Raw genomic sequence first — 57,671 nt, 5'->3', positions numbered from 1 at the left:
AGTCCAATCAACTGCTTGTCTGTTTAGCAAAACAGCATTGGCCATTTTTAAATAATAAATTTGTTTTTTTGCGGCATTCCATTTGCTTCGAAATAAATGATCGATTGAAATGCCGGCCCATTCAGAAGGGATAATAATTTCAAACCAATCGCCTTTTCGGCTTGTTTTCGACATATAGACTCCTTTGTAAAAAAATTTTAGTTCTGTACTCATAAAGTTAAACAACAGACACGGATAGATTCATCAGAGGATCTTTGCTTGTCGGAAGCTAAAAAATCAAGGCGCTTCTCTTCTCTTTATCCTGCCAATATCCTATTGAATTAAATCTCCCAATATGTTAACAATCACCTTTTACATGGGTATATTTACCACCTTTTGGCTGTAATATTTTGTGCTATTCTTATTATATATGTTACAAAGTGATTACATGTCTTACAAAAGGTGGGTTATTCGTGAAGGTTGTGTACGCGTCAACTCCTGATCAGGAACAAAAGATCAAGGAACTTGTGGATTATTTTTATTCCAATGTTTTTCCACTTTATTTTTCCGACGAAGACATAAAGGAATTTAAGTTGCAAAAAGTGTTACATACATCAACACGGCATTTTGAATATTTTGGCACGCTGAAAGAAGCTTATCAGGTCATTGCAAGTCTGCAAACACTAATTTCAATTCTGGAAACTTCTCAAAATAAAGAAAAATACTATTCATTGTTCATGAAAAATGCCAGTATGTTAGAAGAATTTGATATTTATTTTCCCTTTACATTTTCCCAATTTTCCGAAGTAAGAAGTATGAGAGGCAGTTTATTTAGTGTTTATGTAAAAGCAGCAAATGATCATATTCATTAAATTTTCGAATAAAACAAGGGTCTGACTCCTTCCAACAATGACAATATATAGGATGATTTTTTGGTGTTTGTCTATATGCTGTATTGGAGGGGTCAGACCCTTCCCTTGTTATTTTGAATATTTATTAAACCATTCCTCAAATACAGATTTTTCATTATATCCGGTTATCCTGGCTGTTTCTTTTCCGTCTTTATATTGTACAATCGTTGGCGTTTCCGTAATGCCATAGTCATCCCAGCCATCTTCAAATTCAAGCAGGTTAAACAGAAAAAGATCTATTCCCATTTTTTTAGACAAAGGTGTTACAATCGGTGTTGCTTTCTGGCAATGTGGGCAGGTTGGACTGAAAAAGTATACTGTTACATCTTCTTTAGCTTCTAACTTTTTTTCAAGTTCTTCAGGAAGAATAATATTTTGATAATTCGGGTCGTCCAATTGTTTAACCGTTTCCGGATGAAGACTGTCTTTACGGTAAGGATTGTCTGCAGAAACTTTTTCTTTTTGCTGCATATTATTTAAAATTGCGACGCCGGCAAAAAGTGCGATAATAATGGCCAAAAAAATGATCACTTTCTTCATGCTAGGCTGCCTCCTTATTTCTTTTCAAAATGAAATAGTTAAAGATAAAAATAATCGTGAACGCTGTAAGGGCTAAAAATGGAATTGTAATAAATCCTAACCAATTTATGTATTGACCTGTGCAGGGCACCCTTCCACATGATATTGCGTGGTCAGCCATAAAAGGAATCTTTTGGAGCGAGTAATGGTAAAGGGAAGTAAAAAAGCCGATACCTGACAAAATCATGGCGTAGAACGCGATAGAGTAGTCCTTTTTAATAACGGCAATTCCTAAAATAACAACGAGCGGATACATCAAAATCCGCTGATACCAGCATAATTCACAAGGTTCAAATTGGCGAATTTCCGAGAAATACAAACTTCCGAACATGGCAATTACCGATGTTGCCCAAGCGACGAATAATAATGTTTCACGAACATCTTTTTTTGGGTGCATAAACGAACTCCTTTAGTATTAATTACAACCCCATTATATTTTTTAGAAATTTACTTGTAAATCAACATTTATTGACTCTCGTGATAAAATTGGGAGGAAGAACGATTTTTGTCATAATTTTGCGTTCTATTTTTAGAGGAGTCTTTTTTTCGATATTGAAATGTTTAAAGAATCAGAAATCAACTGGAGGGCTAATGATGAATTGGAAAATAAAAGCTGAAAAATGGCTGCTGTATAACAAAATGGAGCCTGAATTGAAAGAAGAATTACATAATCTTGCCGGAAACGAAAAAGCACTCGAAGAAGCATTTTATAAAGATTTAGAATTCGGTACAGGCGGAATGCGGGGAGAGATTGGTCCCGGCACAAACAGAATGAATATTTATACTGTCAGAAAAGCTTCTGCCGGCCTTGCGGCTTACATCGAATCACATGGACAAAAAGCAAAAACGCGCGGAGTGGCAATTGCTTATGATTCCCGCCATAAATCAAAAGAATTTGCCATGGAAGCTGCGAAAACACTGGCAACAAAAGGCATTCAAACATATGTTTTTCATGATTTAAGGCCAACTCCGGAGCTTTCTTTTGCAGTAAGGCACCTTAATGCCTTTTCAGGTATCGTTATTACTGCCAGCCATAATCCTCCTGAATATAACGGGTATAAGGTATATGGCCCAGATGGGGGCCAAATCACATCAGAAAGTGCTGATAAAGTAATTGCCAAGGTTAACGAAATCAAAGATGAGCTCTTAATTGATGTGATGGATGAACAAGCCTTAATTGACAAAGGTTTAATCAAAATAATCGGCGACGAAGTTGATCATGCATATTTGGAAGAGCTGCTGACGGTTTCAGAAAACCCGGGGCTTGCTGAAGAATCCGATATTAAAATTGTCTTTACTCCTCTTCATGGAACAGCAAGGCAACCTGTCGAAAAAGCTTTAAAAGCATTTCGTTTTCAAAACCTGCATATTGTCAAAGAGCAGGAGCTTCCTGATCCAAATTTTTCAACAGTGAAAAGCCCGAATCCGGAAGAACATGCTGCATTTGAACTTGCCATCAGGGACGGCAAGAAAGAGAACGCTGATATTCTAATCGCCACAGATCCTGATGCTGACCGTTTAGGAATTGCTGTAAAAAACGAGCATGGAGAATACGTTGTTTTAACCGGAAATCAAACAGGTGCATTACTGCTGGATTATTTGCTGTCGCAAAAGAAACAAAAAGGGACTCTTCCAGAAAACGGGGTTGTTTTAAAAACAATCGTAACCTCTGAACTAGGCAGAAAAATTGCTTCCTCTTACGGGCTGAAAACGATTGATGTTTTGACAGGATTTAAATTTATAGCGGAAAAAATTAAAGAATTTGAGCAGTCAGGTGAACACACATTTCTTTTTGGTTATGAAGAAAGCTATGGCTATTTGATCGGGGAATTTACCCGTGACAAAGATGCTGTACAGGCAGCCCTTCTTGCTGCAGAAGTCTGCGCTTTTTACAAAAAGAAAGGAATGTCTCTTTATGAAGCATTGCTTTCAGTCTTTCAAAAATATGGTTTTTATCTGGAAGGGCTCCGCTCTTTAACTTTGAAAGGAAAGGACGGGGCTGAGATAATCCGGAAAACGCTTGAGTCCTTCCGCTCAAATCCTTTAAGAAATCTCGGGAAGTTAAAAGTTGCTGTGACAGAAGATTATTTATATGGAGTTCGAACAGATAGAGATGGAAGGGAAGAGAAGATTGATCTTCCGAAATCGAATGTCCTCAAATATCATTTCCACGACGGGTCCTGGATTTGTTTGCGTCCTTCCGGCACGGAGCCAAAAATCAAATTTTATTTTGGTGTAAATGGCGAGACAATGAGTGAGAGCAAACAAAAGCTTGAAGCAATTGAAAAAGACTTCATGCATATGGTGGAACAAATTATAAAAGAAAATAAATCTAAAAGGGGCTGACTCATAAGGGGCTGACTCCCCCCAACAATGGCAAATATGTAGAAGATTTTTTAGTGTTTGTCTATATGTTGTATTGGAGGGGGCTGACCCTTTGGTTATGAGTCAGCCCCTTTTTGGTGGAATTTCCTTCCTTTTATATTGGAATTTCTTGATATTCATTCTCTGCAGCTTCATTTGCATGGTCGATGTAGCGCAGCAAGGAATATAAATGTTTTTCTACAACCGAATAATCTTTTTCAAAGTGGTAGGCGTGCAAAAAATATTCGATTTTTTTGGATAAAAAATGGTCCTTTGTTCTGACCATCAGGATCAGTAGGTTGTCCCACTCAGACTGGTGTGTATAAAACAGCGCCCGATCATAATCCAATTTATTCATATTTATCTCCTCCATGATCAGGAGTTGAAATTAGTTTATGAAAGATCGTCTGTTTTTTTCTCAGCAAATGTTGGTCTTATTGATATTAAACGATTAACATGTTCTGCATGTATAAAAAAACGAATAGAGATAAATGTTTTTTGTACATAAAAACATTAATTTAGAAAATGCTAACAATAATAAAACAAGATTATTGGAGGTATAATGATGAAAAAGAGATTACTTGGTATCTGCATGACAATCCTATTCGTCTCTTTACTTCCGTTCAAAGCGATTGCACAGCAACCTGATTATGAAAAATATGGAAGAATTGCAATTGTCGTTGTGAAGGAAGATTTTCCTGAAGATGAGGTTAAGGAGTATACATATTTGGGAAGAAAGAAAATTTCAGAAACGGATGTAATGGATTCTTTTAAGTTTAAAGTAACAGAAAAAGGAAAACCGATTACTGTTGTCGTTTATATTACCCACAGCCTTGCCAACAAAAAACTTTTGTCTTTGACAGTTGAAATGAAACCACAGGTTCAATACCAAGGCCGTTAAGAAACAAAATATGCAGAAAAACATGGTGCATGGTTTTCTTCGTTTTTTATAAAGAAAAACAGAAACAAACTTCATCATTCCCTGTTTTTCCTCATACATTGTGGTAAGAAGGAAAAGGGGGAGAGAATGATGAAGGAAGAAGATCGTAAAGCCCTCGAATATGCGATAGAGGAAATAACGGAAATTGCTAAAGGATTTGGGCTCGATTTTTATCCGATGCGTTATGAAATTTGTCCAGCTGACATCATTTATACCTTTGGAGCTTACGGCATGCCGACAAGATTTTCCCACTGGAGTTTCGGAAAACAGTTTTACAAAATGAAAATTCATTACGATTTAGGGCTTTCAAAAATATATGAATTGGTTATTAATTCAAATCCATGCTACGCTTTCTTGCTTGATTCGAATTCTTTAATCCAAAATAAATTGATTGTAGCCCATGTTTTGGCCCATTGTGATTTCTTTAAAAATAATACCCGCTTTCAAAATACTAAGCGTGACATGGTTGAAAGCATGGCAGCCACGGCAGAGAGGATCCGCAGGTACGAAATTAAGCATGGAAAACATGAGGTAGAAATGTTCCTTGATGCTGTTCTTGCTATTCAAGAACATATCGATCCTTCGCTAATGCGTCCAAAGCTGTCATGGTCAATTGAAGATGATTTTGAGGAAGAGGAAACAACTTCCTCAAGCCCCTACGATGATTTATGGAGTTTGGACGAAAAAGATAAAAAAAATAAGGAACCAAAAAAGGAGAAAAAGAAATTCCCGCCTCAGCCGGAAAAAGACTTGCTGTTATTTATAGAGTCATACAGCCGCGAGCTTTCTGAATGGCAGAGGGATGTTCTCACCATGATGCGGGAAGAAATGCTCTATTTTTGGCCTCAACTTGAAACAAAAATCATGAACGAAGGCTGGGCGTCTTATTGGCACCAAAGAATTCTTCGGGAAATGGACCTGACTTCGGGTGAAGCGATTGAGTTTGCAAAGTTGAATGCAGGGGTATTGCAGCCGTCCCGGACAGGAATAAACCCATATTACCTTGGCTTGAAAATTTTTGAAGATATTGAAGATCGTTATAATAACCCAACCGAGGAGATGAAAGAGCGGGGAGTTCGTCCTGGTTCAGGCCGTGAAAAAATATTTGAAGTCAGAGAAATAGAAGGGGATATTTCTTTCCTTCGGAACTATTTAACAAAGGAACTTGTTATGCGTGAAGACATGTATTTGTTTCAGAAACAGGGAAAGGATTACAAAATTGTTGATAAGCAATGGGAGAATGTGCGCGACCAGCTCGTGAATATGCGCATAAACGGCGGCTTTCCTTATTTGACAGTAATGGACGGCGACTATCAGAAGAACGGAGAGCTTTATATAAAGCACTGGTATGAAGGCATTGAACTTGATATTAAATATCTGGAAAAAGTACTGCCGTATATCCATCAGCTTTGGGGCAGAAGCGTCCATATCGAAACAATTGTGGAAGGGCGTCACATGCTTTTTTCCACTGATGGTAAAGCTGTGCATCGGAAATATTTGTGACATGTTTTAGATAAAAGAGGAAAGAACTAAATGAGGCTGACTCATGAGGGTCTGAATCCTTCCATTAATGACAATATATAGATTGGTTTTTTTGTAATCTTTGTCTATATGTTGTCTTAGAGGCATCTGACCCTTTACTTTTGAGCCAGCCCTTTTCTTAGAAGCACGGGAAAGTCATAAAAATCAATTACCTTTAACTTCTTTCAGCTTTTCTTTCAGCTTTTCTCCTATAAATTCGAGATCCTTTATTGTTTCATCTAATGTTTGTTTCCATTTTGGAGCTTCCTCTTTTAGTACTTCTTCAATTTTTTTCGCTTGTTTTTTCATTTGTTCGGCTCTTTCTTTAATCATTTCTTCGGTTTCTTTTTGATCTTTTCCTGCAATTGTTTCATTAACGGATTGTACGTTAAATTCCGCTGGTTCAATATATGGAAGGATTTCCTCCATAATCGCCCTGAATATCGGCACGACATTTTCAGAGCTAGAGTTGGATAAATAATGTTCCCTGTCTGTTTTGTCATATCCAAGCCAGACAGCTCCGACAAGATTCGGTGTATAACCGACAAACCATTGATCTTTCGTTCCGTCGACATCATTGTATGGGAGCTGGGTCGTTCCTGTTTTGCCAGCAAGCTGGACATCGGGAATGTTTGTTCCTTTTCCTGTTCCACTTTCAACGACATTCAGAAGCATAGAAGTCATTTCGTTTGCGACTGATTTTGATGTAACCTTTGTTATTTTTTGTTTATGTTCGGCAATTATATTTCCAGTTGGACCGACAATTTTTGTAATCAAGTGGCTGTCGTTCCGTTTTCCTTCGTTTGGAAAAACCGAGAAGGCCTCAGCTAATTGAAGGGGGGAGATGCCTTTATGCATTCCACCAAGGGCGATTCCGAGATGTTCATCTTCTTTTTCAATTGGGATGCCAAATCGTTTCAATGCATCAAGACCCTTATCCAGTCCAATTTCATTTAGCAGCCAAACCGTCGGAACGTTTAATGATTTTTCAACTGCTTCATACATTGGAACCTCGCCTTTGTATGTTTTGGAAAAGTTCTCCGGCTTATAGCCGTCAAATGACATTGGCTCATCTTTAAGCTTGGACGTAACTTTGTAACCTTCTTCTAGTGCCGGGGTGTACACAGCAAGCGGCTTCATTGTTGATCCCGGCTGGGTCTTTAATTGTGTTGCCCGGTTAAACCCGCGAAATACATGCTCTCCCCGGCCTCCTACAAGAGCCCGGACTCCGCCTGATGCGGGATCTAGCAAGACTGCACCACTCTGAACTAGAGTACCGCCTCTTCCATATGGAAAAAGAGAATCTCGTTCATATACGTGTTCAAGTGTAGATTGCAAATTTTGGTCCATTTCTGTGTAAATGCGATATCCTCTTGTTAAAATTTCATCTTGTGTTAATCCGTATTTTGAGATTGCTTCATCAAGAACAGCATCGACATAATATGGATATTTTCGATCAACGAAGCTCCCGCCTTCATCTTCCAATTGGATTTCTTCCGTTTTTGCTGCTTTAAATTCATCAGCTGAAATCATTCCAAGTCCTTTCATTTTGCCTAAAACGACGTTCCTTCGTTCCATTGCCCTGTCATAATGGTTATATGGATCATAAGCGGACGGAGCCTGCAATAAACCGGCGAGCAGCGCAGCTTCACTAATTGAGACTTTTTGAATGTCTTTGTTAAAGTATTTCTTTGAGGCCTGGCCGATCCCCCATGCACCGCTGCCAAAATAAACCTGGTTTAAATACATCTCTAAAATTTCATCTTTTGAATAATGATTTTCAATTTCTACAGCTAAAAATAACTCTTCAACTTTTCGTTTATATGTTTGTTCCGGGGAAAGCAGAGCGTTCTTCGTGAGCTGCTGGGTGATCGTGCTTCCGCCTCCTGTAATTCTGCCGGCAAACAGATTTTGAAAAAAAGCCCTGGCAATTCCTTTTATATCAAATCCATTGTGTTCATAAAACCGTTCATCTTCGATTGCGATGACAGCATTCTTTACATGATCGGGAAGTTCCTTTACTTTTACGCCTTCGGTCCGGTTTGTTGCTACCTTTGTTGCAATATCGCCGTCTTTATCATAAATCACAGTTGCTTGTCTTAGCCCGTCTTTTAACGACTGTACGTTTGCCCGGCTTGCCATAAAAGCAAAAAAGAGAATCATCAGCAATATAAATATTAACAAAATTAATAATAATATTTGTGTAATATGCTTCTTTTTCCAAAATCGTACGATTGCTTCCCAGTATGGCTGTAACCGTTCCATGTTTTCTCACGTCTTTCTTCATGACTATTTGTCTTCCATTCGATGTGACTAATATAAACTTTAGTCCCATATATGATTTTACACATAGAAATAAAAAAAATCATTAATTGCACAAATACCCGAGACCACCCGCTTCGTTTTTGATCAAATACAAAAAGTCCTTTTTGAATGTCGTCGTAAATGTCAAACTGTCTAAGAAATTTTTATAGTTTTTTTGCTATAGTATTTAGTAATTACCTCATTCAAATGAGAAAGCGAACCTAAATAAAAATTATTTTCATTACCCGGAAAGTGATCTGTTTATTTTTGGTTAGTTTACAATTTTTCCACGTTAATAATGCTTTATTATGTGAAATTATGAACATGATATAATCTCAGGCCAAATTCTGATGAAATTCTTTAAGGAGGAAATACCGTTGTTCAAAATGCCTATTTTTGTGAAATTATGAACATATATTTATGTGAAATTGTGAACATGATATAACCTCAGGTCAAATTCTGGCGAAATCTTAAAGGAGGAACTACTATGGATCCAGTAATGTTGGCAAGAATACAATTTGCTTTGACTACAATTTACCACTTCTTCTTTGTGCCGCTTACTATTGGCCTGGCATTTATGATCGCAATCATGCAAACATTATACGCAGTGAAGAAAAATGAGATTTACAAAAAAATGGCGAAATTCTGGGGACATTTGTTCCTGATTAACTTTGCTGTAGGGGTTGTAACAGGAATTATTCAAGAATTCCAATTTGGGATGAACTGGTCGGATTATTCCCGATTTGTCGGTGACGTCTTCGGAGCACCACTGGCCATTGAAGCATTGCTTGCCTTTTTTATGGAATCCACTTTTATCGGTCTATGGATTTTTGGCTGGGATCGTTTACCTAAAAAAGTGCACTTGGCAAGCATTTGGCTTGTGTCGATTGGGTCCATGCTATCCGGCTTTTGGATTTTAACGGCAAACTCTTTTATGCAAGTGCCTGTTGGTTATGAAATTAAAAATGGCAGGGCGGAAATGGTTGACTTTTTGGCGCTTATCACCAATGGACAATTATTGGTAGAGTTTCCTCATGTTATCACAGGTGCATTGTGTACCGGAGCGTTTTTCGTTGCCGGTGTAAGTGCCTATAACCTATTAAAAAAGAAACATGTTGATTTTTACAAGAAATCGATGAATCTCGCTTTAATCATTGGTTTAATCGGAAGTCTTGGCGCTGCCTTCAGCGGACATGCTCAAGCACAATATCTTGTTAATACACAGCCGATGAAGATGGCAGCTGCTGAAGGTATTTGGGAAGATACACCAGACCCGGCGCCATGGTCAGTATTTGCCTGGATTGATACAGAAAAACAAGAAAATAAGTTTGAACTAAATATTCCTTATGCATTAAGCTATTTATCTTATTCAAAATTTGAAGGCAGTTTAAAAGGAATGAAGACTCTTCAAGCTGAATATGAGGAAAAATATGATTCGATCGCGGGCGAAGAGACGAATTATATCCCGCCGGTAAAGACGACGTATTGGAGCTTCCGTTTAATGGTCGGCTTTGGTTCAGCAATGATCTTACTATCCATGATTGGTCTTTATCTGTGGAGAAAGGGACGACTTGAACAAAGCGGTTTATTCTTGAAAATCCTTCTTCCCGCTATCTCATTTCCTTTTTTAGGAAACACTTTTGGATGGGTTATGACCGAAGTGGGCCGTCAACCATGGACGGTCTTTGGATTAATGACGACTGCTGATTCTATATCACCAAATGTTTCTTCAAAGAGCATCTTATTTTCAATTATTATGTACACGGTTATTTTCACGATACTTGCAAGTGTGATGATTTATTTGATGGTTCGCGAAATTAAACATGGACCGGAAGAACATAAAGATGAACATTCAACCGTATCAATAGATCCGTTCAATAAGGCAGGTGTATAAGATGGAATTGAGTGAACTTTGGTTTGTCTTAGTCTCTATTCTCTTTATTGGGTTCTTCTTTCTTGAAGGGTTTGATTTTGGCGTAGGAATGTCGACTCGTCTTCTCGCTCGTGATCAAAAAGAGAGGACCGTCATGGTGAATACAATCGGTCCTTTTTGGGACGCGAATGAAGTATGGCTAATTGCCGGCGCGGGATCCATTTTTGCAGCCTTTCCGAACTGGTATGCAACGATGTTCAGCGGCTATTACTTACTGATGCTGACAATCTTGCTGAGCCTGATTGTACGCGGCGTTTCTTTTGAATTCCGCCGCAAGGTTGATGATGAACGCTGGACGAATGTGTGGGACTGGATGGTCTTTATTGGAAGCTTGCTGCCGCCGTTCCTTTTTGGTGTTCTGTTTACAAGCATGCTTAAGGGTATGCCGATCAATGAAGATATGAATATGGTCGCACGGTTCTTGGATGTTATGAATATTTATTCCATTTGGAGCGGCTTAACGATTACATTACTGTGCTTATTGCATGGTTTGACATTCCTATCTTTGAAAACAGAAGGAGAGATCAGAGGACGTTCAGCGGCAATGGCGAAAAAAGTGCTGTTGGCCGTATATGGAGCACTTGTCGTCTTTGTAGGTCTGTCTTGGTTTATGACAGATATTTTTGAGGTACGCCCTTTCCTTGAGCTTATGATTGTCGTATTAATTGTGCTAGCTTATGGTTTATCCTACTATTTCATTTCGAAAAGACGAGAAGGAATGGCATTCACCATGACGGGGTTAGGAATCGTGTTAACCGTATCGGCGATTTTCGTTGGACTGTTCCCAAGAGTGATGGTCAGTTCCTTGAACAAATCCTTTGATTTAACGGTTTACAATGCATCCAGCGGGGCATACTCTTTAAAAGTAATGACTATTGTGGCCGTAACGATTTTGCCGTTTGTATTAGGGTATTCTATTTGGAGCTACTACGTTTTTCGTAAACGGGTATCTGACAAGGAGCATTTAACATACTAATGGATAAAGCGTTGTTCTCTTACAAAGGGATAAAGCCGGTCCTTGCCGGGCTGGCAATATTAACAGCTATTCAAGGTGTTATCATTATTATTCAGGCTTATTATTTGGCTATGGCAATCTCCTCCCTTTTCGGGGGAGATTTGTTTGCTAATGTCTTGAAAAAATTGGCCATTTTCTTTTTTGCGTTAGTTGTTCGCCAACTGCTTACCGTTTGGAAAAGAAATAACGCCTACCATTTTGCTGCCAAAACGAGTGAAGCGTTCCGGGAATCATTGTTGCAAAAGTTGTTTCAACTCGGCCCTCGTTTTGTAAAAGAAGAAGGTTCCGGACAGACAGTCACCTTGGTAATGGAAGGTATGATGAAATTCCGCCGCTATTTGGAGCTTATTCTTCCGAAAATGATGAATTCGGCGATTATACCCGCCATGATCTGCATCTTTATCTTTTTTGTCAATATCCGTTCCGCCGTCATTTTAGCCTTAGCTGTTCCAATCCTTATTGCTTTTATGATTTTGCTTGGTTTGGCGGCAAAAAGAAAAGCAGATCGCCAATATGAATCCTACCAAATGCTGTCCAATCATTTTGTCGACTCTTTAAGAGGATTAGAGACACTCAAATATTTGGGATTAAGCCGCAAGCACGTCAACAAAATTATTTTAGTAAGCGAAAGATATCGACGGGCTGCAATGGAAACTTTGCGTATCGCCTTTTTATCTTCGTTTGCATTGGATTTTTTTACCATGCTTTCCATAGCGACAGTTGCTGTTTTTCTTGGAATGGATTTAATAAACGGGAAGATGGAGCTGCTCCCGGCGTTGATTATCCTTATTCTTGCACCGGAATACTTCCTGCCAATCAGGGAGGTTGGGGCCGATTACCATGCGACGCTTGACGGGAAAGAAGCGGGCAAAAAGGTTCAGGAAATCCTGGATAAGGAATCGTTGCAGCAAAAACAGGAGACCATCCCCCCTTGGAAATCAACAAGTACACTTTTTGTAGAAGGAATGAGTGTACGTTTTGCAGAAAGTGATCGCCCGGCATTGCAAGATATCCAATTTTCCATTTCAGGTTCAAAAAAAATCGGAATTATCGGAGCAAGCGGTGCAGGAAAATCTACATTGATCGATCTATTAAGTGGATTTTTAACACCTTCGTCAGGTGAATTTCAGGTAAACGGCAAGAAATTAACAACTTTGTCTCAAGATGATTGGCAAAGGCAACTAACGTATATTCCTCAACACCCTTATATCTTTCACGATACGATTTTAAACAATATTCGCTTTTATGATCCGGAGGCAACGGAGAAAGAAGTAGAGGAAGCCGCAGAAAGAGCGGGCCTCACTGAAGTGATTCAATCGCTGCCGCATGGATTCGAGACAATCATAGGGGAAGGCGGACGGAGCTTAAGCGGCGGACAGGAACAGCGTATAGCCCTCGCACGAGCATTTTTGAGCAACCGTCCTATTATCATGCTTGATGAGCCTACTGCCCATCTTGATATTGAAACGGAATACGAATTGAAAGAAACGATGCTAAAACTATTTAATGGAAAGCTCGTATTTTTTGCAACTCATCGCTTGCATTGGATGCTTGATATGGATGAAATTATTGTTCTTGATCAAGGAAAAATAGTGGAGATCGGAACACACGACCAGTTAATGGAGCGGCGTTCTGCTTATTATCAGCTCGTTAAAATTCAAATGGAGGGCGTTTAATGGAGAAGGAGAAATGGATTATTCCTTATTTGCGTCAATATCGCGGCTTGTTTGCCTTGGCTATTCTTCTTGGTTCGCTTACCATTCTTTTTGGCGGGGCATTGATGTTTGTTTCAGGGTATTTAATTTCGAAAGCGTCTACACAACCGGAATCCATATTAATGGTTTATGTGCCGATTGTCGGTGTCCGAGCATTTGGAATCGGCCGGGCCGTGCTTAGCTATGTGGAGAGGCTGACAGGACACCAATTCATTCTGAAAATACTTTCCGAAATGCGCGTCCGCTTATATAAAATCATCGAGCCGCAAGCCTTGTTTCTTCGTTCCCGCTTTCGTACGGGTGATATTCTTGGTGCACTCGCCGATGATATTGAGCATTTGCAGGATTTTTACTTAAAGACACTGTTTCCCTCGATTGTTTCTTTAATCATTTACACAGTGATCATCATTTGTGCCGGGCTTTTCTCGATTCCATTCGCGATTCTCCTGGCTGTATTAATCGGGTTGTTGATTTTTGTCGGTCCAATTGTTTCATATATTTATACGAAAACAAAAAATGAACAATTGAAAAGGGGAAGACACCAACTTTATCAACAGTTTACCGATACGATTTTTGGCATAAGCGACTGGATATTCAGCGGGAAATACACGACTTTTATTCAGAGATACGAAGAACAAGAAAAAAAACTGCTCGCACTCGAAACGAAGAAACATTCCTTTGTGAACTGGCGGGATATTACGAATCAGATGGTGCTTGGTGCCGTTGTTATCTTGGCGATCTATTGGGCCAATGAGCAAACGCTAAGTGGAGAATTCTCTCCAACGTTCATTGCAGCTATTGGTCTCGCAGCGCTGTCCTTGGTGGAATCCTTTTTGCCGATTGCAGGGGCAGTCAGCGAAACAACAACCCATCAAGATTCAATCAAGCGCCTTGAAGCCATCCAAGCAGAAGCCCCGCCATGGATCGAATCAGAGAATTTGAACGATTCACCGGACACATCTGAAGCAACAATTGAAATAAACCATGTATCATTTGGGTATCAATCTGAAACACCATTGCTGGACGATTTTAGTTTAAAAATTGGACAGGGTGAGAAAATCGCCATTATCGGGCGCAGCGGAGCCGGAAAATCAACGCTGTTGAAATTGATCCAGGGAGCCCTTGTACCGACCAGCGGCGGAGTGAAAATAAATGGGCTGAATGCACATGAGTTGGGTTTGGCTGTTCCAAAATTTATGGCTGTTCTCAACCAAAAGCCTTATTTATTCAACACATCCGTCATGAACAATATCCGCCTCGGCAACCCGGAAGCAACGGATGAAGAAGTATACGAAGCAGCCAAGATGGTTCAATTGCATGAGATGATTATGCAATTGCCAAAAGGGTATGAGACCAACATGTATGAAACAGGACAGCGCTTTTCCGGAGGAGAGCGACAAAGAATCGCATTGGCACGGATATTAATGCAAAATACTCCGATCGTCATCATGGATGAACCGACAGTCGGACTCGATCCCATCACAGAAGCAAACCTATTGGCTGACATTTTCGATACACTGAAGGGAAAAACGATCATCTGGGTAACGCACCATTTGATAGGTGTGGAGAAAATGGATCGCATCCTTTTCCTAGAACAAGGAAAAATCACCATGGAAGGCAGTCATCAACAACTGCTGGATAAAGAGGAAAGATATCGCCGTTTATATGCACTGGATCGTCCGTTTTACATGAATGGGTAGTACAAATAGGATTTGCTGCTTTAGGTAGAATGTGTTCCTGAAAGTTTACCGTTTTTTCTGCATTGTTGGATATAATAAAATTAGAAAATAGCATACATGAAAAAAGACCGCCGGAGCTAGTAACACCAAACGGTCATGCAATAGACGGTTCCCTCGAAAGAGGATCAGCAGTCTAAAGGAATAATCCACCTTAGTTGCTAACTCAAGGGTGGATTATTTTTTTGGGTTTTTACTCCCGTTCGTGATATGGTTACCCACGTTCGGTAGGAGTTTACTCCCGTTCGAAGGGCATTTACTCCCGTTCGGGAGGGATTTACTCCCGTTCAGGAGGCGATTACTCCCGTTCAAGGTACGTTTACTCTCGTTCAAGGCACGTTCACTCATTGAAGTCCATTGTACATGAGAATTCCATTCTGCACCTCTTGTCTGTTTCCAATCCTATTTGCCATTTTCCTTTTTGAGAAACTTTCGTAATTCCTAGTATCCGCATATATCTGTAATTGCTTCCAGACAAGTATATACCGATATATGGTTCCTTCGGAATATTTCAAATCAATTAAGTGTTTAGTTGCCTGCTGAATTAATTCTGTAAGATTAGTAGTATCGGACATGTTTTAACCTCCTTAAAAATGTTCGATACTACTTTATCATTAAAGTATTATGCAAAGTTAAATGCTAACAATCTTTTGTAAAATCAGGCCTTTAGAATTTAACTTTACATAATAATTGTCTTTCCATAAGATGAACTGGGATATATTCCTCTGCTAAAGCAAGGTGCAGAATTGTTGTTTCAGATTATTTCTATGTGTTATGAAACCAGAAGTTTGATTGTGACTACCAACCTACAATTCGGGCAGTGGAATCACGTGTTTGGCGATCCAATCTTGACAGAAGCTGTTATAGATCGGTTAATCCACCATTCACATTTATTGTTCTTTAACGGTGATAGCCGTCGGTTAAGAGATTCAATCTTACAAAATAAATAAAACGGGAGTGGCAAGTAGTACATTTTTCATTGCCATTTGATACATTTTTTACTTGCCAAAAACAGGTTCTAGTTAAATATTTCCTGATAGATAAGAAAATGGTTTAAAACTGTTGACCTTCTAATAAAGATAGGTGATGATTTTATATAAATATCATTGTCAATATTAGATGGAAGTTACCATAAAAATGGAGGTATTTTATGTTTCTTGGCGGTATTGAAGCGGGTGGCACTAAATTTGTTTGCGCTGTTGGAAATGAAGACGGAAGCATTTTAAAAAGAATCGAAATCCCGACAACTGTTCCTGAAGAAACTATTGGGAAGGTGATCGGTTTCTTTAAAGAATTTGAATTGAATGCAATTGGCATTGGCTCTTTTGGACCGATAGATGTTAACCCGGAAAGTCCGGCATACGGTTATATTACAACTACTCCAAAAAAAGCTTGGAATAACTATCCTTTTGTTCAGGCAATTAAAGAAAAATTTAATATTCCCATCGGATTTCATACCGACGTTAACGCTGCCGCTTTAGCGGAGTCTGCATTAGGAGCCGCTAAAGGACTTAACAGTTGTTTATATATTACTGTTGGAACCGGTATTGGTGCAGGCGCCATTGTCCAGGGGAAACTTCTTGAGGGACTTTCACACCCTGAAATGGGACACATTCTTGTAAGGCGCCATCCAAATGACAATTACAAAGGAAATTGCCCGTATCATCAAGATTGCCTGGAGGGACTCGCAGCTGGTCCTGCGATCGAAGGACGCTGGAACAAAAAAGCTGAAGAGCTGCAAGATAGGCAAGAAGTTTGGGATCTGGAAAGCTTTTATCTTGCGCAGGCAATTATGCAGTATGTTCTTATTCTTTCGCCAAAGAAAATCATTCTTGGTGGAGGGGTTATGAGGCAAAAACAAATTTTTACTTATATTCACAAATATATACAACAATTGTTAAACAATTATATTGGGTTGCCTGAACTTTCAACAAGTATTGAGGATTATATCGTACCTCCGGGATTGAAAGAGGATTCCGGTATAGTCGGTGCACTTCTTTTGGGAAAACAGGCATATCAGAAAAAAGAAACAAGGCTATCAGAATCTGGTATGAAGTAACTTTGATAAATAAGTCATGGGGACTGCTCCCATGGCTCGTTAATTTTTTATCAATACTTGACTTGCAAAGTCTTAGAAATGCGCATTATCAGTATTTTTGTTATAATGGCATGGGTCAGGATTCTTCCAAAGTCAGACCAACAGCAACGAAAGAAATCGAATGAGAAGAAATATATCCTATATTTATTCAGATAGAATCAATTTTCAGCCAAAGTGAGGGGATATTATGAGCCAGACAATGATTTTTTTTGATATTGACGGAACTTTGCTTGATCATGATAAACAGCTGCCTGATTCAACGAAACAAGCGATCCATGCTTTAAAAGAAAAAGGGTATGAAGTCGGCATTGCGACAGGACGGGCGCCGTTTATGTTTAGAGATTTGGCGAAAGAGCTCGATATTGACACTTATGTTTCTTTTAATGGTCAGTATGTAGTTGTTAAAAATAAAGTTGTATATAAAAATCCGCTTCATTTAGAGTCTTTACGGAAACTGGCGGAGTATTCTTCGAAGAAACAGCATCCGCTCGTATATTTATCCCATGAAGAAATGAAATCAAACATAGAGTATCATCCACACATACAAGAGAGTATTGAAACATTAAAATTCAGCCACCCGTCCTATGATCCGGAATACTTTGAAGACCGTGAAATCTTTCAATCACTGCTATTTTGTGCTGAGGGAGAAGAAAAGGACTATATGGAAGAGTTTGAACAGTTTGACTTTATCCGCTGGCACCCGGTTTCAACAGATGTTTTACCGGCAGGCGGCTCAAAAGCTAGAGGTATAAAAGCTGTCATCAGCCATTTAGGAATTTCGGAAGACCGGGTTTATGCTTTTGGGGACGGTTTAAATGATATAGAAATGCTCCGGTTTGTAAAAAACAGTGTCGCGATGGGGAATGCCCACGAATCTGTAAAAAAAGTCGCCAGATATATAACTAAAGATGTTACGGAAGACGGGATTGCCCACGGTCTTGAATTATTAGGCTTATTATAAGATATAGAAGGGGGCCAACTCTAAAGCAAAGGTTCAGACCTTTATGAGTCAGCCCTTAATTTTTTCTATGTCAGTTTATTTTCGATAAACATAAGGATCTTTTGGTTGTTCAATTTGATTCCATTCTTTAACTTTCAGAACGGGAATGGTTGATTTAAAAGGCTGATAGTATATAGATGACAACGTACCTTTTACATGAAGCCACTGATCATTTTTAATTTGTACTTCCTCCGGAAATTCAACCAGCATCCCGAAAACGCCTGAATCTGCAATACAATGAATGACCCCAAATCTTAGAACAAACATTTGCCGTTCGTTTATCGCTTCACCTTTAAATGCAAATCCGTCAAAACTAATCGTATCACCAAGAAATTCACCCGGGAAATTATAAAGGGTTTCCATACCTTTTAAATAATCATCGTCTGTTAATTCTACTTCTTCTTTTGAAGAATATTTTTCCAATTCTTTTTGCATTAATTCATCATATCCATCTTTTCCGTAGTAAACACTCGAATCCGGACGGAGATATTGAGTTTGTGCATATGGATCCGCCGTTTCCATACTTTTAAAAGAAAAACCTTTTGATTTAACAATATTTGAATCAAGAGTTGCAACAGGAAAAAATAATCCAGAGATTAATGGAAATGAAAAAATGGCATAGACAAAGATTCTTTTGAAAAAAGGTTTGTCATTTTCATGATCATGATCGTGATCGTGATCACAACAAGTATGTGATTCAGTTTCTTTTTCACCAAGTTCCTTCAAGTACACATATGCCTGAACAATGGTCAGAATTGCAAAGATAAAAATGGCAATATAAGATAAATACGAATATTTCATATTAATATATTTTGTAATATTTCCCGTAGCATGAAGATGGAAAAAGAAAAATGTGAATAACATCAAAATGAGTGTTCTAAACATGTGTTACCCCTCCTTTTTAGAAAAATAGGGATCCAATAAGAACGAAAATTGCAATATAAGTAATTAATACAACCACAAAACGTTTTTTAAAGATTCCGAGCATCATGAACATGTTTTTTATATCAACCATCGGTCCAAATACAAGGAAAGCTATTAAAGATCCGGTCGAAAATAAACTGCTAAATGAAGATGCAATAAAAGCATCTGCTTCGGAACAAAGGGATAGAACAAATGCCAATCCCATCATGACAAGTGAAGAGGAAATGTCATTTTGGCCGATTGCTAATAGTGTTGACGTTTTAATATATGTCTGCATAGCAGCAGCAATAAAGGCCCCTATAATTAAATATTTGCCAACCGAAAAAAATTCATCTACAGCATGGCGCAATGTTCCTGTCAGTTTTCTTAAGAACGATTGTTGTTGATGGTAATGGCTATGGGGATGACCGTTTGTTGTTACCTTCTCTAAAAGCTGATTATTTTTATATTGATAAGACAAAATAACACCAATAAGGAAGGCAACAAGTAAAGCTAACCCACCACGGTAAATCACCATTTCCCAATTATTACCAAATGCAATATAAGTGGAAAATAACACAATCGGATTAATTACAGGCCCAGTTAACATAAAGGCAATTGCTGCATGCAGAGGAACTCCTTTTAATAAAAGCCTGCGGGTTATTGGAACGATTCCGCATTCACATGCAGGAAAAAATACACCGACTGTTGAAGCAAACAGCACAGCAAGGTAACGGTTTTTCGGAATAATTTTTGCAACCATTTCTTCTGTAATAAACATCTGAATTAGACCGGAAATAAATACGCCAATAAGTATAAATGGAATCGCTTCTATTAATATACTGATAAAGATAGAATTAAGCTGTAAAAATGATTGTGAAGTCACATTATGCCTCCAATCCACTTTAAATAAAAAACATACAAAATCATTATAAATAGAAACTTAGCGATTTCGAATCAGTTGGAAATAACTTTCTAAAGAAAGCGAAAGGTGATTGTAGATATAGACTCCTAAAAAGGGGTCTATTAAATCAGTAGAAAAAGCTGCAACATAGCAGCTTATTTCATGTATTTCATAATAAGTATATAATTTTCTTGATACTTGACAGCTGTGGTATTATATTATTGTCGCCAAAAAACAAATGAAGTCAAACTAAATATACTACACTAGATAAGAAACAGGAAGGTGACAAATATGAAACATTTAATGATAAAAGGTCAAACTATTTTCAATAAAAATGCCGGCTTTTTCTTATTGGCTGCCATCCTGTTATGGATAAAAACGTATTTAGTGCAGCAATTTGAGTTTAACTTAGGTATCGATAATTCCATGCAACAATTTTTGCTTTTTATAAACCCGATCGGATCGATCCTTTTCTTTCTCGGATTTGCACTTTTTGCAAAAGGTAAATCACGCTATTATTGGATTGTTGCAATTGATTTTATTTTAACTTTACTATTATATGCGAATGTAGTCTATTATCGTTTTTTCAACGATTTTATTACTCTTCCGACCTTCACTCAGTCTAAAAACTTTGGAGATGTCAGCGGGAATGTTCTTGCATTATTGAAACCATATGATCCATTATTTTTTATTGACATCTTCCTTTTAGTGTTATTAGTGGCTGTTTGGAAGCTGAAACATGTCCAATCTAACGTTTCACGTCGAAAAGTAAGCCTCGTATTTCTTTCGGCGATTGCCATTTCATGTGCAAATGTTGCTCTTGCCGAGATCGACCGTCCTCAATTATTAACTAGGACGTTTGACAGAAATTATATTGTTAAATATTTAGGAATGTACAACTTTACTATTTATGATGCGATCCAAAGCACGAAATCATCCACCCAGAGAGCATTAGCTGACAGTAATGATATTACAGAGGTTGTTAACTATACGAAATCAAATTATGCTGAACCAAACCCGCAATACTTTGGAAAAGCAAAAGGTATGAATGTTATTTATGTCCATTTGGAATCTCTGCAAAATTTTATTATTAATTATAAGTTAAACGGCAAAGAAGTTACTCCATTCTTAAATTCGTTAACAAGGGATGCAAATACGTTATATTTTGACAACTTTTTCCATCAAACAGCGCAAGGAAAAACTGCTGATGCGGAATTTTTATTGGAAAATTCATTGTTCGGTTTATCTCAAGGATCAGCTTTTTCCACAAAAGGTTTAAATACGTATCAGGCAGCTCCTGCGATTTTAGGCCAACATGGTTATACATCCGCGGTATTTCACGGCAACAAAAAATCATTTTGGAACCGCGATGAAATTTATAAATCATTTGGTTATGATAAGTTCTTTGATTCAAGCTATTATAATATGAATCCAGAGGACGTACTTAATTATGGATTAAAGGATAAGCCGTTTTTTGCGGAATCAATGCCATTGTTAAAATCGTTGCCGCAGCCGTTTTATACAAAATTTATTACATTGTCCAACCATTTTCCTTATCCGATTGATGAAGAAGATGCAACGATTGATGGACATACGACCGGAGATAATTCGGTTGACAATTATTTCCGAACAGCCCGTTATTTAGATGAAGCTGTGAAAGAATTCTTTCAATATCTGAAGGAATCGGGATTGTATGACAATTCTGTTATTATTATGTATGGTGACCATTACGGCATTTCAGAAAATCACAATGAAGCAATGGAACAAGTTCTTGGTAAAGAAATGAATGAGTTTGAGAATGCTCAATTACAGCGGGTGCCATTATTTATTCGTGTTCCGAGGATAGAAGGCGGCATTATGCACCAATACGGTGGACAAGTCGACCTGCTCCCAACACTTCTTCATTTGCTTGGGATCGATACAAAAGATTACGTGCAATTTGGAACAGACTTATTATCTGAACAGCATGACCAGCTTGTTCCTTTTCGAAATGGCAATTTCGTGAGCCCGAATGTAAGTGTTGTAAATGGCAATTATTATGATAGAGCCGGAAATCAAATCGAAAAAAATAAGGAGATTGCAAAATTAGAGGAAAAAGCGAAGCTGAAATTAGATCTTTCAGACCGGGTAGTAATTGGAGACTTATTACGGTTCTATACACCTGAAGGCTTTAATCCGGTGGACCGATCTAAATATGATTACAATCATAAAGAAAATATAAATGAAGATGCTGCAGATCAAGCAGATAACTAAGTGAGGCTGACTCGAAAGCAAAGGGTCAGACCCCTCCAATACAATAGACAACCGAAAAAAACATTCTATATATTGCTGTTGTTGGAAGGTGTCAGACCCTTATGAGCCAGCCTCTTTTTAACTGGAATTTTCGAAAAACGAAAGGGTCAGTCTATTAAGATACTACTTCTGATTCTGCTAACGGAATAGACTGAAGCTTCTGTTCTTCGTTATAATTTTTTGTCACTTCAATATATTTTATATGGTGGTCTTCCATTTCGAGAATTTTGAAATCATAAGACTCCAAGCTAATGATGTCTCCTTCTTTGGCTTCATAATTTTCGGTCAGAACCCAGCCGCCGATTGTATCAACATCTTCGTCATCAATCTCAATACCTAACAGATCGTTAACCTCACTGACGAGCACTTTTGAATCAATAATGTAATGACCGTCTTTAATTTTGCGCACCATTGGAACTTCATCCATGTCAAACTCATCCCGAATTTCACCAACAATTTCTTCGAGAATGTCTTCAACCGTTACTAGTCCAGAGGTTCCACCGTATTCATCCATTAAGATTGCCATATGAATACGTTCTTTTTGCATCTTAACGAGCAGGTCGTGAATGGGTATTGTATCAATCACGCGAATTATTGGTCGGATATACGATTCAAGCGTTTTCGTTCCGATTTCTTGCATTTCGATAAGATCCGTCATCAGTTCTTTAATGTTTACAAGCCCGATAATATGGTCTTTATCTCCATCGATAATGGGGTATCGGGTGAATTTTTCTTTTTTGGCAATCTGCAAAAAAGATTCAAGAGTATCATCTTTTGAAAGAGATACAATCTCTGTTCTTGGGACCATGATTTCTTTTGCGATCCGGTTGTCAAATTCAAATATCTTGTTTACATACTTAAACTCTGATTGGTTAATTTCGCCACTCTTATAGCTTTCGGACAAAATAATTCGAAGTTCTTCCTCTGAGTGAACCAGCTCATGCTCGGAAGCAGGCTTTAGTCCGAATATGTTTGTTACAAGACGAGCAGAACCGTTTAATGTCCAAATAAACGGATACAGCAATTTATAAAACCAGATAAGCGGTCTGGCTGCAATTAAACTTACAACTTCTGCCTTTTGAATCGCGAACGTTTTCGGTGCCAACTCACCAACGACAACGTGCAAGAAGGTAATGAAGGCGAATGCTATTCCAAATGATAGTATATGCGATAGGGAACTTGGCAGATTTAATTGATTGAACAACGGGTGCAGGATCGTTTCGATTGTCTGTTCTCCGATCCACCCAAGTCCTAATGAAGTAATGGTAATTCCGAGTTGGCAGGCAGATAAATATTCATCAAGGCTTGAGATTACTTGTTTAACAGCAACAGCGCTTTTGTTGCCTTCTTCAATCAATTGATCGATTCTTGAACTTCGCACTCTTATTATGGCAAACTCCGATGCGACAAAAAATGCCGTCAAAGCAATTAAAATGGCTATTAAAACCAAGTTAAATATGTCCAAATAAATTCCCTTAGCTCGTAAAAAACGAGTAAGGAGTCACCTCCCAATTTTTTAAAAAAAAATTAACTCGTCAGAACCAAAAGCGACTGCATCAAGGCCGAACCTTCTCTGGAAAGTTGATTTGCCAAATCTTCTTTTTGCGGTCCATCAAGTTTTTCAATGAGCGGCAAAATAACAGCCAATTCATTGTGCAGCTGTTTCATTTGGTTGGTTACGTTACTTACATGCTTTTCAACTTCTGACTCCCGAATTTGTTTCGATTTTTTGATTTCAAGTTTTCTTTTAATCTCTTCAAGTGGAAAGTGCATTGTTTTGCACTCTTCAATAAATTTAAGATCATGCAAAGCTTCTTCAGAATAGATCCGATAGTTTGATTTAGAGCGGTCAGCTTTAAGCAGGCCTAGGCTTGTATAATAATCTATTGTTCTTTTTGAAACTCCGGACAAATTTGCTAACTCGCCGATACGATAGACAGCCCCATCATATCACCTCTGATTAGTTAAATTTACAATAATTATAAAATTTTTAAACCGTACAGTCAAACGTTACAGTTGAGTTAAAATGTTGTTATACTATTCTATGACTGGAGACCGCAAATAATAAATTTATTTATAAATTTTCTTATAATCATTATTGTGTGAAAGGGCAGCAAGATTTTGCCGCCGATATTTTTTACCTATTAATTTGTTTTTTACATACTTCTATATATAAAATGTGATGTCCTTCTATTTCTTTAATTTTAAATAAATGATCTTCCCGTTCAAGAACATCTCCTTCTTGCACGTCAAATTTTTGTGTCAGGAACCATCCGCCAATCGTGTCGACTTCCTCTTCTTCCAAAGAAGTGCCAAGGAGATCATTCACCTCCGAAATCAAGAGCTTGGCATCAAGAATATAACCATTTTCGGTTTTACGAATAAGAGGGACCTCGTCTGTGTCAAATTCATCCCTTATCTCTCCTACAATTTCTTCAAGGATATCTTCAACCGTAACTAATCCTGCTGTTCCTCCATATTCATCAAAAAGTATTGCCATATGTGATCTTTCTCGCTGCATTTTGACAAGAAGATCATGGATGGGGATCGTTTCAATAACCCGTATCACAGGTTTTATATAGGGGCGCAAGGGATATTCCCCTTCACATTTCTTTTGTATACAGTCTGTTAGAATTTCTTTTATGTTAATAATCCCTATAATATTATCTTTGTCGCCGTCGGTTGTAACCGGATAGCGGGTAAATTTTTCCTCTTTGACAACCGTTAATATTTCCTCGATGGTTGCATCCTCAGGAAAGCTGATGATTTCCGTCCTTGGCACCATTATTTCTTTTGCAACGCGATTATCGAATTCAAAGATTTTGTTGACATATCTATATTCGGACTGGTTAATTTCACCGCTTTTAAGGCTCTCTGAAAGAATGATGCGAAGTTCTTCTTCAGAAAGGGCAATTTCATGCTCTGAAACTGGTTTCAACCCAAAAAAGCCGGCGACAAATCTTGCTGAATTATTTAATGCCCAAATAAACGGATACATCACTTTATAGAACGAAATCAGGGTTGCAGCCAATGAAAGGGTGATGCTTTCTGCTTTATGGATTGCAATCGTTTTTGGTGCCAATTCTCCGATTACAACATGAAGAAATGTAATCAAAGAAAATGCAATCAAAAATGAAAGGATTTGGTTAATTGATTCTTGAATCCCTAATTTTTCGAAGAACGGGTGTAGAATTCTTTCCACTGTCGGTTCTCCGAGCCACCCGAGACCAAGTGCAGTAATCGTAATACCAAGCTGGCATGCTGATAAATAGCCGTCTACATTTGAAATAACCTTTTTGGCTGCTTCAGCTTTTTTATTTCCCTCCAGAATCAGCTGATCAATTCTGGATGTACGAACTTTTACGATTGCAAATTCCGATGCAACAAAAAAAGCAGTCAATGCGATCAAGAAAGCAACTAATAATAAATTAACTCCTAACATGTACGAGCCTCACAATTTCGCAAGGCGTTCACCCCCCTTTTCGACAATTTTGATATCTGTACTTTTCCCATATTTATCCCGTTCTAATCGTATTTAAGTTTCCAGGCGAAAATGATACAAAAAAAGCTGCCATTTCAGACAGCTTTTCAATATTTTTTCCACTCTCTAGCCAAAAGACCGTAGATGACCAGGTCATGGTAGTGGTCATAGAGAAACTCACCGTCACGGACAATGCCTTCCTGAACAAAGCCAAGCCGTTCCGGGATGGCACGACTTTTAAAATTTCTTTTGCCGCAGCGGATTTCAATTCGGTTTAGCCCGATGTCAAAGAATGCATAGTTAATAAGTGCTTGAACCGCTCTTGTCATAATTCCATGTCCTTCAGCTTCTCTAGCAAGCCAGTAGCCGATGCTCGTTTGTCTGTTATTCCAATCAATATGATGAAATCCGATCGATCCGACTAATTTTCCTTTATAGAGGATGCCTGTGTTAAAGCCATTGTTGTCTGCAAATTGTTTCAGCCATATGGAAATAATCGTAACGTACTGCGAAGATGAATAGATGCCGTCAACCCAAGGAAGCCATTCCCTTAAATGAATGCGATTTGAATCAACGAGGTTGAACAGCTCGTTGGCATGATGGGGCTGAAACAACTGAAGTTCAACTTCTTCATCTGCTTTTAAGGTAAACATTCTTTTTTCCCCTTTTAAATGTGTGTGGTTTCTGCGGAAGGCAAGATTATGGTGAATACTGTTTTCTCTTTATTTGATTCACAAGATAAAGTTCCTTTATGTTTTTCAATAATTTCTTTGCAAACAAAAAGTCCAAGGCCTGTTCCAAGTTTTTTCGTCGTTACAAACGGTTCGAATATCGTTTGCAACAATTCTTTTGGGATCATCGGGCCGTTATTAGCGATTTCGAGTTTGATAAATTCTTTTTTTTCATTTGTAAAATCCCCTTTTATTTCAATTAGCGGGTCACTGCGATATTGGCTGAGGACATCGATGGCATTAAAAACAATGTTAATCAGAACCTGGCGGATTTCATCAGAATACCCATAAAGTTTAATATCATCAACGACCTTAATAATTCTGACTTTACAATCCAAAATACTAGGATATAAAAAAGTAAGCACTTCATCAACTAACGATTTTAAGGAAAAAATATTTTTCTCTTTACCAATCAGTTCTTTTTTTGATAGTAGAAGAAACTGGGAAATACGAAAATTTAATTGTTCTAATTCATTCGAGATAATGTCTAAATAGTTCATTGAAGGATAATCTGCTTTTAATAATTGAATGAAACCTTGGATTGATGTTAACGGGTTGCGGAATTCATGAATAAAGCTTGAAGTCATCTGGCCGAGAAGGGTAAGTCTGTCTTTATGGGTGGAATCGATAAACTTCGATTTCTCTTCGATAATTTTATTTTTTGCTTCTGTGTAGTAAGAAACTGTATAGTAAAGGAATTTATCGAAGCAATAGTTAATGTTATCAATTGACATTTGGAGTTCTGTCCAGTCCATATCCATTTTATACAGATATTTATTAATAATTGATCTTCCTATATTAACATTATATACAAATTCACCAATATTAATATCTGCTTTAACCCTTTCATCTCCGACTACATATGCCAATTTTTTTATATATGTTTCCAGTTCTTCTTCAGATCTTGTAAAGACACTTAATACGATATTAAAAATCGCTTCCCCATTTTGTTTAATGTGGTCCTTAAATGGGTCTTTATCAGATTCCATTATCATTTTTTCCCATTCATCTAACATAACCTTTTTATTACTTTCCAATAAGTCTGCTAATCTCTTTTTTGTAGTGGCTAACATTTTTTCCTCCTGTTCCACTTTATTTTGTGTAAGATTAGTATTCGATAGGAAGCAGCAAATTCCTTTATCATATTTTGCATAATCATGAGGAATAATGGCGAAAAATCGAGATTTACACAAATTTTTAGCAATTAATGGTAATTTTTGAACTGAATAAAAGGGTCAGATCCCTCCAATTACAATATATAGACAAACTCAGAAAAAACAATTCTAAAATTGTCATTTCCGGAGGTATTCAGACCCTTGACCCTTATGAATCAGCCCCTTTAATCTCCATTCAGAAGCGGTTCTATATGGATGGTTGCATTTTCAATCATGTGCATTTGCAAGAGATTTTTTTCAATATTTTCAGTAATGTTATGGCTTTCTACAACATTTAGAGAAGGTTTTACCAGAACCGTAGCTTCTACTAAAACCTGGTTACCATTCATCCGTGCTTTCACTTCTTTAATCGACTCTACTCCCGGTGTTTTACGAATAGTTGCTTCAATCTGTTCGAGCAATTCCTGGTTAAATCCATCTGTTAATGAGTAGGATGCATCAGAGAAAATCTCCGCTGCTGTTTTGCAAATAAGAACCCCGACAGCAAGAGCAGTTAAAACATCAAGAAGGGCAATTCCAAATTTTGTTCCAGCTATTCCTATAAATGCCCCGAGGCTGACTAATGCATCAGAACGGTTATCATAAGCAACTGCTTTGATAGAGGAACTGTTGATTTTTTCTCCAAGCTTTAAGTTGTATCGATAAACGACATACATGGCCAAGGCACTGCCTAAGGCAGTCCATGCGGTCAGCCAATCCGGGGTTTCAAGATCATCTGTGAAAAAATTTTGAATTCCCCTAATGAGAACTTGAATTCCAACAGAGATCATAATAAAAGCAGCCACTAAAGACGCGACTGATTCCGCCCGTGAATGCCCGTATAAATGATTATGATCAGCAGGTTTTCTTGAAATTTTTAGTCCTATTAATACAGCTGCAGAAGCGATTACATCAGTAAAATTGTTTAAGCCGTCAGCCCAAAGCCCTTCGGAGTGGCCGAATTTTGCAATCAACAATTTGATGGACGCGAGAATGATATATGCAATAATGCTTAACCAGGCGCCTTTTTCACCTAAACTTAATTGGTCGTTCCGTTCCATGACAATCCTCCAATGAATCATTTGAGCAATTTAAACCATATCAAAAGACAGGCATGTGGGTCTATAGAAACAATGTCGGATAAAAGCAGTTCTATTGTACTTGTTTAAATAATTTTCTTAAGGTAAAAAAATATTTATTTGATTAATTTGTTCCTTTTAAGTAAATTTTGGCATAAATACCAATTATTGAGGGTAAAAGTTACTATCTTAATCTATTAAATTAATAGAGATGAATATTTTAAAGGTTGTGGTATTACATGAACAAACTTCACTCTGTCTTGACTTCTTTTTCAAAATTATGGAAACAAAAACATATGACTCAAATTGTTGTTTTAAGTCTGTTAATATTGTTTCTTGGTGTTTTAAGCTTTTTTTATTATTTTTCAAAAAATGCAGATATTCGTTCTTTGAAAGCTGGTTTGGCACAATCAACAATAATTTACGATCAGAGCGGTAAGGTTGCCAGTAAAATTTCGGCAAACAAAAATGAGGCAGTTCCAATTGAACTGGTGCCGGACCATATGAAAAACGCTGTTGTAGCAATCGAAGACCACCGTTTTTATGAACATAACGGGATTGATCTAGTAGGTATAGTCCGGGCTTTTTTTCGGAATTTTAAAGCCGGGGAAGTAGTTGAAGGGGGCAGTACAATTACTCAGCAGCTTACGAAAAATGCATTGCTTTCACCGGAAAAGACGTATAAGCGGAAGATAGAGGAGCTTTTTCTTGCGCGAGAAATTGAAAAAGAATATACAAAAAAGGAAATTCTTGAAATTTATTTAAACGAAATCTATTTCGGTGAAGGTGCTTGGGGCATTAAACGCGCTGCACTTAAATATTTCGGCAAGGAAGTAAAAGATTTAACACTTAGTGAATCCGCCATGCTTGCCGGTCTTATCAAAGCTCCTTCTGCAATAAATCCGTATGCAGACTATGAAAAAGCGATTGAACGCCGAAATATTGTTCTTGAGCAAATGAGAAAGTATGAATTTATTTCTGATGCGGAATATGACAAAGCAGTAAATGAAAAACTTGTTCTCGATGACAAAGGTGGAGACCCGTTTCGCGGCAAGTATCCTTACTATGTGGATCATGTTATTGAAGAAGCCATTCAGGAATATGGTCTGACTCAGGATGAATTGTTGACCGGTGGATATCATATATACACAGAGCTTGATCCTGATATGCAATCAGCAATAGAAGCCGTCTATGAAAACGATGAGCTTTTTCCGGAAGGAACTGCGGATCAGATTGTGCAAAGCGGTGCTGTATTATTGGATCCACAAACAGATGCGGTTCGTGCACTTGTCGGGGGAAGAGGAGAACATGTTTTCCGAGGCTATAACCGGGCAACCCAGCTGAGGGCACAGCCGGGATCAACTATGAAGCCGCTTGCGGTTTACACACCTGCCCTCGAAGAAGGATGGAAGCCTGAAGATGAATTGAAGGATGAAAAAATGTCATTCGGAGATTATGAACCTTCTAATTACAATCATCAATATAAGGGAATGGTCCCTATGTATGATGCTGTGAAAGACTCCTTAAACGTTCCGGCAGTATGGCTGTTAAATGAGATCGGAATCGAGAAAGGTATAAATGCAGTTGAGCGGTTCGGCATTCCTCTTGACAACGGTGACCGTAATCTCGGCCTTGCACTAGGCGGATTGGAAAAAGGGGTTTCGCCATTAATGATGGCGGAAGCATTTTCTGTTTTTCCAAACGAAGGAGAACGGATTGAAGCCCATGCCATTACAAAGATTGTTGATGCTGATGGTATTACGGTAGCTAAATGGAAGAAAAAAAAGACGAAAGTCACAACAAAATCAGTTGCTGATATGATGACAACAATGCTTCTTGGAGTTGTGGAACATGGAACAGGAAAGGGAGCGCAAATTCCGGGAAGGGAAGTGGCCGGAAAGACAGGTTCAACCCAAGTTCCAATTAACGGGATTAACGGGGTAAAGGATCAATGGTTTGTCGGCTACACTCCTGAACTGGTTGGTGCTGTTTGGGTAGGGTATGATAAAACAGATAAAAACCATTATTTAACAACGACGAGCAGTGAAGGAGCAGCTCTTGTCTTCAAGGAAATAATGGAAGATGCACTGAAGGATAAAGAAACGTCTTCTTTTCATGTTCCTCACATTTCTTCTTATATGGAAAAAAGAAAACAGGAAGAGTGGAAATGGAAAGCTCATGAACTCGAAGAATCAATAAAAAAAGAAACAAAAAAATGGAATGAAAAAGTTGAGAAAGAGAAAGAAAAGTGGGAGAAAAAGTGGAAAAGAAAAGGGAAAAATGATGATTAGTTTTGGAAACCAATGACAAACATCGATTATTTGTTTGAAAAATTGCAACTGAAACTTGCATTATGTAAGAATATAAACGAAGAAAAGTTCGACTTCTTCCTAATATTTTTCACACGGAAGGGGATAAAGCATTAGTGTTGACTTTAATCCAAAATGGGGAGATTTATGCTCCCCAATATTTAGGAAAAAAAGACATTTTACTGATAGGCAGCAAAATTGGCTTTATCAAGGACAAAATTAAGAAACCTGCAGGCTTTGTAGATATAAACATTATCAATGCAAAAGGAAAAATTGTTGTCCCGGGATTTATTGATTCTCATGTCCATATTATCGGAGGAGGTGGCGAAGGAAGCTACAAAAACCGTACTCCGGAACTGATGTTGACGGATGCAACACTGGCTGGAATTACAACGTTAATCGGGGTAATCGGAACAGATGGAACGACACGGACAATGGCCAGTTTGATCGCCAAAGCCCGCGGATTAGAGGAAGAAGGTATTAGCTGTTTTGTCCATACCGGTTCATACCAAGTGCCAGTTAAGACGCTGACCGGAAAAATTGAAGATGACATTATTCTGATTGACCGTGTTATCGGGGCCGGAGAAATTGCTATCGCAGATCACCGTTCTTCACAGCCGACAGTGGAAGAAATGGCGAAGATTGCTTCGGCAGCGAGAATAGGCGGGCTTCTTTCAGGGAAAGCGGGGATCGTCAATGTCCATGTTGGAGAAAGCTATGATCATCTGAAGCTTCTTGAAGAAGTGGTTGAAAGAACAGAAATCCCGATTCGCCAATTTTATCCTACTCATATTAACCGGAATCATCATTTGTTCGAAGCGGGAATTGCATATGCAAAAAAAGGGGGGTATGTGGATTTAACGACAAGCTCTTTTCTAAATTTTTTAGACGAAGGGGAGATAAAATGCAGCAGAGGATTAAAACGAATGCTTGAAGCGGGAGTGGATATTTCGCAAATCACATTTACTTCTGACGGACAGGCAAGTTTGCCGGAATTTAATGAGCATGGTGAAATGACCGGACTGAGAATTGGAAAAGTATCGACTTTGTTTAAAGAAGTTCGTGATGCGATTCTTGAAGAAGGGATTCCGGTTGAAATTGCCATTCAGGTTATTACAAGCAGTCCAGCCAACATTTTAAAGCTCAAGCAAAAGGGCTATATCGAGGAAGGCAAAGATGCGGACTTGGTTTTGTTAACAAAGAAAGATTATCGAATTGATACAGTTATTGCGTTGGGTAAAGTGATGGTTGAACATGAAGAAGCAATCGTAAAAGGAACGTTTGAATAAACTGAATGTCTAAAAATAAATTCGAGGAAGCCATGGCCATATTGGAGCCGGTAAGTATTCGGCCATTCAGAAAAAGGAATCCGCATGAAATAATTTGTTCATTAAATGTTCATATTCTTGCCATAATATTGTGAGATTTCTCACACTTACTCATCCTCCTTACGTGATATTCTTGCATAGAAACCATATCAGGAGGTTATCGACAATGGAAGAGTTTTCAATTACACTTGCTATAGCCAGCATTATGGTGCTCGGTTATTATATCGGTTATTCGATTATTAAAGTTTCTTAATCCGCCCGGTGAAAATGCCTGGCGGTTTTTTATTGGATAAATTTGATGAAAGCTGGCAAAATAGGGGAAAGAATATAAAAAATATGCGAGGCAGGTAGACATGGAGGATTATCGAATTGAAAAAGATACTTTAGGTGAAGTAAAGGTGCCGGCTGATAAGTATTGGGGAGCCCAAACTCAAAGGAGCAAAGAAAACTTTAAAATTGGTACAGAAAAAATGCCGATTGAAGTCATTTATGCGCTTGTTCACATAAAAAAAGCAGCTGCAATCGTTAATTACAAACTGGGAAAGCTTTCAGAAGAGAAAAAGAATGCGATTACAAAAGCATGTTCAGAAATTCTTTCCGGTTCCTTTGACAACCATTTTCCGTTGGTTGTCTGGCAAACAGGTAGCGGAACCCAAACAAATATGAATGTGAATGAAGTCGTGGCTAGAAGAGCGACGGAATTAATGGATAAACGAGATGCCGGAGAAAAAATACATCCTAATGATGATGTAAATATGTCACAAAGCTCAAATGATACATTTCCGACTGCCATGCATATTGCTGCATACATTGCTATAACAGAAAAGCTGCTCCCGTCACTAAAAGAACTGATAAAAACGTTCAAATTAAAAGAAACAGCTTTTAAAGATGTGATAAAAATTGGCAGAACGCATCTCCAGGATGCAACTCCGTTAACATTGGGACAGGAAATTAGCGGTTGGCGAGCCATGCTGGAAAAAGATGAGAAGATGATTACTGAGTCTTCAGAATATTTGCGGGACTTAGCGATTGGCGGAACGGCGGTTGGTACCGGTATTAATGCCGACCCTTCATTTGGTGATGAAGTGGCACGGGAAATTTCAATCGCGACCGGATATCAATTTAGATCAGCGGAAAACAAATTCCAGGCACTAACAAGCCATGATGAAATTGTCCATGTTCATGGCACCTTAAAGGCTCTTGCAGCTGATTTAATGAAAATCGCCAATGATGTGCGCTGGCTTGCGAGTGGTCCGAGAAGCGGAATAGGGGAAATAACGATTCCGGCAAATGAACCGGGAAGCTCCATTATGCCGGGTAAAGTAAATCCGACACAAAGTGAAGCTCTAACAATGATCTCGTGTCAAGTTTTTGGAAATGATGCTTCGATTGGCTTCGCGGCAAGCCAGGGGAATTTTGAATTGAATGTATTCAAGCCAATAATTATTTATAATTTACTCCAAAGCATACGGCTGCTTTCCGAAGGAATGCAATCTTTTAATGAAAAATGTGCGGTCGGAATTGAAGCTAATAAAGAAGTAATCGAGGCTCATTTAGAAAGATCGCTTATGCTCGTCACAGCTCTTAACCCTTATATCGGGTACGAAAAAGCTGCTGAAATCGCCAAATTAGCTTTTAAAGAGAATATCACGCTTAAAGAGGCGTCCTTGAAAACAGGATATATAACGGAAGAACAGTACGATCAATGGGTTAGGCCGGAAAAGATGATCTAAGTAAAATGCCCCCTTCACGAATGGAAGGGGGCAATGCCATTTTTATTTAATTTAATAATTATATTAGATTAAAATTGTCTTCCGCTAAGTTGTTGTTGAGCCATTTGTACAAGGCGTTTTGTAATTTCTCCTCCGACAGAACCGTTAGCACGTGAAGTCGTTTCTGCTCCGAGGTTTACGCCGAATTCTGTTGCAATTTCATATTTCATTTGTTCTAATGCTTGTTCTACACCAGGAACTAACAATTGATTAGAGTTATTATTTGCAGCCATAAAAATTCCTCCTTCTGTAATTCATTGTTGTTTTTTTGGTTGGGTTAGCCGGATTTGCACCGGCAAACAGTATGACTGTTACCTTTGCTTGGTTTAACCCAGCGGTGTAATTAATCTTTATTGCTTTGTTTATATTTTATTTTGTTTGATTCTTGAAAGTTTATTCAGCAAAACGATCTGGTAACTTATTCCTTTTAGTTTACGACTACATATATGGTTTGAATAAACATAAACTAGCATTAGATAAAATGGTTAGAAAGGGTTTGGGGTAATGGCGATTTGTCCATTATGCAACGGATTTAAAATACTTCATTTAGCTTGTCCGAAATGTAACTGTGAACTTGAGGAAGACGGCAGGATTATGGACTATTATGATGATTATAGCCCGTATATGATGATTGATCATTTGAAATTGGAAGACGGGTATCCAAAGACATATTCTAATCATGAATGCCCGCATTTATTCTATTGTCCGAAATGCGGATTTGAAGACGTGAAACTGATAAAAGAACAAGGGGCTGACTTAAAGCCTAAGGGTCAGACCCCATAACACAATATATAGGACATAATGTTGGATAAATGTGCTATATATTGATAAATGCACATGGGGTCAGACCCTTATGGGAAAGCCTCTTGTAAAGGAATGAATTATTACTCAAGTACTCATTCTTCGTTTTTTGGACGGATTCGCAATTCAGTTTCAGCGTCAAAGAAATGGGCTTTATTCATATCAAACGCAAGTTCCAATTTATCTCCAGGATTGATATCTGTCCGGGAATCAATACGTGCAACAAATTCCTGTGACTCTATGTTTGAATAAATCATTGTTTCTGCACCTGTCAATTCTGACACTTCAATATGAACAACAATTTTTGATCCTTGTGAAGCATCAATAAATACCGGCTCATCATGAATGTCTTCAGGCCGGATCCCTAAGATAATATTTTTGCCGACATAACCTTGGTCGCGAAGAACTTTCATCTTTCCCTCAGGAACAACGATGGAAGTATTGCCAATGACAAATTTGCCATCTTCAAGTTTTCCGTTAAAGAAGTTCATGGCAGGCGAGCCTATAAAGCCGCCGACAAATACATTCTCCGGTTTTTCATAAACATCTTTAGGCGCACCAACCTGCTGAATGACACCGTCTTTCATGACAACAAGGCGCGTAGCCATTGTCATGGCTTCTGTTTGATCGTGTGTTACATAGATTGTTGTTGTTTGTAAACGCTGGTGCAATTTGGCAATCTCTGCTCGCATTTGGACGCGAAGTTTTGCGTCAAGGTTTGAAAGAGGCTCGTCCATTAAAAAGACTTTTGCATCACGGACAATCGCACGTCCGAGTGCAACTCGCTGGCGCTGTCCGCCTGATAATGCTTTTGGTTTGCGATCCAGATATTGTTCCAAACCAAGAATCTTTGCAGCTTCTCTAACACGGCGATCAATTTCGTCTTTTGAAAATTTGCGGAGTTTTAAGCCGAATGCCATGTTATCATATACGCTCATGTGCGGATAAAGCGCATAGTTTTGGAACACCATCGCGATATCCCGGTCTTTTGGGGGGACATCGTTAACACGCTTTCCATCAATATATAATTCACCTTTTGTAATTTCTTCAAGACCGGCAATCATTCGGAGTGTAGTTGATTTGCCGCATCCGGATGGCCCCACAAAAAAAATAAATTCTTTATCTTTAATATGCAGGTTGAAATCTTGGACAGCCGTGACTTTATTATCATATATTTTGTAAATGTGTTCTAACCTTAATTCTGCCATATCATTTCCTCCTCTAAAGAAACGAAAGCGCTTTATTTATAGTTTAAAGAAAAGAGGGCTTTTTTGGTATTGTCACCTTGCACAAACTCGTTCAGCATTTATTAGGCAATGTGCAAACGCTCTGTTCCAAAAAATTGGTTCTTTTAGAAAATCCGTGAGTTGCTTTATGTCTTTTCCCATTAAACGCAGACCCCATATCATTTAGATGAAACGCCGATTTTTTTTCATTATAACAGTCGTGGTTTCTCTAGTATAAAAAAGAAGCACCAAATCCCTTTCAGGATAATGTACTTCTTTTCTAAGGAAAAGGGGCGGAGCTACGCTAACAAAGATAAAAATGCCAACTTAGCTTTAGCAAGATACTTGTTTAGCTTTGTAAATATTTAGAGCTTTGCTCGCTCACACCGCCTTATTATGTTGGTTCTGTTTTATAATGAAAGCTATTTCCATGATAGGGTTGGGAGTTTGAAACTAATGTACGTTTTTGGTTCTTATTTTGTTTCATGTGGCGGGTTTTCTTGATAGAGATCTCTTGCTTCTTCAATATTTGGGGTAGTTTTAAGCATATGGACCTGGCCACCTGCCATGCCTTCATTGATCATGCGGTCAATATCCAAATAAACAGAGCCCCGGCCTTCGTTCGAAATATCTTCTATAACTTTGTGTCCGTGTTTTTTCATTTTGTCCTCCAGCCATCGTTTTCTTTATTATTTGAGGGGGCATGATGTCTTATGCATAAAATTAGCGGAGAGCTTTTCGATTAATGAAACCCTGTAATCTTAAAGAAGAGACTGCACAAATTTTCGACGCGTTTCGATTCAATTTCTTCCTCGTCAAATTTCATTGGTTTTGAATTGATTTCGTAAACATAGTATTGGCCTGTTGTTGAAATTCCCGCGTCAATCGAAAATTCCCCGAAAAAGCCAAAATTTTTTGATAAAAGATTTCCGCTAAGATTGACAATGTTATTAATAAATTGATCGTGGTCGGAATTTCTAACCTTTTCAAATGGAATCAGCTCTCCGCCATTAAGAAGATGCGTAGTTAATTGATCGCGGTCCGCTTGCCGAACACCGACGCCTGTTACTAGATAATGTTTAATGTCGCTATGAGAAAGAATTCGAAAATCAAATCGTTTGCCATGTTTTGAAAAGGGGATAATTTCTTTTTGAGCTAAATATTTTTTTTCCTAAAAAGCGGGCTCCAGTCATACCAGAAGCTTTCGAAGTTGGAATAAACAGTTTTCTTGTCTTTTTTTTCGAATAGAATTTTTCTTTTTCCTGTTTTTTTTAGGCGAAAAATACCGCTTCCCTTCGAGGACAAACAAGGTTTAAGGTAAAGGTTATTATGTTTCTCAAGAAATGTGCGGAGCGACATATGATCAATGAGAATTGTTTCGGGAAAATAGACGGAAATTTCAGGATCGGTTAACGCCGCACTGTATAGATCATATTTATCGATAAAGCCTGGATTGAAAAAGGGAACCTTATTTTCCTTTAGTTTTTTAAATGCTTTTATTGTTGTCAATGAATTTTCAGATTTGCGGAAAGGAATCCGGTTATATACAAGATGAGGAAGCGGGAAAGATGCCCGAATCCATTTTTGTTTGGAAGGTACATATAAATAGCCATCTGCACCATGATCTTTTAGCGTCTCGGAAGTAAAAATAAAAGACAGGCCCCCTTTTTGAATGATTTTTGTTTGAATGGAAGCGAATAGGGGGCCGTTTCCTGCTAAACTGCCGTCATTTCTTTCGGTTGCCATAATGCCGATTAACGGGCCGGCATTATGGGCCTTTCGTTTTAAATTGAAAGAGAAACATGATGGTTCATTTACGTTTTCTGAAAAGGGAACATGCATCTCATTTTTTCCGAATGTAACTGCGGCGTTTTTATAAGTATGAAACCATTTTTTATTTCCAGTGTGATAATAGAGCATCATTTAAATATTTCCTCAGGGTTTTTTATTGCTTTTTCCGTAAGAAAAACAGCAAATGCCAATGAACAAGTACGGGTCAGCAGGTCAAATTTTTTTAATTGCGGATGTTTAAAAATAGATCTGCCCGGCTTGGAATTTGCTTCAAACAACCATACATCGCCATTTCTGTCAATTCCCATATCAAACCCGATCTCACCGATGATACCTTCCATCATATTTTCCAGCGCTTGACTCAAAGCAAGAGCGGCATTCGTTAATTTATGAATGTAAACTTCTTTTTCTTCTTTGTCAGTAAAAATTTCTTCGAGAGTCTTAATGGTGCCGCCATTATTGATATGAGTAGTTGCACTGCCCGATCCAGCTACTTTGGCGGCAACGGCACTAACTCTCCAGGCGCCGTGTTCATCTTTATTCGTGTGAACACGAAAATCGACCTGCCGTTTATCTTTTCTAATCAGATGAATCCCTTGCTGTATAAGCAAGTTTCCAAGTTTTCGGCTAGTAAACACACGGCGGACAAGCCCTTCAAGGCTTCCTGATTTTATTAATTTATTTTCGCCCAAGCTATTTCGGAAGCGGCAATAATAGCTGCCATCTTTTTTATCATAAAGTATTTGGTGAATCCCTATCCCGAGGCTGCCGTTTTTCGGTTTTACATAAAGATGCCCGTATTTTGCAAGCATTGATTCCATTAAAGAAAAGGAGATGAAAGGGTGCGTTTCAGGGAGATAGCGGCTGACGGTATCATCCTGCTCAAGCCGTTCGTATACATCCAGTTTATTGAAGAATCCTGGATTGTACCATGGAATTAAATAATCGTTTTGCATGCGTTCTTTTATCTTTCTTAGTTCTGAAAGTTTTTCCGTCTTGCGATTCGGCAGCCTGTCATAAACAACATTCGGAAAGGGAACCTCGATCATTTCCCACCCTTTTTGTTGATAGAAATAGCCTTTGATAACACTCTGATCCCAGTCAATATGCTGTTCACCAAAGACAAACGCCAGTGCGCCAACCTTATTTTGAACTGAAAGGAGCTTTGCAAAGAAGAGTGTCCTCTCTCCGATCGGCCTTATAAGAAAAGGTGAAAACCCGGCTGTAAAAATTCCGACAAGCGGTCCAATAAATAAAGTATCATTATCAATGAAAACATGGAGAGGTACCGCTAAATCCGGAAATTTTAATTCTGTTTGAATATCCTTGCTGATATAAATCTTATTTTTGTTATCTGGATGAGGAATGAATTGTGCATTCGCTGTTTTATTTCCAAAGGCGATTGTTTGTATTTCAGACGAAACGTACAGATCGTTTGGATAAAAGACAGTTTTTGTACAATCATCGATAATTTCAATGGGATAACGTTTTCTCATTGTATCGTTTCCTCTCTTTCAGTTTTGATTGGCTGATGAAAGATGCATAGCAAAGGGGTGCTTCAAACAATTGTTCTGAAATTTCCGGTCTGGTTGCTAATATCACTTTTCTGCCAGGTTTTGAATTGATATCTAAAATCCAAATTGCCCCGTTTTTATCAATTCCAATGTCTATTCCTAATTCAAATAAAGGCAAAAATGCTTCTTCAAGAATTGCGGGAATATTCGCTAAAATATCATCCAATTCTTGTTGAATGTATTCCCGCAAAGCAAATGGAAGGGAATCGATCCAGTTCATAAAATTTGAAACAATACCACCCGCGCTTAAATTCGAAATAATTCCGCCTTTTTTTCCGATACGAATTCCTCTTCCTCTTTCAAGCCAATTTCCAAGTTCATTTTTTTGCAGCAGCACCCTTATGTCAAAAGGACAGCCGTCGTGATTTGTTAACTCAAGATAAGGCTGAATAATGTATTTTTTTTCTTAATTAATTCAGTCATCCATTTTAATGCCGTTTCTTTACTTGAAATAGTGCGAACGATCTGCTGTCTCTGTTTTTCTGTTTTAACAAGCATGTGATTGCCGGTTTTTTCAAGATAAAATATTCCGCTGCCTTGAGAGCCGTTAACAGGCTTGATTAAAATTTTTTTGCGTTTCCTTAATTCGTTGAGGATATCTGCCGGAGAAGATACCGGTTTGGAGTGGGGCAAGTAGGCTGATATATTAGAATGTTTGAGGACTTCGTATAATTCTAGTTTATTAGGTAGACCGTATCCGAGAAATTGGATATCATCTCTGTCTTTCAGCCATGATACGATCGGCATACATTGTTTTGAATGGTTATCATCGCCATAAAAACAGCGGTCATAGATAATTGAAGGCACCGGAAACTCAAGAGTGGTCCAACATTCATTTTCGGAATTATATATTTCCCCTGTTACAAGCATGGTTGACGGGTTAATATCAGTTGGCACAAAATGGCAGCAACTAATTCCATATTGTACCGCGCGTCTGGCTATTTCGGTAAAATAGCCTTTTTCACTCGTCAAGTGTAAGGTCATAAAACCGAGGTGCATTATGATTTCTCCTCCTTTATCTGTAAGTATTTAAAAGCAAGTGCTGTGCTGTAAGCTACAATGGCTTTTGCGGAAGGCCGGATTTTCTTACCAGGTTCTTCAAATTTCTTAGAAGGCTTTGAATTTACCTCGATAATCCAGATATGACCTGACGGATCTACTCCCATATCAATTCCCAGCTCTCCGGTTGCCCCGTCGGACTGCTGTTCGATAATCGCTGCACACTCAACAGCAATCTCTTTCATTAATGCAAATATTTGTAAAGCAACTGCACGATCAAAGCAATTAGCCAGAGCTTTTAATGGTTTTATCATTTCACCGCCCCTGGCAATATTCGAAACAAATTGTTGCAGAGCAGAAATTCTTGCTACAGAAGAAGTAACTATCCATGATTCTTGTTTGTTTTTATGGCATAAAATCCGGAAATCAAGTTTCCTTCCATCATACGTAATCAACGGGATTTCTTGCTGAATTAAATAAAGGCGCCTCTTTGTCTGTTTTTCAAGGATTTTAAATAAATGTGTCAATGAAGGAAGACTTGTTGAATTCTCACTTGTTTCCGCAGATGTTCTAAGACAGAATTCATTATTGTATTTGCTTAGTCGAATTATATTCCGCCCCTGGCTGCCATGGACTGGCTTAAGAAAAACCGAATGATGCTCTTCAAGCATTTCTTCTAAATTTTCTCTTGAATAAAGAGACGTTTGGGGCAGATATGGATGCATATGTTCTTCCAATAACAACATACTATGAACCTCCCATTTTGAGAGAAACCGGTAATTAAAAAAGGAAATATTTTGTTCCTGAACATACCGGTACAATTGTTGAAATAATTCTCCATATTCCAGTCTTCGCGAATGGATCCGATTATAAATGACATCCGGAAGCGGAAGGATTCTTTTCGTCCAGCAATCATCTTCATAGCAATATCCTGTTATACTTTCCTTGCTGAAGTCTCTTAAAGTAAAAACATAAAACAATCCGCCGATTTCAGAAAGTCCATGGTGAATTTCTTCACAAAATGCGTGAACGGAACGGAAATCGGGATAACCGTCATCGTTTTCGCTTATCTCTGTAAGCAAGGCGATGACCGGCCCGAGTATAATGGTAAAATTTTTCGGACTATAATGAATGCAAAAAGTACCTTTAGGAAGCATAATTTTTTTCATCAAACCTTCAGGAAGAAAAAGTTCATTTGGAGGGCAATCCGATTCGATGGCTTTTACGTTTACAGATTTTCTTCCAAAACAAAGATTTAGAAAAGTTTTGTTTTTTATGCCTAATTTTTGCAGGAGCTTTTTGTTTGCATAGATAAAATCATCTTCATTTTGAATCGTTGTCGAAGGCTTTACCGTAATCGAATAAATGGTAAAAGTCATAACAGTTCCTCATTTGCTAGTCATTGGTGATTAAAAAAATTTTGGATGGGCAAAAGCTGATATACCATCGTATGACATGAATAGGCGGATTGTGCTTTTACACTTTCATGAACAGTTTTTCTTAGGCGAACGTCCTCGCAATTTCTTTCATAGTTTGTTATAGTGTAGTGAAGTTGTTAAAGAATAGGAGTGGATAAAATGGCAGTTAATTTATATGATTCTGCATATGCAATGGAGAATGCGATTCGCCGGAGCGAAGAATATGTCCTTTTAAGAAAGTTTTATAAAGAAGTGAATGAAGATGAATCTGCAAGGAGAATGTTCGAAAATTTTCGGAATATTCAATTGCAATTGCAGGAAAAGCAAATGATGGCTCAGGAAATCACCCAAGAAGAAATTGAACATGTTCAAAAAGCAGCTGCACTTGTTCAACAACATGATAAAATCTCAAAATTAATCGAAGCCGAGCAGCGGATGAGCATGATCATCACTCAATTAAATGAAATTATCATGAAACCTCTTGAAGAGTTATACGGAAATCCGAGCAATTATTAATGAATGGGGTCTGACTTTCAGCCCCTTCCTTTTGTTTTTCCTAATCCCTTCCGCTTCCTATATGTGCATGTTCTATTCCCCTTTCGTATTACATAAATTTGATACAGGGACGTTTACATCAATGAGTTAGGGGGGCGCATGAAGGGATGATTTACCGGCTTTTAGCTTTAAACATTGACGGTACGCTTCTTCAATCGAACGGAAAACTTCATAAATCTGCGAAAGAAGCGGTCCAATACGTACAGCAAAAAGGAATTTACGTGACGCTCGTTACTTCCCGAAGTTTTCCTTCAGCCAAAAAAGTGGCAAAAGCACTGAAGATAAAATCATTGCTAGTAACACACAGCGGTTCGTATATTTCCGGATTAACGGACAAACCGGTTTATGTAAAAAGAATTCCCGAAGATATCACATATGAGATTGTCCGTTTTCTTGAAGGGTTCCCATGTCAGATTAGGCTTGTTCATGAGAGTTTTTCTCTGGCAAATAAAGCAAAACTGAATCATAACATGCTGGCAAAAACGGTATTTACATCGGGAGATCCTGTTTTTTATTCACAGCAATTTGTAGAATCCTTAAGTGATACGTTAATAGAACAAAAGGTATCACCTCCTAAAATGGAAGTGCATTTTGAAAATGAAAACGATTTGAAGGATGCATTGGCGGCATTAAGTCAAACATTTACGGAAGTTGAACCGCTCAGGGTAAATTCTTCACGTATAGATATTGTGCCTGCAGGTGCTTCAAAGCTCAACGGCTTAATCTATTTAGGAGAGCATTTGGGAATTGCCAGAAAGGAAATGGTTGTTATCGGCGATGGAATGGATGATTTGGAAATGATTAAGGCTGCAGGTCTTGGCGTTGCAATGTGGAATGCTCCCGCTGTAGTAAAAAAAGCAGCGGATTGGGTAACGCGGAGCAACAATGAGCACGGTGTTGCCTATATGGTTAAGGAACATTTCAGAAAACAGCATCCAATTGAGTTCTTGCGGAAAATGAATATTATAAAAAAATAAGCTATGATGAGGCTGTCTCAAAGCCTAAGGGTCAGACCCTTATGAGACAGCCTCATTTTATATAGAATGGATGCCCTGTGCTTATTTGCAAAAGTATGCTTTTCCTAAGGTGGAATGTTTTCAGCTGTATTGACCTTGGTTATCCCTTTCAGTACACTAAAGGAAGCTTGTTTAGAAAGGTGATTGCATTGCAAATTTATATAAAAGGATTAAATGATGATCGGGTTCTTCGGCCGCTGCAATTAATTGCCAACTTGTTTTTTGAAGAAACCGAAATATTTATGAATGAAATTGACGAATGGGATATTAAAATACAGTTCGAAATGGCGACAGCAGAAAGCGTCAAAGTCCGAGCTGTCCTGTTAGATCGGGAAGGTCATGAACATTCTGCTGCATTTGAAAAAGAGCTTTCGGAAAATCTCAATGAAAAAGACCGTTTTAAACAAATTAAGAATGCCGTTTCCCATGTTTTCTTAACAGTGCTTCAAGAAAAAACGGGCATTATCCAAAAATGGGGAATTCTTACAGGGGTAAGGCCGACAAAACTGCTGCACCGGAAAGTTCAAGAAGGGGTGCAAAAAGACATTGCCCACAAGCAATTAAGAGAGGACTTTTTGATTTCGGAAGAAAAGATTGCTTTAATGCAGCAAATTGTTGAACGTCAGCTTGCGGTTGTACCGGATTTATACGAGTTGAAAAATGAGGTCAGTATTTATATTGGAATTCCTTTTTGCCCCACAAAATGTGCATATTGTACATTCCCTGCCTATGCCATTAACGGTAGACAAGGTTCGGTAAACTCTTTTCTCGGCGGACTTCATTATGAAATGAGGAAAATTGGCGAATGGCTGAAGGAAAATGGAATTCGAATCACAACAGTTTACTATGGCGGTGGAACACCGACTAGCATTACTGCTGAAGAAATGGATTTGCTCTATGAAGAAATGTACGCGTCTTTTCCTGATGTGGAAAATATCCGCGAAATTACTGTTGAGGCAGGCAGGCCTGATACCATTACACCTGAAAAGCTGGACGTATTTAAAAAATGGAATATTGACCGGATCAGTATTAATCCGCAATCATACATCCTGGAAACATTAAAGGCGATCGGCCGCCACCATACAGTTGAAGAAACATTAGAAAAATATCATCTGGCAAGATCAATGGGCATGAACAATATTAATATGGATTTAATCATCGGTTTGCCCGGTGAAGGAGTGAAAGAATTCGGCTACACATTAAATGAGACAGAGAAGCTGATGCCAGAATCTCTAACCGTTCATACACTCTCTTTCAAGCGTGCTTCCGAAATGACGAAGAATAAAGAAAAATACAAAGTTGCTGACCGGACCGAAGTTGAAAGAATGATGAACATGGCTGAACAATGGACAAAGAATCATGGTTATGTTCCATACTATTTATACCGGCAAAAAAATATTCTCGGCAACCTTGAAAATGTAGGCTATGCGCTTCCGGGCCGGGAAAGCATCTACAATATTATGATTATGGAAGAGCAGCAAACGATTATCGGCCTCGGCTGCGGGGCATCAAGCAAATTTATTCATCCTGTTACCGGACAAATCACCCATTTTGCAAATCCGAAGGATCCTAAATCTTATAATGAAAGCTATGAAAAATATACGGAAGAAAAGCTCATGATATTAGCAGAGTTATTTCTGCATGAAGGTAGGACCGTCTCATAAGGGTCTGACACCCTCCGAAAAAGTCAATATATAGGATGGCTTTATTAGTGTTTTTCTATATATTGTATTGGAGGGGTCTGACCCTTTTTTGTGCAGTGTGATCAAGTAACAAAAGGGCATTTGCAAAATTTTCAATAAAATCTTAGCACTATTTTAAAATAAGTTTATAACCTTTATAATATGAATGAAAGATTTAAGGAGGGGATTTTTGTTGTCTATTGACTCAGAAGCAAATTCAGTTCTTGTTCATATAGATGGACGAGTGGCAACATTGGAACTGAACAGACCGGAATCACTGAACGCTCTGAATTGTGAAATGATTAAAGAATTAGCTGCAAAACTGAAAGATCTCGGCTATAATGACGAAATTGACATTATTGTCTTAAAGGGAAGCGGCAGAGCTTTTTCTTCCGGCGGAGATATAAAGACAATGCTTTTAGGAATAAATGAAAACGATTTCTGTGCCGTAATGGATAAAATAAATGAATTAGTTGTAACATTATACAGCATCTCTAAACTTACAATCAGTGTGATTTCAGGGGCAGCAGCCGGTCTCGGCCTAAGTCTTGCTTTGGCTACAGACTATGTTATTGCTGACCGTACCAGTAAAATAGCTATGAATTTTATTGGAATCGGTTTAATACCAGATGGAGGGGCACACTTCTTTTTAGAAAAAAGATTAGGCGAGGCAAAGGCAAAACAAGTGATTTGGGATGGGAAACCGATGACCGCTGATGAAGCATATCAAGTGGGGCTTATTTCAGAAATTCCCCAGGAAAATATAGACGATGCTTTACAGCGAAAATTAAACGACTGGCTTCATAAACCTATACAGGCAATGATCAGAACAAAGAAAATCATGGCAGAAAGAAGCCGGCCGGATTTGCTTAAAATTTTGGAACTTGAAAAACATGGACAAAATAAAATGAGGCAAACCGAGGACCATCAAGAGGGAATCAGAGCATTCATTGAAAAGCGGAAGCCGAACTTCATCGGGAAATAATATTATTTAAAGTTGGGACTGACTAATAAGGGTCAGACTTCCTCCAATAATAACAATATTATAGAATGGTTTTATTTATATTGTCTATATGTTGTGTTGGAGGGGTCTGAACTTTTTTTAAGGATGAAACAGTATTAATTTTCCACTTGGCGATGTGCAGCGATGGGTTTTTTCAAGAAGGCCTTTTTCTTCAAGAATTTTTATTCCAAGCGACTTTGCTTCGTCATCATTGTTTGCCTGAAATGGCTGATCTAACAGTTTTTCTCCGTCAGACTCAAAAGCAGTTAATTTATAAGTCTTCATGTTTCTTAACTCCTTTCAATTTCACTTTTCTGGATTCTGCTATTATTCTTTCATAATTTCTATTTTTCTGCAAAAAAAAATGGAAAATTGAAACATTTTTTCTCATAACTCGTATAATTTCATGAAGGGAGGAAAAATGATGGTATTACAGATTCACCATGTCACAAAACGTTTTGGGCAATTTACTGCTGTGGATGATCTAACATTAAAGATACCCGAAAAAGAAATGTTTGGGTTTCTTGGCGCTAATGGGGCTGGAAAAACAACTACTTTCCGGATGATTTTAGGATTGCTTGAACCAAGCGAAGGAAGGATTACTTGGGATGGTAAGCCGGTCAATTATTCTGTGAGCCATTTGATTGGCTATCTGCCAGAAGAAAGGGGACTTTATCCGAAATTAAAAGTAAAGGAACAAATTGTCTATCTTGCAAGATTAAGAGGGATGAAGAAGAAAGACGCACTTAAGGAACTTGACATTTGGCTCGAGCGTTTCAAAGTGCCTGAATATGCTGATAAAAAAGTAGAGGAGCTTTCGAAAGGAAATCAGCAAAAAATTCAATTTATCGCTGCCGTTATACATAAGCCTAAACTATTAATTTTGGATGAACCTTTTAGCGGACTTGATCCTGTTAATGTTGAGCAGCTGAAGGAAGCCGTTTTGGATTTGAAGGAGAATGGAACAACGATCGTCTTTTCAAGCCACCGGATGGAGCATGTGGAAGAAATGTGCGAGCATTTGTGCATTATGCATAAAGGCCGTCCTGTTGTGCATGGCGCATTAAAGGAAATAAAACGTTCATTTCGGAAGAAAAATCTTGTGATTCATTCTGATTTTAAGATGGATTTTCTAAAAAACTATCAAGGAGTAACAAAAGCGAAAGAAACGCCTGAAGGGATTCATCTTCAAATTGAAGGGGAAGAAGTTGCGGAACAGATTTTAAAGGATATCGTCGGGAATGGGTTTATCCGCAAATTTGAATTAGAGGAACCTTCTTTAAATGATATTTTTATCGAGAAAGTTGGTGCTTCCTATGAATAACTTTTGGATTATTATGTTTCACACTTTTTTTACCAAATTGAAAACTAAGTCGTTTCTTGTTACGACCATTCTTACACTATTAATTGTTCTCGGCCTGACAAATATGAACAATATTATCAACTTTTTCGACAACGACGGCGGAAAGGAAAAGGTAGCTGTAATAGATGAAACAGGCCAACTTTTTGAAGATTATCAACAACAAATGAAAGCAATCAATGAAGATATTAAGCTGTCAAAAATTAATACAACGAAAGACAAGGTAATAGAGGACGTTAAAAATGGCAAGTACAAAGGCCTTCTCATTCTTTCTTTCGATGAAAACAAACTCCCTTCAGCAATTTATCATGCAAAAAGCATTGCTGATACTTCTCTTTCGGGAGATCTCGAAAATGGGCTAAAGCAATTAAAGACAATGATGGCGGCATCGCAAATGAATTTATCGCCGGAACAGCTTAACAAACTTTACGAGCCTCCATCGTTTAAAAAAACAGCGCTTGAAGAAAACGCAAAAACAGAAGAAGAATTGACTCAGGCGAGAGGGCTCGTTTATGTACTTCTTTTTGTTATTTATATTGCCGTCATAATGTACGCCAATATGATCGCAATGGAAGTAGCTACTGAAAAATCTTCAAGAGTGATGGAAATTCTTATTTCAAGCGTTTCGCCGATTAAGCAAATGTTTGCGAAGATTCTCGGTGTTGCATTGGTCAGTTTAACCCAGCTTTCTGTGCTTCTTGTTGTCGGATATTTTTCGATAAAACAAAATCTGAAATCGATGGAAGGGGGCTTCTTCGAATTTTTCGGATTTGGAGACATCCAGCCTGCAACTATTTTCTATGCAGTCATATTTTTTATTTTAGGATACTTTCTGTATGCAACGCTTGCGGCATTTCTCGGCTCTCTCGTCAGCCGGATAGAAGATATCCAGCAATTCATCACCCCGATGACGATGATTGTCGTTGCCGGCTTTATGATTGCCATGTTCGGCTTAAGCCAGCCGGAAACGCCATTTATTACGGCAACATCCTATATCCCATTTTTCACCCCGATGCTTATGTTTATGAGAGTTGGAATGCTGAATCTCCCTGTGTGGGAGCCAATGCTTGGAATTGCCATACTGTTCATCACGATTATTTTGCTGGCTATTTTCGGCGCACGGGTCTATAAGGGCGGAGTTTTGATGTACGGAAAATCAAATTCATATAAAGATATTAAGAAAGCATTGCAATTATCGAAAAATGACTAACGCAGTATTCGATGTTTTTATAAAAGAAAATTACCCACCCTTGAGCCTTCAGGTATAAGTGGTGGGTTATTTTCTGTCCTGTTATGCTTATCCCTTTTTCGTGGAACTATCTATTGCATGACTGTTTGGTGTATCTTACACAAGCGGTCTTTTTATAGAAGATAAGTTAAAATTTAATCATTTAACAAAGTATTTTTTGCGTTTCGATCATAAAACCGAATCATTTATAATTGTTTGGTGTTTGTCATGTCTAAAACGAGGCGTTTACAGAGAAAATTCTATAATATTATTAATTTTTTACAGTTTTTTTCATAAAATAGCTATTTTTTAGTAAGAAGATGAGGGTGTTCTCTCTCTGAATCATGTTCCATGGAAGGATATGAGCCTTAATTTTGATAAATAAGCCTTTATTTTCAATTATGAGCTTTTATTTTGAAATATGAGCCGTCATTCTGATATATGAGCCTTAATTTTGATTTATGAGCCGTTGATCACATTTATGAGCTTTCGTTCTAATACGTTTAAAAAAACCAGGACAGAACGTGCATTCGCTTTTTATAAATGCTACAATGATAGAAAAGTGGACGAAAGGAAGTTGTAATGAAAGAAGTAACATTTATTCATGCTGCCGACCTTCATTTAGACAGTCCGATGACAGGTTTAAAGCATTTGCCGAAGCAAATTTTTCAAAGGTTGCAGGAAAGCACGTTTCACGCTTTCAGAAAGGTCATTGATGCTGCCTTAACGTTCAATGTTGATTTTGTCGTCTTTGCAGGCGACTTATACGATGAGGATTATCGCAGCCTTCGCGCCCAAGCCCGTTTTCGCAAAGAAATGGAGCGACTGGCCGAACGAAATATTCCTGTCTATATCGTTCATGGGAATCACGACCATTTAGGAGGAACGTGGCCTCATTTTCATTTGCCTGATAATGTTCATATTTTTAAAGACCATGTTGAATCGAAAGATTTTCAAAAAAGCGATGGAACGACCGTCCGCCTCTACGGTTTCAGCTATCCCGGCCGCCACGTGTATGAACGAATGATCACTCACTATAAAAAAGAAGAAGGCGCCGATTTTCACATTGGAATTCTCCACGGATATCAGGAAGGAAGCAGCGGACACGGAAGGTATGCTCCTTTTCATTTAAAAGAACTGCTTGAAAAGCAGTATGATTATTGGGCCCTCGGCCACATACATAAGCGGTCAGTTTTGTCCGAGTTTCCACCTGTTTTGTACCCCGGCAATGTTCAGGGACGGAATAAAAAAGAAACAGGTGTAAAAGGGTGTTATTTCGTTTCGCTTACTGAACATAATACGAGTTTGCGATTTGTTGAAACCTCTGACGTGATTTGGGAAGACGTAAAAGCGGATGCGCAACATATTGATTCTGTTCATGAACTTTATGAATTTTGCAGGAAAACAATGGATGATTACCGCCGGGAAGGGACTGGAACCCTTTTATATCTATCCTTAACAAACGTCAACATTAATGGGATGCAAATGCAATTGTCTGAGTGGCTGGAACTGTTCCAGGAAGAAGAAAAAGATGAAGCCTCATTTGTATGGCCGGTAAAGATAGAAGTGGAGGAAAAGGTCAATTGGGAGCGGAGCCAATTGTCTTCAGAGGCGGACTTTTATGGAGAACTTTTTGAGGCAATTGACGAGTACAGCGATATCGAAGAATGTCTTTCTCCGTTATATCAACACCCGGCTGCAGGAAAATTTTTAAATGCCTTGGACGTACAAGAGAGAATAAAGCTGATAAGAGAAGCCGAGGATTTGCTAATTAGAAGCTTAATACGTCCTGAATGAGAAAAGAGGCGGTTTTATGAAGATTGATGAAATACATATTTACGGCTATGGAAAATTTGAAAATGTGAAAATCTCAAATTTGGGCGAATTCCAAGTATTTTACGGTGAAAACGAAGCAGGGAAATCAACGATCATGTCGTTCATTCACAGCATCTTATTTGGTTTTCCGACAAAACAGCAATCAGAACGCAGGTACGAACCAAAACGATCAGCAAAATATGGCGGACAGCTAACCGTCATTTTAAACGATGGGAAGAAAGCAATTATTGAACGAGTAAAAGGAAAAGCAACAGGTGATGTCAGTGTTTTGCTTGATGACGGGACTCGGGGCGGAGAAGAGCTGTTGAAAAAGATGCTTTTACATATTGATAAAAGCTTATTTCAGTCCATTTTTTCTTTTAATCTCCATGGTTTGCAAAATGTCCATCAGCTAAAAAGCGAGGATCTCGGAAAGTTTTTATTCTCAGCAGGAACGCTAGGTTCAGACCGTTTGCTGACTGTAGAAAATGATCTTCAAAAAGAGCTGGATTCCCGTTTTAAACCGAGCGGCAAAAAGCCTTTTATAAATGAAAAACTGAAAGAATTGCGGCAATTGCATGGGGAATTGAAAAGAGCAGAACAGCAAAATGATCAATATTGGAATCTTCTTCAGCAAAAAAGCAATTATGAAAAAAAGATTGCTTTATTGGAGAACGAAGCGGAACTCTTAAAAAAGAAGCTGGGCTTTCTTGACGAATGGAAGAGGATGCTCCCCCTTATAAAGGAACAGGCACTTTTGAGGGAAGAGCTTAAGCAGTATCACAATATAGCATTTCCAATCAACGGATTGAAAAGACTGGATTGGCTTGAGCAAAATATACAGCCTCTCGACAGCAGAATAAAAAGTTTAGAGGAAAGAATACAATTACTTGAAAAAGAAATTGCCGATTTCATTCCACAAGAGCGACTCATTGAATGTGAAACAGAAATTCTTGCAGCAGTTGAAAATATCCCTCTTTATGAACAACTAAAAGCGGAAGAAAATCAGATTAAGATCAGGCTTGAGAAAGCGAATGAGGAAATTTCCATTTTAAAGGAAGAGCTGCATGCCCCTGTTGATGAAGAATGGCTTAAAAATATAAATACGAGTGTATTTATGAAAGAAAAAGCTGCAGACTTGCATGTAAAAAATCAAAGGTTGAAAGAAAAACAGCATGAATTGGACTTGCGATTTTCCGAAGAGAAAGATGCGCTGAAAAAAATCGAAGAAACAATGAAAAAGGTGCAAAGCGAGCTTTTACCCGAGAATGATAGATTAGCATTGAAGGAAAAACTCGGCATCGCAGGTGACAAACGTTTTTATGAAAAGGAACTTCAGGACATAAAAGAGAGAATTGCCTTTTACAATAGGTCTTTGCAAAAAGAAAAAAAGCAGAAGGAACAAGCATTGATGCAGCAGCTTTTCTTTTCCGTTTTGTTATTGGTGGCGATAGGATGGGGAATTTATAGCAAGCAATGGATTGTTGCAGCCGCAGCCGGAACGTGTCTGCTATTTCAGATTTTAATGATAGTTAAAGTATGGAAATCCAACACAGTTACGGAAATTCTCACTGAAATTCAGGCATTAAAGGATAAGGAAAAAGATGTGCTATCATCCATAAAATTGTGGGAAGAAAATGATCTTTCTTTAATAAAGGACAAATTGGACAAAGATGAACAACTTCAAGAGCAGCATCGGATATTGCAAATTAAGTGGCAGCAGCAAAACGAACAATTTGAAAAGATTATTGCTGCTTTTGAATCATGGGAACAGGAAGCAAGGGAACTTGAGAGACAGACAAGTGAATTAAGGAAAGAACTGCAGTTGCCGGGATACATAGATTCACAGAATATTTACGAGGCATTTCAGCTGATTGAGCAACTAAAAGTAAACTTCAGAGAGAAATTGTACTTGAAAGAACGGCTTACCAGCGTAGAAAATGGACTCAAAGAAATAGAAAAGAAAATCTTTCATTTTGCTGATACTTTTTTGGAGAAAAACCAGTTAAGCATCCAGGAAAGTGCCTTTAGGCTAAAAAACTTATTAAAACTCGAACTTGGCAAACAAATCCAATATAATGAGAAACAGGCCAAAATCGAAGAGTTGAAAGATGAACTGTACAAACTATCTGTCGAGCGAAAGCATTTCCAAAAAGAAGCAGGTAAGCTGCTTTCTTTGGCAAATGCAAAAACAGCAGAGCAATTTCGGGAAATCGGCAAAAGAGCAGAAATGCGGGACAGCATTCTTGAACGGTTGGAAGAAATTGAAAGGCAGATGCGGTTTATGTCTGTTCCTTCTGAACAGAGAATTGAATTTTCCAATACTGATCCCGATGAACTCATTGAAGAAATTTCAAAAAAACTGGAACAAATTCATTCAGAATTGCAAAGTTTGCGGGAACAGCTTGCAGAAGTAAAATATGAGATTTCTGTTCTTGAAAACGGCGGTACGTATTCAGAACTCTTACACAAATATTCTCTATTAAAATCTGAATTTGAAGAGGATGCGAAAGAATGGGCCCGATTTGCCGTTGCGAAAGATTTGCTTGCAAAAACGATTGAACGTTATAAAAAGAAACATTTGCCAAGAATGATTGCGAAGGCCGAGGAATTTTTGTCTTATTTAACGGAAGGAAACTATATCCGCATTCATCCTCAGGAACTTGGCAGCGGATTTCTAATTGAAAATAAAGAACACATATTGTTTGAGGCGAATGAACTCAGCCAGGCAACAGCCGAACAAGTATATGTTTCATTAAGGCTGGCACTCGCTGTAACGCTTTACAAAAATTTTCATTTTCCAATTATGATTGATGATGGCTTTGTCAATTTTGATGAAAATCGGACTAAAAAGGTTATCACACTTTTAAAAAGATTTACCGGGCAGCAAATTTTACTGTTTACATGCCATAAGCATTTGCTTCATTATTTTGATAATGAACAAATTAAACAGCTCGGCCGTGAGAAAAAAGTGCCCATATGGTAATTAGGTCTGTTGTGATATACTTATTTTCTTTGAAGGGAGCGTCGGATTGTGAATAAAGGAATTCAGCAGTACGATGTAGGAGAACAAGTTGAGTTATTTTTGCTCATAAAAAATTCCACTAAAGGAATTGCGAGCAATGGAAAGCCTTTTCTCACGCTGATTTTACAAGATCAAAGCGGGGAAATAGAAGCAAAATTATGGGATGCATCTGATGATGATGAAAAAAATTATGCACCCCAAAATATCGTGAAAGTTCTTGGGGATATTCAAAATTACCGCGGACGAAACCAGCTTCGCATCCGACAGATCCGTCCTGCGTCTCCGGCAGATCCCGTTAATCTTTCCGATTTCCTTGAAACAGCTCCTGTTTCGCAGGATGAAATGATCAGCAAAATAACACAATATATATTCGAAATGAAGAACCCGAATATACAACGGATTACAAGATATTTGCTTAAGAAGTATCAAGAGTCTTTTTTAGAATACCCGGCTGCAACAAAAAATCATCATGAATTTGTTTCAGGTCTTGCTTATCATGTAACGAGCATGCTGGATTTGGCTAAAGCAATCGCAGACTTGTACCCAAGCCTTGATAAAGATTTGCTTTATGCCGGGGTTATACTTCATGATTTAGGGAAAGTAATCGAACTATCAGGACCGGTTTCAACAACTTATACGGTTGAAGGGAACCTTCTCGGGCATATTACAATAATGGTGAATGAGATAGGGAAAACGGCAAATGAACTGGGGATATCAGGAGAAGAAGTATTGATGCTCCAGCATTTAGTCCTGTCACACCACGGAAAAGCAGAATGGGGCAGCCCAAAGCAGCCGCTCATAAAAGAAGCTGAAATTCTTCACCATATTGATAATCTTGATGCAAAAATGAACATGCTTGACCGTGCCCTTGCCAGAGTGAAACCCGGGGAGTTTACCGAAAGGATCTTTGCTCTCGATAACCGGTCATTTTATAAGCCTACATTTCATAAATGAATGCAGAATCCTCACATAGAGGCCAGACCCTCAAAAGAAGAAGGGAACTGTCCTGTATTAGAGGGCATATTTACTTTTTCCCTGCATAAGCTTGTACTAAGATTAGTGTCAGAGGAGGAAATATACAATGCTTGTCCCTTTTTGGGTTTATTTAGTTGCAGGGGGAATTATGATCAGTGCTTATATGGCCGTAAAAGTTGGGAGAGAAGAACGGCAGCAAGAACTGGAAAGCATCGAACTTGAGGGATCTATTTATATGGAGCGTCTAGAACAAGAAAGGAAGAAAAAAATAGAAAAACAAAGGTCTTTTGAAGGTAAAATATCTTAAAGAAACGGATCCATAGTAACCCGTTTTTTAAGATAAGGAAACATATAATTTGATTTGAATTAGTTATTTTTTCGTTTAAGAATATAATCGTATCCAGAAAAAAGCGGCCCAATAGACGGTCGTTTTTTTGTGGAAAAGGGGCGGAGCTACGCTAACAAAGATAAAAATGGCAACTTATCTTTAGCAAGATACACGTTAAGCTATGTAAATATTTAGAGCCTGGCTTCGCTCACACCGCCTTATTATGTTGGTTAACTATATAAATGAAACCCATTTCCATGCTAGGTTTGGGAGTTTAATACTCATGCTCGTTTTTTGTGGAAAAAATCACAAATCTCAATAATGATTGTTATGTTTTTTACATAATTTAACATCTAATTTACTAATCTATTATAATACTTTAACAATTTTTCTGTTAAATAAAAGTTAGGAAATTTATTTTATCTCAAGGAGGAAGACGATGAAAAAGAAAAGTATCGCCATTGCTTTGGCTCTTGGGATTTTAGCGCCAACAGTGCATCCAATTCAAGCAGCGACAAAAGAAGTAAAGATTGAATCGGTTTCATTCAGCGGCTCTAGAGCGCCAGCTACTGCTGAAGAAATGAGCAAACCGTTTACAACAGCTACAGTTGTAGTAAAGTATACGAATGGTAAAACAAAAAAATTCCCGCTTACATATAAAGAGTTATTTAAAACAACGGATAAATTTAAAATGCCGAATGGAGAAACTTTCCAAGCAGGTACTCCGACGGATTATTACGGCGACCCCATTACAGACAAATCGGTAGATGGAAAACCTGTTCATTATGTATCTGATGCACCAGATGCAAACAGTCTCCTTCGACCAATGAAAGACGGTTCTTTGTACCTTGTTTCTCATTATGAATATGATTCGCTGGACAACGCAGGTAAACCGGCTTGGCGCCGCGTACCGGCATCAATGACATTAACGAAATTGTATCAAAACATGAAAACAGGAGAGTTGAAAGTTACAACTGTCGACAAAATTGACTTTTCAGGAGTAAACGGTTTATGGGTGCCTTGTAACGGTTCATTAACGCCGTGGAATACACACTTAGGTTCTGAAGAATACGAGCCTGATGCCCGTTCATTTGAATTCGATACACCAGAAAAGCTCAGTGAATCAACAGCTCATTTAAAAGATTTTGCAAAGCTGTATTTTGATGATGAGAAAAAAGCAAATCCTTATTATTACGGCTTTACTCCTGAAGTGTTTGTCAGCTCAGACGGTATGACGCGTGTTGTAAAACATTATAGCACCGGACGCCGTTCCAATGAATTGATGATTGTAATGCCTGATGAAAAAACTGCATACTTTGGGGACGACGGTGAATATACAACGCTGTTTATGTATGTGGCTGATAAACCGCGTGATTTGTCAGCAGGAACATTATATGCGGCGAAATTTACGCAAACAAGTGCGGATAACGGTGGAGCCGGCAATTTAGAATGGATTAAACTTGGACATGCGACAGATAAGGAAATTAAACGTATTATAGATAAAGGGATTAAATTCAGCGATATTTTTGAAGTATCCGATGTGCCGAAGGAAGGTTTTATCCCTGTTAAGCAATACTCAGGGCAGAATGCCAAATATGGAAAAGTAGAATACTTGAAACTGAAGCCTGGTATGGAAAAAGCTGCTGCATTTTTAGAAACTCGCCGTTACGCAGCTATGTTAGGAGCAACAAGCGAGTTTAATAAAATGGAAGGCTTAACGGTGAACACGAAAGATAAAAAGCTATATGTAGCAATTGCCGATATCGGAAAAGGAATGGAGAAAAACAGTCAAGACCCGACAGACCACATTCAATTATCGAAAGTAAAAGCTGGAGCGGTTTATGAGTTAAGTTTAAGGCCAGGACAAAATAATACAACTGGCCAGCCGATTAACAGCGGGTATGTTGCTTCGTCAATGAAGGCGCTTCTTGTTGGCGAAGATTTAGCACAGCCGGACGCTTATGGAAATAAAGCGAACGTAAATAAAATTGCGGGTCCGGACAACTTAAGCTTTTCTGAGGATTATCGCTCATTGTTTATCGGGGAAGACAGCAGCCAACATATTAACAATTTTGTATGGGCTTATAATGTAGAAACAAAAAAATTATCTCGTATTTTATCAGTACCTGCTGGTGCAGAGGCAACGGGGCTTCAAGCGGTCGATAACAGAAATGGATTTAGCTACATTATGAGCAATTTCCAACATCCAGGTGACGAATTAAGCAATTTTGCTCCGACAGCTGTAAAAATTGAGGACGTGAAAAAAGCCGTTGACAAAACTTATGGAATTAATCAAGCCGGTGCAGTCGGTTATGTTCATGGAATACCGAATGTTAAAAAGTTGCAGGAAGAATTAAAGAAACAGCAACAGCCAAAAACACAACAAAGTAAAAAGAAATAAATGAAAATAAAAAGTCTGCTCTGTATATAATAGGCAGACTTTTTGTTTGTGCTCCCCGCATAGATGTAACCTATAGGGTTTTGAGCCCGAAAAGGAAGGAAAATAGAAAGAGGTGGGGGATAGTCACCCCCACATGCTCAGTTCTTTGACTTGTTTAGTACACCTTCTAATTCTTTATCTTTGATTTTAACACCGGCATCCTTCAATTCACGGTCCATTGCTTTTTGTACGATAGCTTGATCAAGCTTGGACACCTTTAATTTATACTCCAGTTCATCTTTCATTTTATCATACGATTTTTTTTCTTTTTTATCAGTTACTTGAATAATATGCCATCCATGTTCCGTTTTTACCGGCTCACTAATTTCATTCACATCAAGAGCATACGCTGCTTTCTCAAACTCAGGAACCATTTCGCCTGCCCCG

At 38.2% G+C, this 57,671-nt stretch carries 47 protein-coding genes and 3 pseudogenes (2 of these 50 only partly in view); 27 read left to right on the top strand and 23 right to left on the bottom strand.

Features of this window, described 5'->3' with window-relative positions:
• On the bottom strand, positions 1 to 174 hold the beginning of the coding sequence (locus tag PB1_RS03470) for an RluA family pseudouridine synthase (protein WP_003350792.1). Its footprint begins 750 nt before the window's first position; only the first 174 of its 924 coding nucleotides appear in the window; it begins with the start codon at positions 172 to 174; its stop codon lies beyond the left edge, outside the window.
• Between the two features lie 278 nt (positions 175 to 452).
• Between PB1_RS03470 and PB1_RS03465 the strand changes: the two genes are divergently transcribed.
• Positions 453 to 851, top strand: coding sequence for a YhcU family protein (locus PB1_RS03465; RefSeq protein ID WP_003350791.1), 399 nt, complete (start codon positions 453 to 455; stop codon positions 849 to 851).
• A 108-nt stretch (positions 852 to 959) separates the two neighbouring features.
• Here the strand turns inward: PB1_RS03465 and PB1_RS03460 are convergent, their stop codons facing one another.
• Positions 960 to 1,430 carry a thioredoxin family protein gene (locus PB1_RS03460; protein WP_003350790.1) on the bottom strand — a complete coding sequence of 157 codons (471 nt, stop codon included), beginning with the start codon at positions 1,428 to 1,430 and terminating at the stop codon, positions 960 to 962.
• A gap of 1 nt (position 1,431) precedes the next feature.
• Positions 1,432 to 1,866, bottom strand: a complete 435-nt coding sequence (locus PB1_RS03455; RefSeq protein ID WP_003350789.1) for a disulfide oxidoreductase — start codon at positions 1,864 to 1,866, stop codon at positions 1,432 to 1,434.
• A gap of 197 nt (positions 1,867 to 2,063) precedes the next feature.
• Between PB1_RS03455 and PB1_RS03450 the strand changes: the two genes are divergently transcribed.
• Positions 2,064 to 3,815, top strand: coding sequence for a phospho-sugar mutase (locus PB1_RS03450; protein WP_003350788.1), 1,752 nt, complete (start codon positions 2,064 to 2,066; stop codon positions 3,813 to 3,815).
• Positions 3,816 to 3,948: 133 nt separating this feature from the next.
• Here PB1_RS03450 and PB1_RS03445 read toward each other — a convergent pair whose 3' ends face one another.
• The gene (locus tag PB1_RS03445) at positions 3,949 to 4,191 is read right to left on the bottom strand and encodes a YhdB family protein (RefSeq protein ID WP_003350787.1); all 243 of its coding nucleotides are present in this window, start codon (positions 4,189 to 4,191) and stop codon (positions 3,949 to 3,951) included.
• A 207-nt stretch (positions 4,192 to 4,398) separates the two neighbouring features.
• On the opposite strand from PB1_RS03445, the gene PB1_RS03440 reads away from it, so the two are divergent.
• Positions 4,399 to 4,734, top strand: coding sequence for a DUF3889 domain-containing protein (locus tag PB1_RS03440; protein WP_003350786.1), 336 nt, complete (start codon positions 4,399 to 4,401; stop codon positions 4,732 to 4,734).
• A gap of 129 nt (positions 4,735 to 4,863) precedes the next feature.
• Positions 4,864 to 6,276 carry a SpoVR family protein gene (locus tag PB1_RS03435; RefSeq protein ID WP_003350785.1) on the top strand — a complete coding sequence of 471 codons (1,413 nt, stop codon included), beginning with the start codon at positions 4,864 to 4,866 and terminating at the stop codon, positions 6,274 to 6,276.
• Between the two features lie 183 nt (positions 6,277 to 6,459).
• Here PB1_RS03435 and PB1_RS03430 read toward each other — a convergent pair whose 3' ends face one another.
• Positions 6,460 to 8,559 (bottom strand): transglycosylase domain-containing protein, encoded by a 2,100-nt coding sequence (locus PB1_RS03430; protein WP_003350783.1) that lies wholly within the window; start codon positions 8,557 to 8,559, stop codon positions 6,460 to 6,462.
• 526 nt (positions 8,560 to 9,085) lie between these two features.
• On the opposite strand from PB1_RS03430, the gene PB1_RS03425 reads away from it, so the two are divergent.
• The 4 genes from PB1_RS03425 to cydC are packed head-to-tail and all read left to right on the top strand — an operon-like array spanning position 9,086 to position 14,961.
• Complete coding sequence (locus PB1_RS03425; protein WP_003350782.1) at positions 9,086 to 10,492, top strand: cytochrome ubiquinol oxidase subunit I; 1,407 nt, start codon at positions 9,086 to 9,088, stop codon at positions 10,490 to 10,492.
• A 1-nt stretch (position 10,493) separates the two neighbouring features.
• Entirely contained in the window at positions 10,494 to 11,507 is a 1,014-nt protein-coding gene (gene cydB, locus PB1_RS03420) for a cytochrome d ubiquinol oxidase subunit II (protein WP_003350781.1), read from the top strand.
• Positions 11,507 to 13,222 (top strand): thiol reductant ABC exporter subunit CydD, encoded by a 1,716-nt coding sequence (gene cydD, locus PB1_RS03415; protein WP_003350780.1) that lies wholly within the window; start codon positions 11,507 to 11,509, stop codon positions 13,220 to 13,222. The genes cydB and cydD overlap by 1 nt, the downstream gene beginning before the upstream one ends.
• The gene (gene cydC, locus PB1_RS03410; RefSeq protein ID WP_003350779.1) at positions 13,222 to 14,961 is read left to right on the top strand and encodes a thiol reductant ABC exporter subunit CydC; all 1,740 of its coding nucleotides are present in this window, start codon (positions 13,222 to 13,224) and stop codon (positions 14,959 to 14,961) included. Before cydD ends, cydC begins: the two co-directional genes overlap by 1 nt.
• A gap of 380 nt (positions 14,962 to 15,341) precedes the next feature.
• Here the strand turns inward: cydC and PB1_RS03405 are convergent, their stop codons facing one another.
• Complete coding sequence (locus PB1_RS03405) at positions 15,342 to 15,572, bottom strand: hypothetical protein (RefSeq protein ID WP_003350778.1); 231 nt, start codon at positions 15,570 to 15,572, stop codon at positions 15,342 to 15,344.
• A gap of 129 nt (positions 15,573 to 15,701) precedes the next feature.
• Between PB1_RS03405 and PB1_RS16785 the strand changes: the two are divergent.
• The 3 genes and pseudogenes from PB1_RS16785 to PB1_RS03395 all read left to right on the top strand — a co-directional run.
• A pseudogene (locus tag PB1_RS16785) lies at positions 15,702 to 15,947 on the top strand (ATP-binding protein); the annotation flags it as partial.
• 200 nt (positions 15,948 to 16,147) lie between these two features.
• Positions 16,148 to 17,056: an ROK family protein gene (locus PB1_RS03400; protein ID WP_003350776.1), complete on the top strand. Its 909-nt coding sequence runs from the start codon at positions 16,148 to 16,150 to the stop codon at positions 17,054 to 17,056.
• A gap of 226 nt (positions 17,057 to 17,282) precedes the next feature.
• On the top strand, positions 17,283 to 18,056 hold the full coding sequence (locus tag PB1_RS03395) for a Cof-type HAD-IIB family hydrolase (protein WP_003350775.1): 774 nt from the start codon (positions 17,283 to 17,285) through the stop codon (positions 18,054 to 18,056).
• 75 nt (positions 18,057 to 18,131) lie between these two features.
• Here PB1_RS03395 and PB1_RS03390 read toward each other — a convergent pair whose 3' ends face one another.
• Both PB1_RS03390 and PB1_RS03385 read right to left on the bottom strand, forming a co-directional pair.
• The gene (locus PB1_RS03390) at positions 18,132 to 18,980 is read right to left on the bottom strand and encodes a TIGR03943 family putative permease subunit (RefSeq protein WP_003350774.1); all 849 of its coding nucleotides are present in this window, start codon (positions 18,978 to 18,980) and stop codon (positions 18,132 to 18,134) included.
• Positions 18,981 to 18,996: 16 nt separating this feature from the next.
• Positions 18,997 to 19,884, bottom strand: coding sequence for a permease (locus PB1_RS03385; RefSeq protein ID WP_003350773.1), 888 nt, complete (start codon positions 19,882 to 19,884; stop codon positions 18,997 to 18,999).
• 309 nt (positions 19,885 to 20,193) lie between these two features.
• On the opposite strand from PB1_RS03385, the gene ltaS reads away from it, so the two are divergent.
• Entirely contained in the window at positions 20,194 to 22,155 is a 1,962-nt protein-coding gene (gene ltaS, locus PB1_RS03380) for a lipoteichoic acid synthase (RefSeq protein WP_003350772.1), read from the top strand.
• 154 nt (positions 22,156 to 22,309) lie between these two features.
• On the opposite strand, the gene PB1_RS03375 is transcribed toward ltaS, so the two are convergent.
• The 6 genes from PB1_RS03375 to PB1_RS03350 all read right to left on the bottom strand — a co-directional run bounded on the left by PB1_RS03375 (position 22,310) and on the right by PB1_RS03350 (position 28,621).
• Positions 22,310 to 23,659: a hemolysin family protein gene (locus PB1_RS03375; protein WP_034644751.1), complete on the bottom strand. Its 1,350-nt coding sequence runs from the start codon at positions 23,657 to 23,659 to the stop codon at positions 22,310 to 22,312.
• A gap of 62 nt (positions 23,660 to 23,721) precedes the next feature.
• Entirely contained in the window at positions 23,722 to 24,123 is a 402-nt protein-coding gene (locus tag PB1_RS03370) for a MerR family transcriptional regulator (RefSeq protein ID WP_081485587.1), read from the bottom strand.
• 208 nt (positions 24,124 to 24,331) lie between these two features.
• Positions 24,332 to 25,636, bottom strand: a complete 1,305-nt coding sequence (locus PB1_RS03365; RefSeq protein WP_003350769.1) for a hemolysin family protein — start codon at positions 25,634 to 25,636, stop codon at positions 24,332 to 24,334.
• 146 nt (positions 25,637 to 25,782) lie between these two features.
• Positions 25,783 to 26,328 carry a GNAT family N-acetyltransferase gene (locus tag PB1_RS03360; protein ID WP_003350767.1) on the bottom strand — a complete coding sequence of 182 codons (546 nt, stop codon included), beginning with the start codon at positions 26,326 to 26,328 and terminating at the stop codon, positions 25,783 to 25,785.
• A gap of 14 nt (positions 26,329 to 26,342) precedes the next feature.
• A complete protein-coding gene (locus tag PB1_RS03355; protein ID WP_003350766.1) occupies positions 26,343 to 27,479 on the bottom strand; it encodes a histidine kinase N-terminal domain-containing protein in 1,137 nt (378 codons plus the stop codon).
• A gap of 266 nt (positions 27,480 to 27,745) precedes the next feature.
• Entirely contained in the window at positions 27,746 to 28,621 is an 876-nt protein-coding gene (locus tag PB1_RS03350; protein WP_003350765.1) for a cation diffusion facilitator family transporter, read from the bottom strand.
• A gap of 257 nt (positions 28,622 to 28,878) precedes the next feature.
• On the opposite strand from PB1_RS03350, the gene PB1_RS03345 reads away from it, so the two are divergent.
• The 3 genes from PB1_RS03345 to fumC all read left to right on the top strand — a co-directional run bounded on the left by PB1_RS03345 (position 28,879) and on the right by fumC (position 34,009).
• The gene (locus tag PB1_RS03345; RefSeq protein ID WP_003350764.1) at positions 28,879 to 30,930 is read left to right on the top strand and encodes a transglycosylase domain-containing protein; all 2,052 of its coding nucleotides are present in this window, start codon (positions 28,879 to 28,881) and stop codon (positions 30,928 to 30,930) included.
• A 134-nt stretch (positions 30,931 to 31,064) separates the two neighbouring features.
• Entirely contained in the window at positions 31,065 to 32,237 is a 1,173-nt protein-coding gene (gene iadA / locus PB1_RS03340) for a beta-aspartyl-peptidase (RefSeq protein WP_003350763.1), read from the top strand.
• 392 nt (positions 32,238 to 32,629) lie between these two features.
• The gene (fumC, locus tag PB1_RS03335; RefSeq protein WP_003350762.1) at positions 32,630 to 34,009 is read left to right on the top strand and encodes a class II fumarate hydratase; all 1,380 of its coding nucleotides are present in this window, start codon (positions 32,630 to 32,632) and stop codon (positions 34,007 to 34,009) included.
• Positions 34,010 to 34,077: 68 nt separating this feature from the next.
• On the opposite strand, the gene PB1_RS03330 is transcribed toward fumC, so the two are convergent.
• Entirely contained in the window at positions 34,078 to 34,281 is a 204-nt protein-coding gene (locus tag PB1_RS03330) for an alpha/beta-type small acid-soluble spore protein (RefSeq protein WP_003350761.1), read from the bottom strand.
• A gap of 271 nt (positions 34,282 to 34,552) precedes the next feature.
• Between PB1_RS03330 and PB1_RS03325 the strand changes: the two genes are divergently transcribed.
• Entirely contained in the window at positions 34,553 to 34,831 is a 279-nt protein-coding gene (locus tag PB1_RS03325; RefSeq protein ID WP_034644749.1) for a hypothetical protein, read from the top strand.
• Between the two features lie 113 nt (positions 34,832 to 34,944).
• Here PB1_RS03325 and PB1_RS03320 read toward each other — a convergent pair whose 3' ends face one another.
• From PB1_RS03320 to PB1_RS03295, 6 genes and pseudogenes are all read right to left on the bottom strand, one after another.
• Positions 34,945 to 36,057: an ABC transporter ATP-binding protein gene (locus PB1_RS03320; protein ID WP_003350759.1), complete on the bottom strand. Its 1,113-nt coding sequence runs from the start codon at positions 36,055 to 36,057 to the stop codon at positions 34,945 to 34,947.
• 491 nt (positions 36,058 to 36,548) lie between these two features.
• Complete coding sequence (locus tag PB1_RS03315) at positions 36,549 to 36,737, bottom strand: hypothetical protein (protein WP_003350757.1); 189 nt, start codon at positions 36,735 to 36,737, stop codon at positions 36,549 to 36,551.
• Between the two features lie 80 nt (positions 36,738 to 36,817).
• A pseudogene (locus PB1_RS18390) lies at positions 36,818 to 37,821 on the bottom strand (YheC/YheD family protein).
• Between the two features lie 173 nt (positions 37,822 to 37,994).
• On the bottom strand, positions 37,995 to 39,362 hold the full coding sequence (locus PB1_RS03305; RefSeq protein ID WP_003350753.1) for a YheC/YheD family endospore coat-associated protein: 1,368 nt from the start codon (positions 39,360 to 39,362) through the stop codon (positions 37,995 to 37,997).
• Positions 39,340 to 40,187: pseudogene (locus PB1_RS18385) on the bottom strand (YheC/YheD family protein). The gene PB1_RS03305 and the pseudogene PB1_RS18385 overlap by 23 nt, the downstream one beginning before the upstream one ends.
• A 251-nt stretch (positions 40,188 to 40,438) precedes the next feature.
• Positions 40,439 to 41,818 carry a YheC/YheD family endospore coat-associated protein gene (locus PB1_RS03295; protein WP_003350752.1) on the bottom strand — a complete coding sequence of 460 codons (1,380 nt, stop codon included), beginning with the start codon at positions 41,816 to 41,818 and terminating at the stop codon, positions 40,439 to 40,441.
• A gap of 198 nt (positions 41,819 to 42,016) precedes the next feature.
• Between PB1_RS03295 and PB1_RS03290 the strand changes: the two genes are divergently transcribed.
• From PB1_RS03290 to PB1_RS03275, 4 genes are all read left to right on the top strand, one after another.
• Positions 42,017 to 42,373, top strand: a complete 357-nt coding sequence (locus tag PB1_RS03290) for a YlbF/YmcA family competence regulator (RefSeq protein WP_003350751.1) — start codon at positions 42,017 to 42,019, stop codon at positions 42,371 to 42,373.
• Positions 42,374 to 42,519: 146 nt separating this feature from the next.
• Positions 42,520 to 43,389, top strand: a complete 870-nt coding sequence (locus PB1_RS03285; RefSeq protein ID WP_003350750.1) for a Cof-type HAD-IIB family hydrolase — start codon at positions 42,520 to 42,522, stop codon at positions 43,387 to 43,389.
• 188 nt (positions 43,390 to 43,577) lie between these two features.
• Entirely contained in the window at positions 43,578 to 45,092 is a 1,515-nt protein-coding gene (locus PB1_RS03280) for a coproporphyrinogen III oxidase (protein WP_034644848.1), read from the top strand.
• A gap of 211 nt (positions 45,093 to 45,303) precedes the next feature.
• Positions 45,304 to 46,095, top strand: a complete 792-nt coding sequence (locus PB1_RS03275) for an enoyl-CoA hydratase (protein ID WP_003350746.1) — start codon at positions 45,304 to 45,306, stop codon at positions 46,093 to 46,095.
• Positions 46,096 to 46,212: 117 nt separating this feature from the next.
• Here PB1_RS03275 and PB1_RS03270 read toward each other — a convergent pair whose 3' ends face one another.
• Positions 46,213 to 46,398: a YhzD family protein gene (locus PB1_RS03270; protein ID WP_003350745.1), complete on the bottom strand. Its 186-nt coding sequence runs from the start codon at positions 46,396 to 46,398 to the stop codon at positions 46,213 to 46,215.
• Between the two features lie 139 nt (positions 46,399 to 46,537).
• Here PB1_RS03270 and PB1_RS03265 point away from each other — a divergent pair, with 139 nt between their 5' ends.
• The 7 genes from PB1_RS03265 to PB1_RS03235 all read left to right on the top strand — a co-directional run bounded on the left by PB1_RS03265 (position 46,538) and on the right by PB1_RS03235 (position 57,245).
• Entirely contained in the window at positions 46,538 to 47,437 is a 900-nt protein-coding gene (locus PB1_RS03265; protein WP_003350743.1) for an ABC transporter ATP-binding protein, read from the top strand.
• Positions 47,430 to 48,683 (top strand): ABC transporter permease, encoded by a 1,254-nt coding sequence (locus tag PB1_RS03260; RefSeq protein WP_003350742.1) that lies wholly within the window; start codon positions 47,430 to 47,432, stop codon positions 48,681 to 48,683. The genes PB1_RS03265 and PB1_RS03260 overlap by 8 nt, the downstream gene beginning before the upstream one ends.
• Before the next feature lie 600 nt (positions 48,684 to 49,283).
• Positions 49,284 to 50,498: a metallophosphoesterase family protein gene (locus tag PB1_RS03255; RefSeq protein WP_003350741.1), complete on the top strand. Its 1,215-nt coding sequence runs from the start codon at positions 49,284 to 49,286 to the stop codon at positions 50,496 to 50,498.
• A gap of 16 nt (positions 50,499 to 50,514) precedes the next feature.
• On the top strand, positions 50,515 to 53,502 hold the full coding sequence (locus tag PB1_RS03250) for an ATP-binding protein (protein WP_003350740.1): 2,988 nt from the start codon (positions 50,515 to 50,517) through the stop codon (positions 53,500 to 53,502).
• Between the two features lie 48 nt (positions 53,503 to 53,550).
• Positions 53,551 to 54,495, top strand: coding sequence for a 3'-5' exoribonuclease YhaM (yhaM, locus tag PB1_RS03245; protein WP_003350739.1), 945 nt, complete (start codon positions 53,551 to 53,553; stop codon positions 54,493 to 54,495).
• 127 nt (positions 54,496 to 54,622) lie between these two features.
• The gene (locus tag PB1_RS03240; RefSeq protein WP_003350737.1) at positions 54,623 to 54,823 is read left to right on the top strand and encodes a sporulation YhaL family protein; all 201 of its coding nucleotides are present in this window, start codon (positions 54,623 to 54,625) and stop codon (positions 54,821 to 54,823) included.
• Between the two features lie 460 nt (positions 54,824 to 55,283).
• Positions 55,284 to 57,245, top strand: coding sequence for a PhoX family protein (locus PB1_RS03235; protein WP_003350736.1), 1,962 nt, complete (start codon positions 55,284 to 55,286; stop codon positions 57,243 to 57,245).
• A 137-nt stretch (positions 57,246 to 57,382) separates the two neighbouring features.
• Here PB1_RS03235 and PB1_RS03230 read toward each other — a convergent pair whose 3' ends face one another.
• Positions 57,383 to 57,671 carry the 3' end of a peptidylprolyl isomerase gene (locus PB1_RS03230; protein WP_003350734.1) on the bottom strand. 572 nt of this gene lie beyond the right edge of the window, so 289 of the gene's 861 nt are visible here — the last part of the coding sequence; the start codon falls outside the window, past its right edge; it ends in the stop codon at positions 57,383 to 57,385.

The sequence above is a fragment of the Bacillus methanolicus PB1 genome, assembly GCF_000262755.1.
GTDB lineage: Bacteria > Bacillota > Bacilli > Bacillales > Cytobacillaceae > Bacillus_Z > Bacillus_Z methanolicus.
Note: the sequence above shows the minus strand (reverse complement) of the source record. Positions and strands in the feature narration are given on the sequence as shown.

Bases quoted from the DNA above. Each gene is read 5' to 3' on its own strand.
- PB1_RS03320 (WP_003350759.1), bottom strand. From the start codon at position 36,057: ATGGCAGAATTAAGGTTAGAACACATTTACAAAATATATGATAATAAA.
- PB1_RS03400 (WP_003350776.1), top strand. From the start codon at position 16,148: ATGTTTCTTGGCGGTATTGAAGCGGGTGGCACTAAATTTGTTTGCGCT.
- PB1_RS03265 (WP_003350743.1), top strand. From the start codon at position 46,538: ATGGTATTACAGATTCACCATGTCACAAAACGTTTTGGGCAATTTACT.
- PB1_RS03355 (WP_003350766.1), bottom strand. From the start codon at position 27,479: ATGTTAGCCACTACAAAAAAGAGATTAGCAGACTTATTGGAAAGTAAT.
- cydC (WP_003350779.1), top strand. From the start codon at position 13,222: ATGGAGAAGGAGAAATGGATTATTCCTTATTTGCGTCAATATCGCGGC.
- PB1_RS03360 (WP_003350767.1), bottom strand. From the start codon at position 26,328: ATGTTTACCTTAAAAGCAGATGAAGAAGTTGAACTTCAGTTGTTTCAG.
- PB1_RS03350 (WP_003350765.1), bottom strand. From the start codon at position 28,621: ATGGAACGGAACGACCAATTAAGTTTAGGTGAAAAAGGCGCCTGGTTA.
- PB1_RS03325 (WP_034644749.1), top strand. From the start codon at position 34,553: ATGGCGATTTGTCCATTATGCAACGGATTTAAAATACTTCATTTAGCT.
- PB1_RS03260 (WP_003350742.1), top strand. From the start codon at position 47,430: ATGAATAACTTTTGGATTATTATGTTTCACACTTTTTTTACCAAATTG.
- PB1_RS03435 (WP_003350785.1), top strand. From the start codon at position 4,864: ATGAAGGAAGAAGATCGTAAAGCCCTCGAATATGCGATAGAGGAAATA.
- PB1_RS03425 (WP_003350782.1), top strand. From the start codon at position 9,086: ATGGATCCAGTAATGTTGGCAAGAATACAATTTGCTTTGACTACAATT.
- PB1_RS03445 (WP_003350787.1), bottom strand. From the start codon at position 4,191: ATGAATAAATTGGATTATGATCGGGCGCTGTTTTATACACACCAGTCT.
- PB1_RS03255 (WP_003350741.1), top strand. From the start codon at position 49,284: ATGAAAGAAGTAACATTTATTCATGCTGCCGACCTTCATTTAGACAGT.
- PB1_RS03290 (WP_003350751.1), top strand. From the start codon at position 42,017: ATGGCAGTTAATTTATATGATTCTGCATATGCAATGGAGAATGCGATT.
- PB1_RS03345 (WP_003350764.1), top strand. From the start codon at position 28,879: ATGAACAAACTTCACTCTGTCTTGACTTCTTTTTCAAAATTATGGAAA.
- PB1_RS03440 (WP_003350786.1), top strand. From the start codon at position 4,399: ATGAAAAAGAGATTACTTGGTATCTGCATGACAATCCTATTCGTCTCT.
- PB1_RS03270 (WP_003350745.1), bottom strand. From the start codon at position 46,398: ATGAAGACTTATAAATTAACTGCTTTTGAGTCTGACGGAGAAAAACTG.
- PB1_RS03250 (WP_003350740.1), top strand. From the start codon at position 50,515: ATGAAGATTGATGAAATACATATTTACGGCTATGGAAAATTTGAAAAT.
- PB1_RS03235 (WP_003350736.1), top strand. From the start codon at position 55,284: ATGAAAAAGAAAAGTATCGCCATTGCTTTGGCTCTTGGGATTTTAGCG.
- PB1_RS03395 (WP_003350775.1), top strand. From the start codon at position 17,283: ATGAGCCAGACAATGATTTTTTTTGATATTGACGGAACTTTGCTTGAT.
- cydB (WP_003350781.1), top strand. From the start codon at position 10,494: ATGGAATTGAGTGAACTTTGGTTTGTCTTAGTCTCTATTCTCTTTATT.
- PB1_RS03430 (WP_003350783.1), bottom strand. From the start codon at position 8,559: ATGGAACGGTTACAGCCATACTGGGAAGCAATCGTACGATTTTGGAAA.
- PB1_RS03450 (WP_003350788.1), top strand. From the start codon at position 2,064: ATGAATTGGAAAATAAAAGCTGAAAAATGGCTGCTGTATAACAAAATG.
- PB1_RS03390 (WP_003350774.1), bottom strand. From the start codon at position 18,980: ATGTTTAGAACACTCATTTTGATGTTATTCACATTTTTCTTTTTCCAT.
- PB1_RS03330 (WP_003350761.1), bottom strand. From the start codon at position 34,281: ATGGCTGCAAATAATAACTCTAATCAATTGTTAGTTCCTGGTGTAGAA.
- PB1_RS03365 (WP_003350769.1), bottom strand. From the start codon at position 25,636: ATGTTAGGAGTTAATTTATTATTAGTTGCTTTCTTGATCGCATTGACT.
- PB1_RS03455 (WP_003350789.1), bottom strand. From the start codon at position 1,866: ATGCACCCAAAAAAAGATGTTCGTGAAACATTATTATTCGTCGCTTGG.
- PB1_RS03240 (WP_003350737.1), top strand. From the start codon at position 54,623: ATGCTTGTCCCTTTTTGGGTTTATTTAGTTGCAGGGGGAATTATGATC.
- PB1_RS03405 (WP_003350778.1), bottom strand. From the start codon at position 15,572: ATGTCCGATACTACTAATCTTACAGAATTAATTCAGCAGGCAACTAAA.
- PB1_RS03295 (WP_003350752.1), bottom strand. From the start codon at position 41,818: ATGACTTTTACCATTTATTCGATTACGGTAAAGCCTTCGACAACGATT.
- fumC (WP_003350762.1), top strand. From the start codon at position 32,630: ATGGAGGATTATCGAATTGAAAAAGATACTTTAGGTGAAGTAAAGGTG.
- PB1_RS03315 (WP_003350757.1), bottom strand. From the start codon at position 36,737: ATGAAAAAACACGGACACAAAGTTATAGAAGATATTTCGAACGAAGGC.
- PB1_RS03285 (WP_003350750.1), top strand. From the start codon at position 42,520: ATGATTTACCGGCTTTTAGCTTTAAACATTGACGGTACGCTTCTTCAA.
- ltaS (WP_003350772.1), top strand. From the start codon at position 20,194: ATGAAACATTTAATGATAAAAGGTCAAACTATTTTCAATAAAAATGCC.
- cydD (WP_003350780.1), top strand. From the start codon at position 11,507: ATGGATAAAGCGTTGTTCTCTTACAAAGGGATAAAGCCGGTCCTTGCC.
- PB1_RS03305 (WP_003350753.1), bottom strand. From the start codon at position 39,362: ATGAGAAAACGTTATCCCATTGAAATTATCGATGATTGTACAAAAACT.
- PB1_RS03460 (WP_003350790.1), bottom strand. From the start codon at position 1,430: ATGAAGAAAGTGATCATTTTTTTGGCCATTATTATCGCACTTTTTGCC.